Origin of the sequence: Prevotella sp. TCVGH, assembly GCF_023522295.1 — a bacterium.
GTDB lineage: Bacteria > Bacteroidota > Bacteroidia > Bacteroidales > Bacteroidaceae > Prevotella > Prevotella timonensis.
In genome coordinates this window covers 1-57,671 of the sequence record NZ_QFFX01000011.1, presented here as the reverse complement: position 1 = coordinate 57,671, position 57,671 = coordinate 1, and the positions used below count along the sequence as shown (strand labels likewise).

42 protein-coding genes (1 of these 42 running past the window's edge) are annotated in these 57,671 nt (G+C 39.8%); 27 read left to right on the top strand and 15 right to left on the bottom strand.

What is annotated here, in order from left to right:
* The 4 genes in view from DEM91_RS03520 to DEM91_RS03505 are tightly spaced (at most 12 nt apart) and all read left to right on the top strand, a layout consistent with a single transcriptional unit that may run on beyond the window.
* Nucleotides 1-599, top strand: the 3' end of a protein-coding gene (locus DEM91_RS03520) for a class I SAM-dependent DNA methyltransferase (protein ID WP_249858015.1). 607 nt of this gene lie to the left of the window's left edge; the window shows 599 of its 1,206 coding nt (coding positions 608-1,206); its start codon lies off the left edge, out of view; it ends in the stop codon at nt 597-599.
* On the top strand, nt 593-2,068 hold the full coding sequence (locus tag DEM91_RS03515) for a restriction endonuclease subunit S (protein WP_249858014.1): 1,476 nt from the start codon (nt 593-595) through the stop codon (nt 2,066-2,068). Before DEM91_RS03520 ends, DEM91_RS03515 begins: the two co-directional genes overlap by 7 nt.
* 12 nt (nt 2,069-2,080) lie before the next feature.
* Nucleotides 2,081-3,082 (top strand): hypothetical protein, encoded by a 1,002-nt coding sequence (locus DEM91_RS03510; RefSeq protein WP_249858013.1) that lies wholly within the window; start codon nt 2,081-2,083, stop codon nt 3,080-3,082.
* Nucleotides 3,072-3,725, top strand: coding sequence for a hypothetical protein (locus DEM91_RS03505; RefSeq protein ID WP_249858012.1), 654 nt, complete (start codon nt 3,072-3,074; stop codon nt 3,723-3,725). Before DEM91_RS03510 ends, DEM91_RS03505 begins: the two co-directional genes overlap by 11 nt.
* Before the next feature lie 133 nt (nt 3,726-3,858).
* Here DEM91_RS03505 and DEM91_RS03500 read toward each other — a convergent pair whose 3' ends face one another.
* Both DEM91_RS03500 and DEM91_RS03495 read right to left on the bottom strand, forming a co-directional pair.
* Nucleotides 3,859-5,082 (bottom strand): site-specific integrase, encoded by a 1,224-nt coding sequence (locus DEM91_RS03500; protein ID WP_249858011.1) that lies wholly within the window; start codon nt 5,080-5,082, stop codon nt 3,859-3,861.
* Between the two features lie 4 nt (nt 5,083-5,086).
* A complete protein-coding gene (locus tag DEM91_RS03495; RefSeq protein WP_036929135.1) occupies nt 5,087-6,316 on the bottom strand; it encodes a site-specific integrase in 1,230 nt (409 codons plus the stop codon).
* 919 nt (nt 6,317-7,235) lie between these two features.
* Here DEM91_RS03495 and dinB point away from each other — a divergent pair.
* The 8 genes from dinB to rplT all read left to right on the top strand — a co-directional run bounded on the left by dinB (nt 7,236) and on the right by rplT (nt 15,456).
* The gene (gene dinB / locus DEM91_RS03490; RefSeq protein WP_249858010.1) at nt 7,236-8,324 is read left to right on the top strand and encodes a DNA polymerase IV; all 1,089 of its coding nucleotides are present in this window, start codon (nt 7,236-7,238) and stop codon (nt 8,322-8,324) included.
* Nucleotides 8,325-8,580: 256 nt separating this feature from the next.
* A complete protein-coding gene (pyk, locus tag DEM91_RS03485) occupies nt 8,581-10,050 on the top strand; it encodes a pyruvate kinase (RefSeq protein WP_249858009.1) in 1,470 nt (489 codons plus the stop codon).
* A gap of 420 nt (nt 10,051-10,470) precedes the next feature.
* On the top strand, nt 10,471-11,832 hold the full coding sequence (gene mtaB, locus DEM91_RS03480; RefSeq protein WP_249858008.1) for a tRNA (N(6)-L-threonylcarbamoyladenosine(37)-C(2))-methylthiotransferase MtaB: 1,362 nt from the start codon (nt 10,471-10,473) through the stop codon (nt 11,830-11,832).
* On the top strand, nt 11,829-12,848 hold the full coding sequence (locus DEM91_RS03475; protein ID WP_249858007.1) for a glycosyltransferase family 2 protein: 1,020 nt from the start codon (nt 11,829-11,831) through the stop codon (nt 12,846-12,848). The genes mtaB and DEM91_RS03475 overlap by 4 nt, the downstream gene beginning before the upstream one ends.
* A 201-nt stretch (nt 12,849-13,049) precedes the next feature.
* Entirely contained in the window at nt 13,050-13,859 is an 810-nt protein-coding gene (locus DEM91_RS03470; protein WP_249858006.1) for a gliding motility protein GldB, read from the top strand.
* A gap of 242 nt (nt 13,860-14,101) precedes the next feature.
* On the top strand, nt 14,102-14,800 hold the full coding sequence (infC, locus tag DEM91_RS03465) for a translation initiation factor IF-3 (protein ID WP_025071569.1): 699 nt from the start codon (nt 14,102-14,104) through the stop codon (nt 14,798-14,800).
* Nucleotides 14,801-14,875: 75 nt separating this feature from the next.
* A complete protein-coding gene (gene rpmI, locus DEM91_RS03460) occupies nt 14,876-15,073 on the top strand; it encodes a 50S ribosomal protein L35 (protein ID WP_008125624.1) in 198 nt (65 codons plus the stop codon).
* Nucleotides 15,074-15,111: 38 nt separating this feature from the next.
* Nucleotides 15,112-15,456, top strand: a complete 345-nt coding sequence (rplT, locus tag DEM91_RS03455; RefSeq protein WP_008125626.1) for a 50S ribosomal protein L20 — start codon at nt 15,112-15,114, stop codon at nt 15,454-15,456.
* A 105-nt stretch (nt 15,457-15,561) separates the two neighbouring features.
* Here the strand turns inward: rplT and DEM91_RS03450 are convergent, their stop codons facing one another.
* The 3 genes from DEM91_RS03450 to DEM91_RS03440 form a co-directional block, all read right to left on the bottom strand.
* Nucleotides 15,562-17,022, bottom strand: coding sequence for a potassium/proton antiporter (locus DEM91_RS03450; RefSeq protein WP_249858005.1), 1,461 nt, complete (start codon nt 17,020-17,022; stop codon nt 15,562-15,564).
* 292 nt (nt 17,023-17,314) lie between these two features.
* On the bottom strand, nt 17,315-20,998 hold the full coding sequence (gene nifJ / locus DEM91_RS03445; RefSeq protein WP_249858004.1) for a pyruvate:ferredoxin (flavodoxin) oxidoreductase: 3,684 nt from the start codon (nt 20,996-20,998) through the stop codon (nt 17,315-17,317).
* A gap of 100 nt (nt 20,999-21,098) precedes the next feature.
* Nucleotides 21,099-22,286: an ATP-binding protein gene (locus DEM91_RS03440; RefSeq protein ID WP_249858003.1), complete on the bottom strand. Its 1,188-nt coding sequence runs from the start codon at nt 22,284-22,286 to the stop codon at nt 21,099-21,101.
* Nucleotides 22,287-22,420: 134 nt separating this feature from the next.
* Here DEM91_RS03440 and DEM91_RS03435 point away from each other — a divergent pair, with 134 nt between their 5' ends.
* Entirely contained in the window at nt 22,421-23,527 is a 1,107-nt protein-coding gene (locus tag DEM91_RS03435; RefSeq protein WP_249858002.1) for a hypothetical protein, read from the top strand.
* 487 nt (nt 23,528-24,014) lie between these two features.
* Here the strand turns inward: DEM91_RS03435 and DEM91_RS03430 are convergent, their stop codons facing one another.
* From DEM91_RS03430 to mltG, 7 genes are all read right to left on the bottom strand, one after another.
* The gene (locus DEM91_RS03430; protein ID WP_249858001.1) at nt 24,015-26,873 is read right to left on the bottom strand and encodes a PD-(D/E)XK nuclease family protein; all 2,859 of its coding nucleotides are present in this window, start codon (nt 26,871-26,873) and stop codon (nt 24,015-24,017) included.
* A complete protein-coding gene (locus DEM91_RS03425; RefSeq protein WP_249858000.1) occupies nt 26,870-30,100 on the bottom strand; it encodes a UvrD-helicase domain-containing protein in 3,231 nt (1,076 codons plus the stop codon). The genes DEM91_RS03430 and DEM91_RS03425 overlap by 4 nt, the downstream gene beginning before the upstream one ends.
* Nucleotides 30,101-30,124: 24 nt before the next feature.
* Nucleotides 30,125-32,185, bottom strand: coding sequence for a DUF5686 family protein (locus DEM91_RS03420; protein WP_249857999.1), 2,061 nt, complete (start codon nt 32,183-32,185; stop codon nt 30,125-30,127).
* A 355-nt stretch (nt 32,186-32,540) separates the two neighbouring features.
* Entirely contained in the window at nt 32,541-33,179 is a 639-nt protein-coding gene (locus DEM91_RS03415) for a DedA family protein (protein WP_249857998.1), read from the bottom strand.
* A 47-nt stretch (nt 33,180-33,226) separates the two neighbouring features.
* Nucleotides 33,227-34,648 (bottom strand): tetratricopeptide repeat protein, encoded by a 1,422-nt coding sequence (locus DEM91_RS03410; protein ID WP_249857997.1) that lies wholly within the window; start codon nt 34,646-34,648, stop codon nt 33,227-33,229.
* A gap of 35 nt (nt 34,649-34,683) precedes the next feature.
* Nucleotides 34,684-36,399 carry a glutamine--tRNA ligase/YqeY domain fusion protein gene (locus DEM91_RS03405; RefSeq protein ID WP_249857996.1) on the bottom strand — a complete coding sequence of 572 codons (1,716 nt, stop codon included), beginning with the start codon at nt 36,397-36,399 and terminating at the stop codon, nt 34,684-34,686.
* Nucleotides 36,400-36,754: 355 nt separating this feature from the next.
* Nucleotides 36,755-37,801, bottom strand: coding sequence for an endolytic transglycosylase MltG (mltG, locus tag DEM91_RS03400; protein ID WP_249857995.1), 1,047 nt, complete (start codon nt 37,799-37,801; stop codon nt 36,755-36,757).
* Nucleotides 37,802-38,593: 792 nt separating this feature from the next.
* Here mltG and DEM91_RS03395 point away from each other — a divergent pair.
* On the top strand, nt 38,594-39,247 hold the full coding sequence (locus DEM91_RS03395) for an HAD family hydrolase (protein ID WP_249857994.1): 654 nt from the start codon (nt 38,594-38,596) through the stop codon (nt 39,245-39,247).
* Nucleotides 39,248-39,315: 68 nt separating this feature from the next.
* Here the strand turns inward: DEM91_RS03395 and DEM91_RS03390 are convergent, their stop codons facing one another.
* A complete protein-coding gene (locus DEM91_RS03390; protein WP_249857993.1) occupies nt 39,316-40,653 on the bottom strand; it encodes a TolC family protein in 1,338 nt (445 codons plus the stop codon).
* Nucleotides 40,654-41,567: 914 nt separating this feature from the next.
* On the opposite strand from DEM91_RS03390, the gene DEM91_RS03385 reads away from it, so the two are divergent.
* The 4 genes from DEM91_RS03385 (at nt 41,568) to ettA (ending at nt 49,141) form a co-directional block, all read left to right on the top strand.
* On the top strand, nt 41,568-43,196 hold the full coding sequence (locus DEM91_RS03385) for a thiol-activated cytolysin family protein (protein WP_249857992.1): 1,629 nt from the start codon (nt 41,568-41,570) through the stop codon (nt 43,194-43,196).
* 153 nt (nt 43,197-43,349) lie between these two features.
* Nucleotides 43,350-45,572, top strand: coding sequence for a C10 family peptidase (locus tag DEM91_RS03380; RefSeq protein ID WP_249857991.1), 2,223 nt, complete (start codon nt 43,350-43,352; stop codon nt 45,570-45,572).
* A 922-nt stretch (nt 45,573-46,494) separates the two neighbouring features.
* Entirely contained in the window at nt 46,495-47,094 is a 600-nt protein-coding gene (locus DEM91_RS03375) for a riboflavin synthase (protein ID WP_249857990.1), read from the top strand.
* Nucleotides 47,095-47,443: 349 nt separating this feature from the next.
* The gene (gene ettA, locus DEM91_RS03370; protein ID WP_249857989.1) at nt 47,444-49,141 is read left to right on the top strand and encodes an energy-dependent translational throttle protein EttA; all 1,698 of its coding nucleotides are present in this window, start codon (nt 47,444-47,446) and stop codon (nt 49,139-49,141) included.
* A 248-nt stretch (nt 49,142-49,389) separates the two neighbouring features.
* Here the strand turns inward: ettA and DEM91_RS03365 are convergent, their stop codons facing one another.
* The gene (locus DEM91_RS03365) at nt 49,390-49,878 is read right to left on the bottom strand and encodes a GNAT family N-acetyltransferase (RefSeq protein ID WP_231564450.1); all 489 of its coding nucleotides are present in this window, start codon (nt 49,876-49,878) and stop codon (nt 49,390-49,392) included.
* Nucleotides 49,879-50,080: 202 nt separating this feature from the next.
* Between DEM91_RS03365 and DEM91_RS03360 the strand changes: the two genes are divergently transcribed.
* On the top strand, nt 50,081-51,592 hold the full coding sequence (locus DEM91_RS03360) for a glycoside hydrolase family 10 protein (protein WP_249857988.1): 1,512 nt from the start codon (nt 50,081-50,083) through the stop codon (nt 51,590-51,592).
* Between the two features lie 34 nt (nt 51,593-51,626).
* Here the strand turns inward: DEM91_RS03360 and DEM91_RS03355 are convergent, their stop codons facing one another.
* Nucleotides 51,627-52,076: a hypothetical protein gene (locus DEM91_RS03355; RefSeq protein ID WP_103004073.1), complete on the bottom strand. Its 450-nt coding sequence runs from the start codon at nt 52,074-52,076 to the stop codon at nt 51,627-51,629.
* Nucleotides 52,077-52,278: 202 nt separating this feature from the next.
* Between DEM91_RS03355 and DEM91_RS03350 the strand changes: the two genes are divergently transcribed.
* From DEM91_RS03350 to DEM91_RS03315, 8 genes are all read left to right on the top strand, one after another.
* Nucleotides 52,279-52,782 carry a DMP19 family protein gene (locus tag DEM91_RS03350; protein WP_249857987.1) on the top strand — a complete coding sequence of 168 codons (504 nt, stop codon included), beginning with the start codon at nt 52,279-52,281 and terminating at the stop codon, nt 52,780-52,782.
* 2 nt (nt 52,783-52,784) lie between these two features.
* Nucleotides 52,785-53,264: an SsrA-binding protein SmpB gene (gene smpB / locus DEM91_RS03345; RefSeq protein WP_036926658.1), complete on the top strand. Its 480-nt coding sequence runs from the start codon at nt 52,785-52,787 to the stop codon at nt 53,262-53,264.
* Nucleotides 53,265-54,051: 787 nt separating this feature from the next.
* On the top strand, nt 54,052-54,915 hold the full coding sequence (gene map / locus DEM91_RS03340; protein WP_008124054.1) for a type I methionyl aminopeptidase: 864 nt from the start codon (nt 54,052-54,054) through the stop codon (nt 54,913-54,915).
* Between the two features lie 84 nt (nt 54,916-54,999).
* Nucleotides 55,000-56,025, top strand: a complete 1,026-nt coding sequence (gene tsaD, locus DEM91_RS03335; protein ID WP_036926649.1) for a tRNA (adenosine(37)-N6)-threonylcarbamoyltransferase complex transferase subunit TsaD — start codon at nt 55,000-55,002, stop codon at nt 56,023-56,025.
* An 80-nt stretch (nt 56,026-56,105) separates the two neighbouring features.
* Complete coding sequence (locus DEM91_RS03330; protein ID WP_249857986.1) at nt 56,106-56,624, top strand: CinA family protein; 519 nt, start codon at nt 56,106-56,108, stop codon at nt 56,622-56,624.
* A 171-nt stretch (nt 56,625-56,795) separates the two neighbouring features.
* Entirely contained in the window at nt 56,796-57,059 is a 264-nt protein-coding gene (gene rpmB / locus DEM91_RS03325) for a 50S ribosomal protein L28 (RefSeq protein ID WP_008124060.1), read from the top strand.
* 5 nt (nt 57,060-57,064) lie between these two features.
* Entirely contained in the window at nt 57,065-57,253 is a 189-nt protein-coding gene (gene rpmG, locus DEM91_RS03320; protein ID WP_008124061.1) for a 50S ribosomal protein L33, read from the top strand.
* Between the two features lie 15 nt (nt 57,254-57,268).
* Nucleotides 57,269-57,427 (top strand): DUF4295 domain-containing protein, encoded by a 159-nt coding sequence (locus DEM91_RS03315; protein ID WP_004349773.1) that lies wholly within the window; start codon nt 57,269-57,271, stop codon nt 57,425-57,427.
* Nucleotides 57,428-57,671 lie beyond the last annotated feature (244 nt).

Here is a 57,671-nt window from a genome sequence, read left to right as displayed (position 1 = left end):
TTGAGCAATTTGAACTTGCACATACTTGGACAAAGGTGTTGGGAAAATGGGAAATGAATGAAACCAACTTACGAGGAAGTGTACCTCCTGAGCAAATATTCATTGAACGTATCATTCAGTTACTCAAGTCTGGAGGACGTGCAGCCATTGTATTGCCTGATAGCATTTTTAGTTCTCCTGGTTTAGAGTTTATTCGTGTATGGCTTATGCGCAAAACACATATCATAGCCAGCATAGACCTTCATGCTGACACCTTCCAACCTCACAATGGAACTCAATGTTCTATTCTTTTTGTAGTTAAAAAGAGTGATGTAGAAATAGCCGAAGAAGAAAAGTTAGGTACCATTCCTGACTACAATATATTTATGGCTATGATAGACCACATCGGACACGATAAACGTGGCAATACTATATATAAGCGAGATGAAGAAGGTAATCTTATATTGCATCACGAGGAAAACCAAGTGCGAGAGGTAGATGGCGAGGGTAATGTGAGCTATCGCCAAGAGACTTTTGAAGAGAAGATAGTCAACGACCAGACCATACTGGTGGCTGATGTGTTTAATAAGTGGAAACGTGAAAATGGTATAACATGGTAAGCACATCAAGACCTATTATTGAACATCAAAAAACAGAGCATCAGGTAGACACCCTTTTGTTGCCTTCTCCGTTAAGATATTGTACAGTTTCCTTGTCGCAGATTCAAAAAAATGGAGTAAGGCTCGATGCATCTGCTTATGATCTTGAAGCCATAAAGGCTCTCAACATAGTACACCAAAGCCCTTACGGCTGGGTTTATCTATGGGGGAAAAGTGGATTGGTTAAAGATGCATATTATCCAGGTCGCTATAAGCGCATTTATACCTCAGATGTGAATGATGAACCATTCTACTTGCCCTCACAGTTGGAAGAAATATATCCACATCCAACTAAATTTTTATCAAAGAAAACAGCACTTCTGCTTGAAAAAGACAGAATAGAATCTGACAATTTACTTTTAAGTCGATCAGGCACTATTGGTAAGTGTACCGTATCAAGTAAAACAACCATCGGGAAGCTATTTTCCGATGATGTGATACGAGTTTCGTTTAAGAAAAAAGTAGATCTCGGCTACACTTATGCTTTTTTCAAGACGGAGGTCGGCTTAAAGATTTTGCAGAGCAATAATTATGGTGCGGTAATTGACCATATTGAGCCTGAACACCTCTGTAATATTCCTATTCCGAATGCTCCAGAAGATATAAAAAGAGAGATTCATGAAGCCATTGTGGAATCTTACGATTTGCGTGACCAGTCGAACGCACTTATTGATGAAGCACAGCAGTTGCTTTACGATGCACTACAAATACCTCAAAGACCCAATCTCACCCCCAAGTACTACGCTCCAGAAGCAGGCTTCCGCAATTACACAGTGCCTCTCTCTAAACTCAATAATCGCCTTGATGCCTCTTATCACTTGCCCGAAGTAGACGAGATAATTAACCTTATCTCGAAGTATGCCAAGGAAGTAACTACGCTTGGAGATCCGCGTATATCCAAAGATATTATTCTTCCAGGTCGTTTCAAACGCATCTATGTAGAGAAAGAGCAAGGAGTACCTTTCTTTGGTGGCAAACAGCTGTTGCAACTTAATCCTTCTGGAGTAAAATATCTTTCCTTTGGTAAGCATGCCAATAGAATCGAGAAAGAGCTTTCATTAGAAGAGAGTATGTGTGCTGTAACTTGTAGTGGTACAATAGGAAAAATAATGATCGTACCTAAACATTGGCAGGGATGGACATTAAATCAGCATGTAATGAGAATTATCCCTCAAAGCAAAGACATAGCAGGCTATATCTATGCTTGGTTGTCTACAGACTATGCTTTACCTTTAATTGTGCGGCACACTTATGGAGCTGTTGTTGACGAAATAGATGATAAGCAACTTGGTGAAGTCCCTATTCCATTGCTTCAAGACGAAGCAATACAACAACGCATCAATAACCTTGTACTTCAAGCCAATGAACTCCGCTACCAAGCCTATCTCAAAGAGCAGGAGGCAATTAAAAAAATGGAAAGTATATTATAAATATCATATATTATGGCTCATAATCCAAAACTCAATGTTTATATAATTGGTCTTAAGCCTAAAAAGCAAGACGAAAATAAAACCTTTAGAGATTTCTTAAAGGAAAAATATTCCACTCAGTCTGATTTATCAGATAATAGTCTCATAGAATATCTTTTTAGTTCATTTGTTAACGGTGTGGGGCAGGACAAATTTCATAAGGACGATAAAAGTAAAAAAGTAATCGGTATTGATGATAGTAATATGCTGCCGATGAAACTTTATTCAGACAAATGGATGATAGATGGAGTTATAGAAGGTGGCAAGTATGGTATCTTAAGAGAGTATCAAGATACAGAAAAAATAGAAGAGAAGGCTGAAATAAAACCAAATTACGCAGTTTTGGATAAATACTACATTCTTCTGAACCCCGTCTTAAATGACAAGTATGCAGTATTACTATGTCAATCTTATACAGAAGAAAGTATTCAGGGACCTGTAAACGAGTTTATTAAAGAATTGTTTGGTGGGAGTGACAACTTCTTCAATGTAGATGTAGAGCCATTTGTGCCAAAGCGACTCAAAGAAAAATATGAGAAATCCGCAGCCATAAGAATGTTTAGTTTTACAGCACCATTACCGCTATCAGAAAGTCTTCGCACCAATGCAACTGAAGCTGCACAGGAATTTGAGGTAGAGGTACGTGTTAGACCAGTTAGTCAAAAACTTCCTATTAACTCTGATGGCACAAGAGAAATTATGCAGGCTGTATCTGAAATGAAACTTGAAGATCAGGCTCTCGGTGAAGGTAAGGGGCGCATATATACTGCAGATGAACAGGGTAGGAATGCCAATTATGATATTGCGAAGGATATTCAAAGTATAAGACCAACTATTTATCTTTCAGATGAAGGTATTACTTCTGACGAACAAACAGGTCTTCCTGATTTTGTGGCGATACAGAAGTATTGCCACAATCTTTTAACTGAAATTAAAACAGAGAGGAATATAAATCAGGAGATTCATGAATTTTAAAGAAGCATTCAAAACGTTAGTTCGTGATGCGCATTATTACCAATATGCAGGTGTTAGTAGTTCCGAATTAAGCATAAAAAAGAATAAACCTCGATATTATCTCACCAAAATCCAATGGTATATATTAATGATTTCTGTCGTGACAGCAATTACAACAGTAGGTGGATTTAGTAGGGAGTTTGCTGGATATGTTGTATCTGCTCTATCACTTTTTGTAGGTTTATTCTTCTCATTTATTCTAATGTTAATTGACAAATTCCAGAAGACTGATTTTAGTCCATATAAAATGGAGGTCAATGCTCAATTAATGCCGATAGGAGTGAGATTGAAGAACTATTATAAAAAGGCAACCACTCTTTCATTTTATATTATAGTGTTAGCTTTACTATGTATTTTGCTTCTTTCTGCATCATTGCTTAGTATCCCGTTCCATGAAGTATATCTATACATCAAAGAGAGAATTTCGATAAAATATGTAGATACATGGAAAACAATATGGGAAACTTCTTCTTTTATTATAAAATCAACATATCGAGGAGTTTCTATATATTTCCTCTTGGACTTCCTTTGGATAACTTTATATTTGCTTTCGTCCTTCTTTGATTATGTGAGTAGTGAATACGACAAAGTGAGACTAAAATAGTATAATGTGCAGAAATTAAAATATAACTTTGATTTTTTATGGACTGCACATATTAGACAACTTGTGATGTACACCGTTATTTATGGAGAGAGAGAAAAGTATCTTTCCACTCCCTCCATAACGATATGAGACTCTATTTTGCTATTTTATTTCTTATCTGACACCAAGAATTCGCTAATATTTTACACTTTTTCTCTATCAACTTATTCATATCCTTTGAAATCTTGCTGTCCGTAATCTGAGCATAGATCTGAGTGCTGGCAATGGAGGCATGTCCCATCATCTTGGCAATACTCTCAATCGGCACTCCTGCCTCCAATGTCAGCGTGCCGAATGAATGGCGACCGATATGAAAGGAAAGCGGTTGCCGAATTCCACAAGCCAAACCTATCGCTTTGAGGTGCGTCCCTATCTGTATTCGGCTGAGCGATGTTTCAAAAATGGGGCTGTCTTCTTTCTTATCTTTTGCAGGGAATATTGAGAGTATCTGCTCAGCTATCGGGTGCAGTGGTGTAATGCTCTCTACATCAGTTTTCTTTCTGTACTGACGAATATAACGTACCCCAGCACTATTCGTCTCAATATCGTAGTACCGCAACTTGCTCACATCTGCAAAAGCCAAGCCTGTGAATACAGAGAAAAGAAATATCCTCCGCACAAACTCCGCTTCCTTATTTTGAAGGGGCATAGCCAAAATGCGAGCAATATCCGTCTTGCCCAAACAGCGGATCTTTCGCTCTACTCGCTCATACTTCGCATCCTCAAAAGGATTGTATCGAATGGTTTGCTGACTTACCGCCCTATACATCAGCCGACTTAGCCAAAAGAGAGTTTGTTTCGTTGTCGATAAGGCATAGCCTTTTCGCTTGAGATGGATACGATAATCATCGAAAAACTCCATGGTAAGGGTCGTAAGAAGAATGTCTTCTTCTCCCTTACTCTCTACGAACAATTCCAGTTGCCTATGATAGCAACGGCAACTTTGGTAGGTGTTTAATGCTCTTGTAGATTGAACTATCGACAATTCCTCTCGGCTAAGAGCAAGTAGCATGGTCGGATTTGCTCCAACTCCTTGTAGATGGTTCTTAAGCAACTCGGCACTCACTGCACCAAATTGCAAGAGCAATGCATTATATCCCTGCTCTATCTTCTCTCTAAACGATTGCAAGCGTTGATTCTGTTTCTTGTCATTCGTCTCTTGTCGCTTCACGCTCCAATCTTTGGGAGAGATACTTTCTCCTGTGGACATTACTACTTTTGATCCGTCTATCGTAATACGGCAAAGGATAGCCGTAGTGCCATCTGTTCTCAGTTTGCTACGATTGATGTAGAATAGGATATTGAATGTGCTACGCATAATCTTAAAGGCTAAGGGTTAAATCTGAGGTGAAAGAGAGAAAGCGACCAAACTCCTCGAATACTTTCGTTGGTGTTACATGAGCATATCGTTCAGTAGTCTCAATCTTGCTATGCCCAAGCATTTTACTCACGGTTTCTATCGGCACTCCATTCTCTAAGGTTATCAAGGTGGCAAAGGTGTGCCTTCCGACATGTGCGGTCAAGGGAATAGATATTCCAGCCTTCAGCTGTAAGGCTTTGAGCAAAAATCGGTAGGTCTCATAAGTAATTGTCGGTAACAATCTATCTCGTTCTTCCGAATGATAGGTATCGAGCAAAGCAATAGCTTGGGGAAGAAGTTTTACCCGACAGAGGGTATCAGTCTTCTGCCGTCTAAACTTCAGCCACATTGCTCCTGCATCATCCTGTACAAGATGCTCTTTGCTCAGGTTCATCATATCACAGAAGGCTGTACCTGTGTAGCATGTAAAGAGGAAGAGATTGCGAGCAAGAGACAATTCTACCTCGTAATCTTCTAATTGAACATTCAAAATCTTCTCTAAAGAAGACCAATCCAATGCTCTCGGTAGTTTGCTCTCTCCTCGGTCTATTTTGACAAGATCAAAGAGAGGGCGGTCAATCAGTCCTTCACGAAAAGCCAAACGGCATACCTTCTTTACAGCCAAAGTCATCTTGCGATAGTAACTCTGAGAATGACCATGTCTACCGACACTATATTGATGCAAGCCGTCCAAGAAGTCCTCGGTTAATTGCCCAAAAGTAATGTCGTTTGTGTGGTATCGCTCTTGGATAAAGACTTGCAGATGCTTCTTGATCATATAGTAGACCGAGTGCCAGCGTTTCGAAATCTCCACCCCGACAAGTTTCTTCTCTTCTTCCACCATTTGGTCGTATCGCTGTAAGAACGTAGTGCGGTTCTGCATTGAGCCTTGAAACTGCTCCTTGATCTCTTTGGCAGAAAACTCAATTCCTCTATCACATAGAGTTTGATACGCTCTCTGTACGGAAAGGAGCAACTGCTCCAACTTTGCATTGGTAGTTACTGCTTCACGACTTTTGCCGTTTAGGCGGCTCTCTCGAGTATTCCACAACTTAGGATTACAAGAGAGTTTACTGCTAAACTGAGCCATCGTGCGATTGTAGGTTATTCGCCCCATAATTGGAGCTTGTCCCGACTTATCCAAACCGCTCTTTTTGAGGTAGAGCAACACCTTCATTTTGTCTTTCTGCATACGCTTCTGTTTTTGTGGGCAAAGTTACCCGTTTTTGAAGCGTTTTCAGGTATGCAAAACATTGTGATTCAGCGCATAAACACCGTAATGACAGATGCCGTTACCATTGTGCTTATTGCTTTCTGTTACCTGTCATCGTTTGCTTGTATTTGGATAACGATTTGGTAACGCATCTTCTGCACAAATCCACGTTTTCTGCACTTTCCATGCCAAAGCAGTTCACGGCAAAAAAACGTGTTTCTCTCATATTCTCAACCACTTACCATCAATCTACATAAATCCACCTTTTTCTTGCAGTTGTCCGGTAAAATGACTATCTTTGCTCATGGTTATGTTTTATTTTAGTAAAAACAAAGATAACCAAAAGGGCTGACACCTCGTGAGAAGTGTCAGCCCTAAATTATTTTGTTTAATAAAGTTTTACCGGACAGCAATAATTTTGAAGATTTATAAGAGTCGTTTTTTGGTAAAATAACAGGACAAAAATAAGAAATTCTTTTATCAAAAATGTTCAAATTTGAAGTGTCATTATTGTTACAAAGAATGATGCTAATGAAGCCAATGAGCTAAACCGTGCGATTCGCTCCATTCAGTAGGTTTGTTGTCGAAACGAAAGCACAAAGATGGTTTTTCACCAGCACCGCATCTTTCTTAAGGCTGGTTCTATAAATTAGCTTTGTTAGATTTTGAGCTTATTTTTGAGGTCAAAATGCAAGAGCGTGAAGGAGTGTAGCGAGCTACACGGCTGAACAATCTTACATTTTGAACCAAAAAGAAGCCAAAAGATAATAAAACGTATTTCATAAAATTTTAATGACTATATGCGGCGGTAATTTATAGAACCAGCCTTAAATGAAAAGGCTGTGGATAAGAACCTCTTCGGTTTGTGTTATTTGGCAAAAATGAGTAGCTTTGCATCATGAGGAAAATTATTCATGTAGACATGGACGCCTTCTATGCAGCCGTTGAACAGCGCGATCATCCTGAACTGCAAGGTAAGCCTATTGCGATTGGGCACGATGGGCCTCGTGGCGTTGTCAGCACTGCCAGCTATGAAGCGCGCCAATATGGCGTCCATTCGGCGATGTCAATTGCCAAAGCAAAACGCTTATGTCCTACATTGTTAATAGTTCCTCATCACGGTGATCGTTATCATGAAGTTTCAACAGAGGTGCGACAAATCTTTCACGAATATACCGATGCGGTAGAACCTATATCCATTGATGAGGCTTTTCTTGATGTGACAGAGAATAAATTTCAAATAGAAGATGCCAAAGATATTGCCATACAGATAAAAACAAAGATACTCGAACGCACGCATTTAACAGCCTCTGCTGGCGTTTCATTTAATAAGTTTTTGGCAAAGATTGCCTCGGAATATCAAAAGCCAGATGGGCTTTTTGAGATTTCGGCAGATGAAGCATACGACTTTATAGGGCAGTTACGCATTGAAGATTTTTGGGGTGTAGGACCTAAAACGGCAGCGCAAATGCACAAGATGGGCATTTTTGTTGGTTCACAACTTAGACAAGTATCAGAAAAACATCTGGTAGAGGTGTTTGGTAAGTTAGGTCATGTTTATTATCAGCATGCCAGAGGTTGCGACGATAGGCCAGTTGTCTCGGAATGGTTGCGTAAGTCGGTTGGTTGCGAACGCACCTTTTTGAAAGATATTTCAAACCAATCTGCTGTTTTAATTGAACTTTATCACACCGTGTTAGAGCTTGTGGAAAGGATAGAGGAAGCCAAGTTTGAAGGAAAGACCTTGACCTTGAAAATCAAGTTTTACGACTTTGAACAGATTACTCGAAGTGTTACAGCTTCGGAAGCACTGACAACAAAGAGTCAGATACTGCCGTTGGCTAAGCAACTGTTGAAAAGCGTTGACTATTCCATACGACCTATTCGATTGTTAGGATTGGCAGTTTCCAATCCTTGGACAGAGGAAAATATCCCAACCGAACGAAAGTGGAAGGAGGAATGGATAGAGGGGTTTGAAAATCTGTGAGCGTTACCTTAGGTAGTGCATGGGAGAGCTGTATTCTAAAAAACGATTTTGTATCGTAGATAAGCCAGAAAATCATTTGGACATATCAGAATTCTTTCGTAATTTTGCATACATAAGCAACCAGTTAATAAATCCAGTTTACTTTTCCGTAGCTGGTTTTGTTTAATTTTGATTCAAAAAATATGGATAATAGCCAGTGATGTTGCGATATCCGTTATAATCTTTGTAAACGACCACTATTTAACTCAAAAGAATTATGAAACAAACAAAAATAGTCTGCTCTATCAGTGATTTGCGCTGCGATGAAGACTTCTTGCGCAAACTGTTTTTTGCAGGGATGAACGTTGTGCGAATGAATACCGCACACGCTACACCTGAAGGTATGACTCGCATTATTAAAAATGTACGAGCAGTATCCTCTCACATCGGTATTTTAATAGACACCAAGGGACCAGAGGTGAGAACTACCAATGTAGAACAACCCCTGACATACAAAACGGGCGAAATAGTGAAAATCTTTGGACGCCCAGACATTGACACAACTCATGACGCCATCAATTTGAGTTATGCGGATATTACGAAAGATGTCAAGGTGGGCGATGACATCTTGTTTGATGACGGTGCGCTCTGCATGAAGGTAATCGAGAATGCTGGTCCTATGTTGATAGTCCAAGTGCAGAATGATGGAGTGTTAGGAGCTCACAAAAGTGTGAATATTCCTGGCGAACACATTGATTTACCCGCACTTACAGAAAAGGATAAGCATAATATTTTGTTTGCTATTGAGCAAGATATTGATTTCATAGCTCATTCTTTTGTGCGCAATGCAGAGGATGTCAAAGCGGTACAAGCTATTTTAGACGAGCACCACAGTGACATCAAGATTATCTCAAAAATCGAGAATCAAGAAGGAGTAGATAATATCGATGAGATTATAGAAGCTTCCTATGGTGTGATGATTGCTCGAGGAGACTTGGGAATTGAAGTTCCTATTGAGGAAATTCCTGGTATTCAGCGACAAATCATACGTAAGTGTGTGATGAAAAAAAAGCCCGTAATCGTAGCTACTCAGATGCTGCATACAATGATTCATAATCCACGACCCACACGAGCAGAAGTCACTGATATAGCAAATGCTATCTTTTCGCGAACCGATGCTCTTATGCTGAGTGGTGAGACGGCGTCAGGGAAATATCCTTTGGAAGCGGTGCAAACCATGGCTCGTATTGCAGAACAAGCAGAAGCAGATAGAACATGGGACAATGATGTAAATCCTATTCAGAAAGACAATATCTCCCAACGTGAATTTTTGGCACATTCAGCCATTGAATCAACACGACAATTAGGTGTGAAAGGCATCATCACCGACAGTGAAACTGGTTTAACAGCTCGAAATTTGGCTGCCTTCCGCGGTCCTACACCTATCTTGGCTATCTGTTATAGAGAGAGGACACAGCGCTTGCTCAACCTCAGTTATGGTATTCTGCCCATTTATCAAAAGGAACACACCAACTCAGAATATATCTTCACAGCAGCTATCCGCATGCTTCGACAAAAAGGTTACATCCAGTCTGAAGATAAGATAGCTTATTTGAGTGGTAGCTTTGGAAAGAATGGAGGTACTACTTTGCTCGAAATAAATAGGGTGAGTCAGGTGTTCGATAAGTCATACGAGTTCCATTTGCCACGTTATGGCGATGTCAATTCAAAGAAACAGCAAGATTAGGAGAAAAGGTTTGTTGATGTGACAAGACTGAATATCAGAATTATTGGTTCAGCACGAATTGTTCGTGAACTCATATCTATCATTCTGTACATTGGTCATATCCCCATTCAAGCTATATGCAGCCGACCGCAAGGCCTTTCTTAGGCAATAGTGGTTGGCTGTTTCGTTTCTTATAGAGGAATTCTAAAGCAATGTGGGACAGCTGCTTCCGCGCCCTTGATTCAAGTAGATAGTCAGTTGAATGCTATAGACTATCCTTCACAAGGCATGTGGAAAGAGAAAACGCAGGATGTTTTCAGTTAAAGCGTGTCAATTAGAGCCTTCATCCATGCTTCCTTTTTGTCTACTTTAGGATTAGTGGTACTCACACCTATATTATATGAGTTTTTTTTCTTAAATTTGCAGTCTGATTTTATGGGTATGATAGATACAAGTGCTTTTCAAGGTAAAACGGCGTCCTACTATACATTGGGTTGCAAGCTCAACTTTTCAGAAACCTCTACTTTTGCAGAACTCTTGCAAGGGATGGGGGTACGTACGGTGCAGCGAGGTGAACCAGCTGATATTTGTCTTATCAATACTTGCTCTGTCACTGAGGTGGCAGACCATAAGTGTAGACAAGCTATTCGGCGCATGGTGCGTGAGAATCCCAGTGCATTTGTGATAGTGACAGGCTGTTATGCACAATTAGAATCACAAACGGTGAGCCAGATTGAAGGGGTTGACTTGGTGTTAGGTTCCAACGAAAAAGCGAATTTGGTGCAATACCTCAATGATGCTTGGCTTCAAAAGAGTGAGTTGGCTGCAACGAGTCCGAATCATCGTCCATCTCTTCATACGTATCAATCTGTTAAGACAAAGGATATCAAGACTTTTCAACCTTCATGTTCGAGAGGAAGTAGAACTCGCTATTTTCTGAAAGTACAAGATGGATGCAACTATTTCTGTACCTATTGCACCATTCCTTTTGCGCGTGGTTTCTCGCGTAATCCATCTATTGACTTTTTAGTGAAGCAGGCTGAACAGGCTGCAGCAGAAGGAGGGAAGGAAATAGTGTTGACTGGTGTAAATATAGGTGAATTTGGCGAGAGCACCAACGAGACATTTTTGGACTTGGTCAAAGCATTGGATCAAGTGCAAGGCATCAAGCGTTTTCGCATTTCCAGCCTTGAACCAGACCTCATTGACGATGAGTTGATAGATTATTGTGCACATTCCAGAGCGTTTATGCCGCATTTTCACATCCCCTTGCAAAGTGGTTCTGATGAGGTTCTTCAACTCATGCATCGCCATTATGATACTGCATTGTTTGCTCATAAAATACAGTATATCAAGGAAAAAATACCCGATGCCTTCATTGGAGTAGATGTTATGGTGGGTTCGCGTGGAGAAAAACCCGAATATTTTGAGGCTTGTTATCAGTTTTTGAAACAGTTGGATGTAACCCAGTTGCACGTCTTTCCTTATTCAGAACGCCCAGGAACAAGAGCGCTATCGATACCTTATGTCGTTACGGACAAAGAAAAGAAAGTACGCTCTAAGCGTCTACTTCAACTTTCTGATGAAAAAACAAAAGCTTTTTATCAAAAGTACATCGGTCAAGAGGCAGAAGTTTTGTTTGAAAAAGCTGTACGAGGAAGAACCATGCATGGTTTTACGAAGAACTATATTCGTGTAGAACTCCCTGCGTCTTTAGCTAAAGATAAATACGATAACCAATTGATTACCGTTAAGTTGGGTGATTTCAATCATCAACAATCAGCATTAAAAGTAGTTTTATGAAAGTAGCTGTCGTTATCTTAAATTGGAATGGTGAGAAAATGTTGGTCAAATATCTTCCCACTCTCTTGCAACATCTACAGGAGTCAGTTGAGGTTTTTGTGGCAGATAATGCGTCTACCGATAATTCTGTTGCATTGTTAAAGGAAAAGTTTCCTTCGGTGAAACGCATACTCTTGGATAAAAACTGGGGATTTGCCGAGGGATATAATCAAGCTCTACGACAAATCAATGCCACCTATTATATATTATTAAATTCAGACATCGAAGTTTCTTCAGGTTGGCTCTCTCCATTGATAACATGGATGGACGCACATCCTGAGACGGCTGCGTGCCAACCCAAGTTGTTGTCGATAAGGCAACGCGACTATTTTGAGTATGCAGGAGCTTGTGGAGGATTTATTGATAGGTATGGATATCCGTTTTGCAGGGGTAGGGTGTTTGATGTGGTTGAGAAAGACGAGGGACAATATGATGAAGTTTGCCCTATTTTGTGGGCTACTGGCGCTTGTTTGATGATAAGAGCCACTGATTATTGGAAGGTAGGCGGCTTAGATGGTCGCTTCTTTGCGCACAACGAAGAGATTGATCTCTGCTGGAGATTGCGCGCCATGGGACGAGAAATATATTGTGTTCCTGAGAGTAAGGTGTATCATGTAGGCGGAGGAACCTTGCCAAAGAACAATCCAATGAAAACTTATTTGAACTTTAGGAATAATCTCACCATGCTTTATAAAAACTTGGAGGCAGACGAATTGCTGCATGTGATGCGTGTCAGGTGGTGGCTTGACTATGTTGCTGCTTTCAAAATGCTGATTCTTGATGGGCATTGGGGTGATTTCAAAGCCGTATTCAAAGCACGTAAAGCCTTTCGTAAGTGGAAAAAAGATTTTGATAGCGACCGACAATACCTACAGCAACATAGAAGTGTTTCCAATCGTCAACTCTTGTCGCCATATTCTGTCTTGTGGCAATATTACGGAAAGGGTCGCCACCATTTTTCTGAACTCATTAAATAAGGTCTATTTGGTTAAGCGAAATCGTGCCTTGAAGATTTCAATTGGAAACATCATTAAAGTGGGTTGACAACAAAAAATAGGAGGATTTAGGAGCTATCTTAAAATAAATTTGCTTAAAATTTATACTTTTTATCTTAAAATTTGCAACTTTTATTATTTTTGTGTACTTTTGCTAAGTATAATCAAGAATAGGTTGGAGATTTGATAAAAGTACATCACATATTCATATTATTTGTTCTTTTGCTGAGTGCCTGTCAATTAAAACTCAAGCCAAACAATGAAGACGATCGCAAGTTGCTGGTAGAAGTACAGCGCTATGATCGACTTGAAAGCCGTTATCTCACCACAGGAGATTATTCTGCATTGCAACAAATGAATACTACCTATCCTATGGAAACTCGTACACTCATAGAAGATGTACTGAATATTGGAGAAGTAAATGAGACGGGAATCAATGCCAAGTTTTTAAACTTCTATCAAGATTCGCTATTGCAGGTGATCATTGCCGATGCCGAATCGGAGTTTGTAAGCATGGACGATATCAATAAAGATTTAAGTAAAGCCTTTAGAAAACTCCAGAGGCTATTGCCCGATCTCAAAGTTCCTGTTATTTATTCACAAATTGGGGCGTTAGATCAAAGTATAGTGATTGGAAATGATGCGATAGGAATTTCTTTGGATAAGTATTTAGGGGCTGATTATCCTATTTATCGACAATTCTATACGGAGCGACAACGTGAATCTATGAAGCGTGAATTTATCGTTCCAGATTGTTTGGTGTTCTATCTGTTAAGTAAATATCCGTTAAATAAAGAGTATCAGCATTCAGAATTTGTGAAAGAACTGCACATGGCAAAAATGATGTGGACAACCAATAAAGTGCTTGGAAGACGAATTTATCAAACTTCTCAAGTGAATATGATTGATCAATTTATGCGACAGCACAGAACTTTTACGTTGGAAGAATTGCTCAAACAGCAAGATTATTCAAGCTTCGAGATTCACAGATAGAACCTACGCTAATGCAAATAACTGAACATAGAAATTTGTTTGCGAATTGCTACAATAGTACTTTGTAAGAAACTGAAAAGTTGTCTGTATTCAAGAATCGTGATTTTGTATCTGTTAATCGTCTCTACACTTTCGTGCGATGATGCTTATTGTGCTAAAAAATATGAATAAAGATTTGGCTCATTGTAATAAAATCAGTAACTTTGCAGCCGTTTCACACTTAGAACCATTAATATAGTTGAATGAAAAATGACAAATTAAGTAAACAGTACCGCGTGAATGAACAGATTCGCGTAAGGGAAGTGCGTGTTGTTGGTGATGACGGATCGCAGGTAATGCCAACCCGTCAAGCCTTGGATTTAGCTCGTCAGCAGGATGTTGATCTTGTAGAAATCTCTCCAAATGCGCAGCCACCAGTTTGTCGTCTCATCGACTATAGTAAGTTCCTTTACCAACAGAAGAAGCGTGCTAAAGAAATGAAGCAGAAGCAGGTAAAGGTAGATATCAAGGAAATACGTTTTGGACCTCAAACAGATGAGCACGACTACCAGTTCAAACTCAAGCATGCACGCGAGTTCTTGAATGAAGGTAACAGAGTGAGGGCATACGTTTTCTTCCGTGGAAGGTCTATCTTGTTTAAGGAACAAGGCGAAGTGTTGTTGTTGCGGTTTGCTAACGACTTGGAAGACTTTGGTAAAGTAGAACAGATGCCAAAGTTAGAAGGTAAACGGATGTTTATTTATCTCTCACCAAAGCAAGTAGGTGTGGAGAAGAAGAGTCAACAAAAGCGTGATCGTGAGCAAGCTTTGAAAGAAGCAAAAGAGGCGAAGAAGAAAGTTCCAACAGACGGATCATCAAAGGAGGAAAAGTCTAATGGCGGACTTTTTGATAACGCTAAAAATGGTTCTGAGGCACTCAAGAAACTTAAGGAAGAAGAATAAAACTGGATTGTGCGTAACGTCTTGGTATATACGTTGCCACAGTAGTAAATAAATAACAATTTAAAAAGTAAAAAAATGCCAAAACAAAAAACAAATTCCGGTGCAAAGAAGCGCTTTAGTTTCACTGGAACAGGAAAGATTAAGCGTAATCATGCTTATCATAGTCATATCTTGACAAAGAAGACTAAGAAGCAAAAGAGAAACTTAGTAGGCTACACTCTTGTAGACAAGTCAAACTTGAAGCAAGTACGTGACTTGCTCAACTTGCGTTAATTCACTTTTAGTCAAATTATTTAAAGGAAAGAAAAACTATGCCAAGATCAGTAAATCATGTTGCATCAAAAGCAAAGAGAACCCGAATCCTTAAGCAGACTAAAGGTTATTTCGGTGCAAGAAAGAATGTGTGGACAGTAGCTAAGAACACTTGGGAAAAGGGTCTTACCTACGCATATCGTGATCGTCGTAATAAAAAGCGCAACTTCCGTTCTTTATGGATACAGCGTATTAATGCTGCAGCTCGCCTTGAAGGAATGAGTTACTCTGTTTTAATGGGTGCTTTGAACAAGGCAGGCATTGAAATTAACCGTAAGGTGCTTGCAGATCTCGCTGTTAACAACCCTGAAGCATTCAAGGCTATCGTTGACAAAGTAAAGTAAAGGAAGACAAACTTAGTCACAAATATTAAAAGAGTTGTAACTCCCAGTTGAGTTACAACTCTTTTAGCATTATTGAATGTTGTGCTAATCTTCGCTTTGAAGCGTCTACTCTGGATTCTTGTTGGCACTGGAAAGGCATAACAAGATGTCACCTTTCTCTAAAGGTAATTGACCATTGGGAACCAAGATAGTTTTTCCACGTTTCACCATCATAACAAGCGTTCCTTTAGGAATGTTCATCTCAGATAATAAGTTTCCATTTTCAAGCATGCTCTCTTCTAAAGTTACCTCTTTTAGTTTTGAGCCTAATTCCTCTGGAATCTCAACTCCAAACTCATTACCGCTCTTTTCTTCTGGCATATCAAGCTGGAGTTTTTTCGCCACTAATGAGATGGTAGTACCTTGCACCGTAAGTGATAGCAGGGTGATAAAGAAGACAATATTAAACAAGAGGTCTGCTCCTTCGACACCGTTAATGATGGGATATGTGGCAAAAATAATGGGGACGGCACCTCGAAGACCAACCCATGAAAGGAAAGTTTTGGCTTTCAATGGAATTTTGCGATAGGGTAGTAAGCATAAAAATACACTTACAGGGCGCGCAACAAGCATCATAAATACTGCGATGGCGAGGGAGAAGAGGCTTACGTCAACTAACTCTGAAGGATTAACCAACAGTCCAAGGGTGAGGAACAGGATGATTTGGAGCAACCAAGTAAGTCCATCTAAGAACGTAGACATCTCTCGTCGATAAGACAGGCGGCAGTTGCCCACTACAAGTCCTGCTATATACACTGCTAAATATCCATTGCCGTTTAATAAGTCGGTCAGTGTAAAGGTGATAAACACCATACTTAAGAGAAGTACAGGATAGAGTGCTGCGTTTGGGAGATTGATTCGATTAATCAACCAAACCGTCAAACGACCAAGACCATAGCCTAATGCTCCTCCTAATAAAAACTGTTCACCAATGTTAAGTGATAAGTCTAAAAAAGAAAAATCATCACCCGAGAGGGCAACGTTGATGAGTGTTATCGTCAGCATATAAGCCATGGGGTCATTGCTACCACTCTCTAATTCCAACGTTGGTCGCAATTTGTATTTCAAGCCAATTCCTTGTGTTCGCAAAAGACTAAACACAGAAGCCGAGTCTGTGGAGGACATGGTTGCAGCTAACAGCATCGATACAATCAATGACAATTGAATATCCATACCTGCCCACTGCGATAATGCAAATATAAATCCTCCTGTCAAGACTGTTGTCATCACTACACCCAAAGTAGATAGGATGACACCCATTCCAATGATAGGCTTTACTTCCTTAAACTTGGTGTCCATACCGCCAGAAAACAGGATGATACTCAATGCCACCATACCAATGAATTGTGTGTCGTGTGGGCTATCAAATTCCATACCCAACCCTTCACTGCCAAAAAACATCCCTGTAAACAAGAATAACAGCAATGTTGGAATGCCGAAGCGATAGCCTGTTTTACTGATAAGTATGCTGACTAATACTAAGAAAGAGCCTAAGAGAAAAATATTTTCTGTTGAGAAAGTGATCATTACTTCTTTTAATAGTGAGTGATGTAATTTATGGTATGGTTATTAGAATCTGTAAATGGTCTAACTGATTATCATGGACAAAGATACGAAAATTGATGAATATAACAATATGTTCAAATGAAAGATTTTAAGAATAAAACACTCTATACAGCAGTACAATCATGAAATAGAGCCGAACTATTTATAAAAAAAATCACAGCAAGGACAACCTTGCTGTGATAAATATAAAGTGTGTTTGTGTAACGAGATTGAGTTAAGCTTTCTTACTCATACACATAGTCTATACAGATGTTTAAGATTTGGCATCTACATGCTCAGCCTTAGAATCTTCTTTGGGCTTGCTTGCAACTACTTCTTCTTCTTTTGTTTCAGCTGTATTAGGATTGTTGTTCTCTGTTTCATCTACCTCTTCATTAGAAAAACTCCAGTCCTCTTGTGCTTTTCTTACATAGCTGTTGTAGCGCAACTTTGCCATGTCTTCTGCAGCTTGGAATAGTTCTTCTGCTTCATCGGGATAGGCTTTCTTAACAGACAGATAACGAACTTCACCTAATAAGAAATCATGGAATTTACTCCAGTCAGGCTCTTTGGAGTCGAGTTGGAATGGATTCTTTCCTTCGTTAGCAAGTAATGGATTGTATCTCCACAGATGCCAGTAACCGCAAGCAACGGCACGAGCTTCTTCGGCTTGACTCTTTCCCATGCCACCCTTAGCTTTCAAACCGTGATTGATACATGGTGAGTAAGCGATGATGAGTGATGGTCCAGGATAAGCTTCTGCTTCACGAATTGCCTTTAACGTTTGTGCTTGATCAGCTCCCATTGCTATTTGTGCCACGTAAACATAGCCATAGGTGGTTGCCATCAAACCTAAATCTTTTTTGCGGATACGCTTTCCTTGTGCTGCGAATTGGGCAATGGCACCTAAAGGTGTAGCTTTTGAACTCTGTCCACCAGTATTTGAGTAAACCTCTGTGTCGAGAACCAAGAAATTAACATCTTCACCAGAAGCGATGACATGGTCTAATCCACCAAAACCAATATCGTAAGAGGCTCCGTCACCTCCAATAATCCATTGCGAACGTTTGATGAGATAATGTTCAAGTGTCATCAGTTCTTTGCCAATAGTGCAGCCTTTGTCAGCGCAAGCTTGGATAAGAGGTTTGAGTTGAGCAGCTGCTTCTTTCGAAGCATCAGCATTATCCTTCGCTTCCATCCATTTTTGTGCAGCTTCTTTCAGTTCGTTTGAGGTATCTTCCTTTTCAATAAGTTGGTTTAAGAGCAATATAACTCTGTCTCGCATCTTCTTATTACCCAATACCATACCCATACCAAACTCACAGAAGTCTTCGAATAATGAGTTTGCAAAAGCTGGTCCCTTTCCTTCTGCATTGGTAGTGTAAGGTGTTGATGGTAATGATGCAGAATAAATGGAAGAACATCCTGTTGCATTTGATATCATTTCTCGATCTCCAAAGAGTTGTGAAACCAATTTAACGTAAGGCGTTTCACCACAACCAGCACATGCTCCTGAGAATTCGAAGAGCGGCTGTGCAAACTGTGTATTCTTCACATTGCTCTTGATATCTACAAGATGTTGTTTGCTCTTTACGTTCTTTGTGAGGTAGTTCCAATTTTCTATCATCTTTTCGTCACGTGTAAATGGAACCATCTTCAATGCCTTTCCTTGCTTGTTTCCAGGACATACGTCGGCACAGTTGCCACAACCAACACAGTCGAGCACACTTACTTGGATACGGAAGTTCATACCAGCCATTGGTCTCGGAACCTTCATTGCCAAGGTAGTATCATCAAAGCCTTTCACTTCCTCTTCATCTAAAACGAAAGGACGGATAGCTGCGTGAGGACAAACGTATGCACACTTGTTACACTGGATACAGTTTTCTGAGGTCCACTCGGGGTTGAAAGCTTCAACGCCTCGTTTCTCGTAAGCGGCTGAACCATTTTTCATGGTGCCATCTACCATATCATGTTTGATGAAATCGGAAACCTTCAGCAAGTCACCTGCTTGTGAGTTGATTGGTCGTACAATCTCTTTGATGTATGCGGGTACATCTTCTTCTTTCACCTCTGGGTCGTCTTCGAGTTGAGCCCATGCTGGGTCTACTTCCAATTGCTTGTACTCGTTACCACGTTCTACAGCAGCGTAGTTCTTGTCAACAATATCCTGACCCTTGTTACCGTAAGATTTTACAATGAACTTCTTCATCTGTTCTACGGCAAGGTCAACAGGGATGACTTCTGTAATGCGGAAGAAAGCACTCTGAAGAATGGTGTTCGTACGATTACCCAAACCAATTTCTTGTGCAATCTTGGTAGCGTTGATGTAGTAAACGGTGATGTTGTTCTTAGCGAAGTAGCGTTTCAACTTGTTAGGAATGAAGTTAGCTAATTCTTTTCCTTCGAAGACCGTGTTCAGCAGGAATGTTCCATTCTTACGAAGTCCACGTAAAACATCATACATTCTTAAATATGCCTGTACGTGACATGCCACGAAGTTAGGCGTAATCACTTTATAGGTAGAGTGAATTGTATGATCGCCAAAGCGCAAATGCGAACAGGTAAAACCTCCTGACTTCTTGGAGTCGTATGAGAAGTAAGCCTGACAATACTTGTCGGTATTATCACCAATAATCTTCACCGAGTTCTTATTCGCACCTACTGTTCCGTCAGCACCCAATCCAAAGAATTTTGCTTCAAACAGTCCTTCAGATGCTAAAGGCTTATCTTCTAATAAAGGAAGTGAAGTAAATGTAACGTCATCTACGATACCAACAGTGAAATGATTCTTCGGTTCGTTCATCTCCAAGTTGTTAAATACAGAGATGATGTGGCTTGGAGTGATGTCTGCCGAACCTAATCCGTAGCGTCCACCAACGATAAGTGGCTTGTTTTCTACATCATAGAATGCACTCTTTACGTCCAAGTACAGTGGTTCACCTTCTGCACCCGGCTCTTTCGTGCGGTCAAGCACAGCAATTCGCTTTACTGTCTTAGGAACAGCAGCTAACAAGTGCTTTACAGAGAATGGACGATACAAGTGTACAGAAACCATTCCCACTTTCTTGCCTTCCTTCATTTGGTGGTCAATCACCTCGCGAGTAGCTTCGCAAGCCGATCCCATCAGAATGATGATGTTCTCTGCATCCTTTGCACCATAATAAGAGAAGATATGATATTCACGACCTGTCAAATCAGAGATTTGTTTCAAGTAGCCTTCAACTACATCTGGAACATCCTCATAATGCTGGTTACATGCTTCACGATGTGTAAAGAATGTTTCTGGGTTTTCAGCGGTACCACGTGTTACAGGGCGTTCGGGTGTCAATGCACGATCACGGAAACGCTTAATGTCATCGTTGTCAACCATGTTTTTGATAGCCTCTTCATCAATCATTTCAATTTTATGATATTCATGAGAGGTACGGAAACCATCAAAGAAATTGATGAATGGAATGCTTGTTTTCAAGGTTGCCAAGTGTGGTACGGCTGACAAATCCATAACCTCTTGAACAGAACCAGAACAGAACATAGCAAATCCTGTCTGTCGACAAGCCATAACATCAGAATGGTCTCCAAAGATACACAGTGCGTGCGTAGCGACTGTACGTGCTGAAACATTGATGACACAAGGCAACTGTTCGCCTGCAATCTTGTACATGTTAGGAATCATCAACAGTAAACCCTGCGATGCAGTGTAGGTGGTGGTCAGTGCACCCGATTGCAATGAACCGTGCATGGCACCAGCTGCACCAGCTTCTGATTGCATTTCTTGTACGAGGACAGGTTGTCCAAACATATTTTTACGACCCTTGGCAGCCCATGTGTCCACGTGTTCTGCCATCGTTGATGATGGAGTGATAGGATAAATAGCTGCAACTTCTGAGAACATATAACTAATATGTGCTGCGGCTTCATTACCATCACAAGTGATAAACTTTTTCTCTTTTGCCATTTTATTAAATATTAATGAATGTTTTGTATATAATCTTTGTATTCAAAATACTGATATTCTTTTGCGTCACTCTGAACTTGTCTCTATGCTTTTTGTTCAGCTAATATAGGAAACCGAAAAGCCAAAGTGGTATCTTATTATCTTGTCCTACCTCTGTATGATATCTTGCGTACAGCGTGTCATTGTTGTACCTTATCTTATGTTCGCTCTTGGCATCGCAAATTCTAAACTTTTTGTTGTCATCTACGATGAAGAAATGGTCTTTGGAACTCTGATTAACGGTATGATCTTTCCACATACAGTTCACAAAGAACGTCTCCATCAGGTCTTGCTCGCTTGCTTTGTTGGGATAGATAACATATTGCAAATTAGTATTATGCATCATTACCTTCGCGGGTTTCTTTGGGAAATCCTGTCCCACGGGATAGATAATGTTAATCAATCGTGCGTCTGCCAGATATTTGATGTAATTCATCACCGTGGCACGACTTGTCTTTATCTCATGCGCCAAATTACTGATATTAGGTGCACACTGACCTTCTGTAGCTAAGAGGTAGAACAGTTTTTTTATTTTTGTCAAATACTTCAATTCTATTTGTTTGATGAGCAGAATGTCTACCTCTGTCATCATGTTCATGGTCTTCAGTAGATTTTCCGAGAAATTTTGATTTTCCAAGAAGAAAGGATAAAAACCATGATGGATATAATCTTTGAAATATTTATTAGGACTCGCATTTGGAAAGATGTGCTTAACAATGCGTTCGTGGTCTTTAAGGATTTCATCAAGCGTGTAAGCCCTAAATTGTTGGTTTGTTTTTAAGTTTAGGAACTCCCTAAAAGAGAACCCACGAAGGTTGTAGCTCTTAACAATGCCATTGAGTTCGGGGTTTTCTTCTTTTAAGCGCATGACGCTCGAACCCGTAAAGATGATTTTCAAATCAGGAAAATTATCATAGCATCGGCGGAGTTCTGTACTCCAATTTGGCTGCTTAAAAACCTGATCAATCAGCAAAACCTTTCCTCCGTTTTGTACAAAGCTGGCTGCAAATTCGTCAATTCCACATCCTTGAAAGTAGAAGTTATTCATATTGATGTACAGACAACTTCTATCTGTGCTTTCAAAGTTCTCTTGCGCATACTGCAATAGAAAGGTTGTCTTGCCCACCCCTCTGGAGCCTTTGATTCCAATCAACCTATCATTCCAGTCAATCTCATCCATGAGGGTGCGACGAACTGGCGCTTTTGTATGTTCGACAAGGTTCGTATGTGTGCGAAAGAAAGATTCCATGTAAAAAAACTAATTATGAAGTTTTTACCACTGCAAAGGTAATATTAATTTCGATAATTGCAAAGTCTATATTGCAAAATATCGTCTTTTTTTATTATTTTTGCATGTACTTAAAACGAAAGGAGATTTGTTTAATGAAATTGCATGTTTTCAATCCTGAACATGACATCGCTTTGGCTGTCAATATGGAACAGTTTACTGCGCCACATGCAGCCCGTGAATTGCGCGCTGACTTGGGTTATCTGCCGGCACTATGGGCTGAAGATGGAGATATGGTATTGGTCGACGATGTCCCAGCAGCTTTAGAAGCGGTACGGCATCATGGTGATGATGCGCAGGAAGTGATATTTGTCACGGATCGTGATTTGCAACAATTATCTACATTGTCACCTATGAAGGTGGAATCATGGGGAATGAATAAAAGTTTGGTAAAACGTTTGTTAGCCTGCAATCCTGACTTTACAGCAGTATTGCCCAACGATGCACAGTTGGACACCATTCGACAAATGAGTAATCGTAGGTTTGCAGCCACCCATATCCTTCCTGCCTTGGTTGCTTCCCATCCAAGATTTGTGGGGAAAAGTACCTATTTTACAGGACAAGAACAAAGTCTCAAGACACTGTTCAATCAACCTCATCAACGTTTTGTGTTGAAAGCGCCATGGAGTAGCAGTGGGAGAGGAATGCGATATGTTGATCATGATTATACACCCCATGTAGAAGGGTGGTGCAAAAACCTGATACATCGACAGGGTGGTATCATGATAGAACCACAATATGAAAAGGTATTAGATTTTGGAATGGAATTTGAAGCCTCCGCACAAGGTGACATCCAATATTTGGGGCTTTCCCTCTTTTCTACTGTGCATGGCGCTTATTTAGGGAATATCGTTGCCAGTGAGGAGGTAAAGCGTCAAGAGATTGCACAATTTATATCCCTTGATTTGCTCAATTTCTTGCAACGTACCTTGCATTCCTTGTTGGTTGCGGAAGTATCTGGAAAGTATGTGGGTCCTTTTGGCGTGGATATGATGATTGTAAAGTTGGCTGAAGCAACAGAATTGTGTGTACACCCATGCGTTGAAATCAATTTTCGCCGTACTATGGGACATGTTGCATTAAGTTTGTCGACAAATGATGTACCCCAACCGAAGCGTTTAATGCAAATAACCTACACGGACAAATATCGATTAAAAGTTTCTTTAGCGGGGGATGATCTTGTCACTCCTTATACTTTTTAATGGGATGTTGACAGTTGTGTGAAAGTGGTTTTTGTCCTGTAATTTTACCAAAAAACGGTCATTAAAAATTTCCAAAATAGAAAATTTCAATAGGCAAACGCCCAACAAAAATGGGCTGATTTTCACAAAATAAACGTCTCTTCAAGCTGAAACATTGAGTTAACGGGCTTGGAAACATGTATTAGAGGTGTTATCCACATGCTTCAGCAGCCTTCAAGCATGCAAATTGCAGGCTTATCTCAATGCTTCAGTCGCCAAGAAAGGGCAAAAATGCGAACGAAAAGAAACGGATTCCGCATAACTTCCTTACTAACAGTAGGTTACAAACCTTGCTCATATCTCGCGTATTTGCGACCCACTTTGTCGTTGGTTGTTTTCACGCGAGTTATGAGAGGGTCTTTGTAAAGAAAATTCAGCATCAATTCTCCTTCCATTTGCGTACCATTCTAAACTTGAGTCATTGGTGCTCAACCTTCATTCCGTTTGACTAATTTCGACCACAAATTCGCTTGTAGGGACAATAGGTACACCGTTTGTTGTCTTGTGTAGGGGTGAAGGGGTGAGATGAATCGTATATATCGGTCAATACTTGTTGTAAGTGTTTGCTGAAAACCGAGCTGTAAGTACCGATGTCGCTCACTTTTTCTTTTGATAGGAGCAGTGTCGGGTCAAAGTCATCACCCGGATTTTGTTGTATGAAGAGTAGGGCGGGACTGACAGGCAAGCCATGTGGATTGAGTTCTTGATGCTGCCTTACAATGTTGGCATACAAAAAAGTCTGTAAATAATAATCTTTGTGCTTCTCTGTTAGGTTGTCGTCACAAAAGATTTCTTCTACATCTGTAGGTACAGAAGTTGCTGGTCGCCCCGTTTTGTAGTCAACGACTCGTATTCGATGTGTGCCATCTGGGTCGGTAACTTCGTCCAACCTGTCGATAATGCCACCCACAGTGATGGTTTTCAATCCTTGTGCAGTCTCAAAAGAAATCGTTGTATTTACTCTTTCTTCCAACGAAATAATCCTAAAAGGAGCTAAGGCTTCGTCTATTTTCAACAGTCGTTTTAGGTAGTCGATAATCACTTTACGGTTAATCAGTTGCAGCCCATTATATTCAATAGGGCGTACCTTGTCTTTTGATTTGTAAATTTCTTCATAAAAAGCTTGATCTACAAATCTTTCGAGTAGCTGACTTTTGGTTCTTAACTTGTTAAGCTTCGTGGGTTCTATCCACTCGCTCTCATGTTGTAAAGACGTATAAATGAGTTCTGCACTTCTGTGAAAGATGTTTCCGAACATGCGGTTATCAATGTCGTTATCGGGTTCTGGTTCGTAAAGTTTTGCAATAGTGTTGTAATAAAACTGCAATTGACATCTCATATATCTGTTAATCGCAGTTGGTGAAATTTGGTTCATGTTGTATAACACCTCCATGACCATTTCCTTCTTCTCAATGGGGTGGGCTTCATGGTGTTTGATTTCCTGTCCAGAGAGCATCGCAATTTTTTGGATAGGATGTCCGCTTTCCACTAACATTTGCAGCATAAATCGACTCATCTCGCTTTTATGACTTCCTTCTGTTGAATTGTTGTAAGTGAGTGTGATGTCAGAGGCTCGTTGTAATAAACGGTGAAAATAATAAGCGTAGATAGCAACTTTGTGCTTCACGGTGGTGAGTCCGTAGGCCTCACGAATAGAGTAGGGGATAAATGAGGCGTCATTAACACCTTTTGGCATGTTCCCCTCGTTGCAAGAGAGAATGAGGATGTGGTCGAAATCCAAGTTGCGGGTTTCGAGTACTCCCATGATTTGGATGCCTTCGGCAGGCTCTCCATGAAAAGGAATGGAAGTATTTTGAATGAGCTGGAGAATGAGTTTCTCATAAGTAGTGAGCTGTATGTGCAAATCTCCGCTATGGATAAGCTCATGTAGTCGATTCATGAGTGTGTACATCCGAAATACAGACTCTTGAAAAAAGGCATCTTCACTATCTCTGCCATTCTTGCCAATGAGTTGAAGTATTTCTAATATCCATTCAGTAAGATAGAGGTTTGTAGAATCATCTACCAACTCTTTGAACACCAAAGATAATCCTGCATCTACGGACAATTCTTCCCGAGTGGGGAAATAATGCTTATTTTCTTCCAAGTTTACTATCAATTCAGGTGCATTTTCTGAAAGATATTTGATGTAGGGATGGCTAAGCATGCGTTTCACCTCTGCTAATCGATATTTGCCATTATGCGCATAGCTTGACAACTGCAATTTGAGCAGTTGGTGTATCAATGACGCTACAGGTGATTGGGCTAAAGGATAGCCAATGGTAATATTAACCTTGCTTACTTCAGGAGGGATGCAATGGATGACTGTTTGCAGGATAGACTCATCGCACATCACGATAGCGGTTTTAATGCCAGCCTCCATTCTGCCATTGTGTTGTAGCCATTCGCTGATATATCTTGCCTGTATTGTTTCGGTAGGCGCAGAGAGGTAAGTAATTTGTTTGGGCTGTTTGAATTGTTGGTAGATATCGGCATTGTGGCAATCTAACTCGTTGGGGAACACGTCAAGATACTGGCGGATGAAGTGGCTCGCCTCTTGTTTCTCATCGCTCATATAGTAATCGTCGAAATCCCAATAAAATTTGGCTTTACCCATGCTCTTTAACTGACGAAATAGCTCTTGCTCAACTTGTTGCAGCACATTGAAACCAACGAAAATATATTGGTCGAATTCAAATGAGAGGTTCTTGTCTGATACTACATTTCTGTATAATGCTCCCTCGTAGGCAAGCCCTTGCAGCGATAGCTTTTCATTGAAATGGTGATAGATGTCGCTTAAATGACTCCACAGTTCGATGAATCGGCGTTTGAGTTCAGTGTGATGGTTTTCATCAAAATTGCTAAAAAACTTTTGCAATATTTGCTTTTGATGTTCGGATAGATACGAGATATCATCCAACTCGTGAATGTTTTGTAGATTTGCAAAGACTTTATCGGCATCTGCTAAATTCTTGTCAATGTCATCATAATCTGCCAATAACAGTTCACCCCACGCATAGAACACATCCAGCGTGTCCTCTCTGCCTGTGCATGTAATAAATGATTTGTGGAGATCGCAAATCAACTTGATTGGATCTCCAACGGTAAGCGTAGAGTGCTGTCTGAACAAATCGCTGATGGTGAGGTAAGACGGACTCCATAGAGGGCGATCGGACAGCTGTGCAAGGTGCTTGTTCAAAAACAGTGAGGCACGTTTGTTGGGAAAGACAACGGCGATGTGTGATAAATTGTTACCAAATTTTTCTAATAAATCTTTGGCAACATATTCTAAAAAACTATATTTCATTTTATTTCTTCAATCAAGTTACTATAAACAAACCATAAATATCCTGTCACTTGGGTGTGTCCCATTTGCTGAAGTAGATGGATGTATTCTCTGATTTGGTCGTGATATTCGGGACGAGGTTTACCAAACTTAAAATCTACCACCACAACTTTATCTCCTTGCATCATTACTCTATCGGGTCTGTGGGTCATGACTTCGCCTGTGACAGGATTGGTGTGGATGATGCTACACTCGTTATATAGTTCCCATTGAGGTGAAAACCACTCTGCCACTTTTGGATTGTTGAGACGTTTTTCCAATAGCTGTTGCAGCTTTTCATGGGTAATGATGTTGTCGTAAAGCACCCCTTCAAACTCCAGTTCTCTTAAAATGGTGGGGATGTCGGATGTGGTTTTTATTTTGGAAAAAAGCATGTGTAACACATTACCAAGTTGAATGTAGCTTTGCTGCGTGGCATCTTCGTTTGTTTCAGGGAGAGTGAATGTTCTGCTCTGATTGCTTTGTCTAAACTTTACACTGTTTCCATAACTCTTCATCTCTACGGATTGCGTTTGAATGGGCGAGAAGAAAACATTTTCAGAAAATCTTGTTTCTTCTTCAGAAGGTACCCATAACTCTCCGTAGCTAAAGCAAAGCACCTCGTCTCGCTTGTTCATATCTCCTTCCAGTCTACTGTCGGATAAAGACGCATGTAGTTTCTCCAGCGAGTCTTCAATGATTTTAGAACGTCTTGCTTGTACTTTTCGCTGCCCAAAAATAAATAAACTCTTACAAGCACGGGTAAAGGCAACATATAAAAGATTCATGTTGTCAACGACATTTTGCAGGTGTTCGTACTGATAACTATCTTCAAAATAGGACTCTTGCATTTTACCCTCATTGAATGTAATAGGTATCACGGGCAGTTCATTGAATGGGGCAACATCGGTTTTGCACCATAGTGTTTTTTCTTTTTCCAGTTTCCAGTCGCAGAAAGGAATAATGACATGATCAAACTCTAATCCTTTACTCTTATGAATTGTCAACATCCTGATGCCGTCAATGCCATCAGATTGGATGGTCTTTTCGTGCAACGTTTCATTCCATTGATTGATAAAGCTGTCTATCTCGGCAATATTGTCTGAAATATACTGACTGAGTACATCATAAAATGCACATACATAGGCACTTTGATGCTTGAGAGCGGATAAATCAAATAGGGCGTATAGTCGCTCCACCAAATCCATTGCAGGAAGAGACAATAGTGCTTTTGCTTTTAAGACATATTGCTTGGGCAGGAAATCCCAAATGTCTTTTCCTTGAATCAACAAATCATCATCGCCCAAATCGTGGTTGAGAACTTGGGTTTGATATGTTTTTGCCAAATTTGCCACTGTTAGTTGGTCTTCTGGATGCGTCAAACAGTGGAGAGCATCCACCAATATGTTCACCGCACTTGAAGAATCTAAGCGGAAAGCCTCGTCAGAAACGAGTTTGATATGAGGCATTGCTTGCATCAATACGTCGGCTATATCATGGATGTTCGCTTTGTTTCTCACTAAAATGGCAATGCTGTTTTCTTTGGCTCCGTTGTCTAACAACAACTGAATGTTTTGGATAATCTCATCAATTGTAGTTTCATTGTATTGCTCCTTAGGGAAAAGTTTGATACGTACACAGCCATGTTTATCTTTAGATTTATGAATCTTTTGAACGACATCTGCGTAAGCCTTCTGCATTTGTTCAGCTCCTTGCGTATGAGAGGCAACCAACTCTTCGTATTCCTGTTGTGCTGCAATTTCAAAGAAGTGGTTGTTAAAGTTCACAATATGATGTTCTGACCGATAGTTGGTATCGAGAGGTTCGATTTTTAATTGGTGTGACGGGGCAAACTCTTGCTCAATATTGTTTAGCAATCTCCAATCTCCAGAACGCCATCTGTAGATGCTTTGCTTCACATCGCCAACAATCAAGCTGTTGGTGTCTTGATGACTCATTGTCTCTTGAAGCAGTATCTTGAAGTTTTTCCATTGTACGGTGCTAGTGTCTTGGAACTCATCAATCATAATATGTGATAGCTGCGTTCCAATCTTCTCAAAAATAAAAGGGCTGTCGTTTTGGTCTATCAACTCATGTAGCAATGTTTGTGTGTCGCTCAACAAGAAGTTATTGCCTTCATCGTTCAGTTCTCTGACCTTATTTTCAATACTACTTAATAGGCGTAGCTGGTTGAGATTCTTCAAAATAAGGTCAGCTGTGCGATAAGGCTTAATCAATGCCTTTCGCTTTTTCTCGGCATTTTCTAAAAGTTGTGTTAGCTCTGTTGCTAATTGAAATAACCGTGGGTCTTTCAAATTTGTTTTAGTCAACCAACCGTCTGGGCTATCTAAAGCCTTTTGAACATACGAATTGATGAGCATCTTGGAGTCAAAAGTACCTTTGCTCATTTTCAGGAAGTAGCTCGCGGGTCCTCCTGATTTTCTCGACAAGTCGTCAATACAAGCGTCGTATTTCGTAAGAAGGGACGTAAACTCTTGCGGAATGTCTTTTAATTCCTTGATAGTCTTTTCTTTAATGGCATATAACTGTTGGACATATTGAGGGAAGAATCCTTCTTGGTTGAGCTTGGTAGTTAGTTCGCTTTGATGGTCTTTATAGGTATCTTGAAAAATATTATTACCAAAATCCTTGATGAGACCAATCACATTCCATGATTTGTCATCCGCTATTTTTTGTTCAATAAAGTCTAATATCCACCCTAACAGTTGTTGTTTGGGATGAAGTTCTTCTATCAGCTGGTCTACCGCTTTTTCTTGTATCTCTTTGTCATTGAGTTCAATCCTTAAGTTTGCCGTTAAGTCTAACTCACGTGCAAGATTTCGTAGTACACTCTGAAAAAAGGAGTCTATCGTCTCCACCCGAAAATAGCTGTAATTATGGAGCAATAAGTCTAATGCCTTTTCAGCCCTTTCCCTTATCTGTTTGTCTGATAAATCTAAGGCTTTTTTCACTTCTTGGAAATAACTTTCCGAATCAGACAGTCCATGAGCAATACCGTAAAGTTGACTGAGAATACGCATTTTCATTTCTTCTGTCGCTTTGTTGGTAAATGTCACCGCCAAGATGTTGCGATAAGCGTACGGATTATCAATGACTATTTTGATATATTCTGTGGCTAATTTAAAAGTTTTACCACTCCCCGCACTTGCCTTGGAGATAGTAAGAGAACTCGGATGCTGTGTATTCATATTCTTTATTTCTGTGATGAAGGGTTACCACCGTCTAAATAATTCAAAACCAAACTTAAACCCAAAATCCTTAGTCCTGCCATTCATGTTCGACATAAATGCGCCAATAGAGAGAAAGCGTGTCTTGATTGCATAGCCCAATTCTAAATATGGATTCGCATTTTTAGCACGAAGTGCACTCAGATACAGCCTTTCACGTTCAATAAAATGCCCTATGAGAGGTGTCCAAGCCAATATCAAGAAAGGAGATTCATAGGTGAAATTTGCACGAACGTAATAATTAGATTGGTTATATAGACTACTTTCCAAGAGTTCAAATTCACCAGACCATTCGTCGTTCCAACCATTCGGTAGGAAAGTTTGTCTGAAATTTTCAAAATCCACGAAGTAATCATTATGAGATCTATCGGTGTAAAATCCTGTTCCAATACGCATGGATAGTGATTGTACGTTGTGAAGGGGCAAGATATATTGTCCATCAAACTCCCAACGAGTATAAGGTGTATTGGTTCCTGCCAGTTTCTTGATGCTTTTTTCGTAACAAGCCATCAGTGTAGGACCTTGATATCCCCAAGGTCTATAATGTACTTGAAACTTGGGAGCTAAGGATGTATATACAGAAGGTTTGTTAATAAGTTCAAATCCTACTTTGTTTAATGCTGTTCGGCGGTGAAAAACAAAGCCCGCTTGGAAACCTATCTTAGCCGTAAAGTCGTAGTTTGCATAACAATCCCAAAAGGAATCGTTAAACTCATATAAATTCAAGTTATCCCAAACACGATTATTGTTTGTTGCTATTCTCAATTCATTTACTAAATTTCCATTTTGGATTCTTCGACCTCCTGATATTCCTGAACTGATAAATCCGTTGTGCCGTATGTCAAAGTAATAGATGAGAGGTATCCAAAAAGAAAATTGATGAAGTCGAAAGGAATAACCTCCTTTTAGTTGAAGCCAAATGTTGCTATTTTCAGAAAAATGGTATCCGCCACGAATGTTGAAGTTATAATAAAATCCCTGACTCGGACTATATTCCATGTATAATGGATTTAAGATAGGATCTATCCGCAGAGAGCCTGCTTTGTTTGGACCAAAATCTTGGTGGATATCATTGAATATATTTTCGCCAATCATATCCCAAAGAACAGATTTCACAAAATTTACTTTAGGAGGAGTTGTAACAGAATCCAATGCGGTAGTGTCTTTTTCTTCGTTTCGTTTATCTTTGAGTAATTCGCTATACACCATTTTCTCGTAAGAAGTTAGCGGTTCTGGGCGAATCTGCTCCATCAGTTGAAAATTTTGATTCGCTTCAGAGATGTTTGGTAGAATCTTAGGCAAGTGATAAGCAATGGTATAATGTGTTCGGACATCGTTACCAAAGAATAAAAAGCGTGAAGTAAGGCTGCAATTTTGAGGCGTCAGAGATTGTACTCCATGGTTACCCATCTGAATGGATAGTCTGTAAAAGATCATATCATACTCGCCTGTTAGTTGTATACTGCTAATTTTCCCCGAACGAGCATCGACTTTCGCCTCGCCAGTTACTAACAGTGTGTTCTTTAACCGTGGTTTGAAATGGAGCTTTAGTAAGCTGTCTGCCGATTCTTCAATAGTATATTTATAATAAATTTTATTTTGCCTGTGAAAAGGAGAAAGCACATTCTCGTTAATCAGAGTGACATCATATATATTAGGTGTCAAGTAATGAAGCATGGCAGGAAAAGATAGACGGTGAGTGCCAGCAGAAGATAATGAAAGAATTTTATCTATTTGGTACTTGCCATTTGGTAAGAAAGTGACTTTATTATAGCTTTCTTCAAGATACCGTCTGCTGCCAGCATGTGCCATTGCATACATGGTTGGAACAGCCATTAACAGCAGATTTCGCTTGTTAATGTGAAAAGAGGACTTCATATATGCATAACTCACAGTGTCAGGTGCTTGTAGCGTCTTTATTTTTTGGGGATATGTAAATATGCGAGTTAAGATAGAATCTTTCTTACTTTTAGCTGATAACGATCCTAACAAGCCATACTGGCAGATGATGAGTAGTATGAATATCTTGAAATATTGATTTTTCATTTGCATCAGATAGAACAAGCTACTAATGGAAAATAATATTTTTCCATTTTTACTCCTATCTCTTGCAAAGATAATATTTGTTTGAAAAAAAGCCAAATCAAATTTTGTTTTTGTGACACATCAGCTTTTTTCGAAAGTTTAGGAGCTTTTCAAAGATAGTGTCTTCCACTCTCTCATTTTAGTGAAAAGTTGATGAAGGATAGTTTGATAGGCGACTTACTTTTCCAAAACGAAGTCCGCAATGCCTGTTAATGGGCATTGCGGTTATGAAAATAGTGCCGATTTGACGCTTAGTGAACGATAATACCTTTTATCAGACTTATGTGTATCATGCTGTTAAGCTGAAAAAAAGTTCTTAAATGGTCTTTTTTTGCTTGTTTTTTCGATAAAGATATTTTATAAGGAAGTAGAGTGCAACAATGGCAGCTATGCCAAGAATCACAACCTTGATGTGGTCGTTATACTCAATAATCTTTTCGTTGAGTTGTTCCTCTGGTACTATAAAATGTAAATACCATCCCAATGCTGCTAACACACAATTCCAGATTCCTGCACCAATGGTGGTGTAAAGGATAAACTTCCAAAACTTCATTTTTGCAAGACCAGCAGGTACAGAGATGATTTGTCGAATGCCCGGTAACAAACGTCCAGTTAATGTTGCGATAACGCCATGGTCATAAAAGTATTTTTCGCTCTTTTCTACCTTCTCTTGGTTTAATAAGCACATGTGTCCCCATTTGCTATTTGCAAACTTATACACAATCGGTCTGCCTAAATAATAAGCAGCTATATAGTTTGTAGCGGAACCAAGAACAGCTCCCAAAGTAGCGACAATGATGACAAGTGTGATATCAAGGTGTCCTGCGGCAGCGTGATAAGCTGCTGGCGACACAATTAACTCCGATGGGACGGGTATTACAGTACCTTCAATGTACATCAGTAGAAAGACGGTACCATAATTCAAGTTTCCCATGAGTGAAGAAAACCAGTTCATGTAAATAATTCTAAATAGTTTGTTGTGATAATAAACACTTTTCTTACTTATTGGTTCTGAAGGAGAAAGTCATAATATTCTTCAGGTGCCATACCTTCCGGGAAAAAGGTTTGCAATACTTTTTGGGCTTCTTCTGGATTTTTTTCGCATGCTTTTTTCACTGCTTGTAAAAATTCATCCGTTTTATTGAGAGTTTTACAACATACAGCAAAAAAAGAATATCCATATTCCCAAGTCTCATCTACACCCTCAAGAAAGTTCTTAAGAACTTCATAAGCCATTTGTACATAACCGCAGTCATATGAATAGATGGCTATTTTCAAGACAGTATACGCAGAAGCATCGGGCTGGAGCATGGCTTCTTGAAAAATTTCTTGCGCTGCTTCTATCTGATCATTTTCAATTAGGATGTGTCCTTTCGTTAGTCTTATGTCTTCCATGTTCATGCATTTCAAATTCTGCATCTTATCAACGTAGGACAAAGCCTCATCCATTTTCCCTAAATGAGACAGCGTCAAGGCTATATTTTCATAAATCTCTGCCAAGCTTTCCGGATCGTCTTGATACTGTTGTTCTGACTTTTTCCAGTGAACAATTGCTTTTGTGGGCTGGTCAAGTTGAAGATACGAATCTCCTATCTGTCTTTCAAACGTCAGGTTATTTGGTTCTAACTGTTGGTATGCAAGATAATATTTCAAGGCTTCCTCAAAGTTTCCTAAGTCGAAAAGTGAATTGGCTTTGATAATCGTTGCGAGTGAGTTCTTGGGATTGATAGCAAGAGCATATTCACAGCTTGTAATCGCAGCACTAAAGCGGTCATAGAGAACTTGCAAAGAAGCCAAATCTGTCCAATAATCAGCAGAGTATGGATTCTTGTCTATGAGTTTTTGAAAGATTCGTTCGCTCCCCTCATAATCGCCCAAACCTAAAAGTATACGCCCTTTCAATTCTTGGCAGTCTTCATCTGTTTTTGATTTCAATAGCTCGAACCAGTCTTCGGCTTTCGTGAATTGCTCGTTTACTGCGTATAGTGAGGCGATGTCGAAGATGAAATCTTCTCGCTCTTCCTCGTCTAAGTCATTCAAGTGTTTCCGAAACAACTTCTCTGCTTCTTCCGTTTTTTCTTCACGCAATTTCAACTCACCTAAAAAGTAGATGTATTCAAAGTCGCTCTTATCTTCAACTCTCTCAAGATAGGTGTAAGCTTTTGTAACATCCTTCTCTACTAAAGCAGTTAATTTCGCTTTGATAATCCACAGATTCGTTGAATGAGGAAAGATATCCAAACCGTCATCAATAGCCTTTTTTGCATTTTCGAAATCTCCTTGATTAAAATAATACTCTGCTATATCTGAAAAGTCGTCCGAATCCATAAACATAGGATTGCCTGACGTTTGTGAATTTTCAAATTGCTGCAAAATATATTTAAACTCTTTCGATTCAAAATACGAATTTTCGTTACTTGTCATTTAAGCGGTTCTTTGGATAGAATAAATAGATATGCTTACTTCTTTACTTTTGCCCAAGCATCTTTTAATCCTACTGTTTTATTGAATACTAAATGTGATGCACTGCTATCTGGGTCTGCCATAAAATAACCAATTCGTTGGAACTGTAAGTATTCTCCAGGCTTTTTGTTAGCTGCATATTCTTCGACATAACAGTTTTTGAAAACATGTAGACTGTCTGGATTTAGCAACTCATGGAAGTCTCTTTCATCTGCTCCAGGGTTCTCTACGTAGAACAATCGGTCGTACTCTCTCACCTCTGCCTGTTGGCAATGGTCTGCGGATACCCAGTGTAGTGTACCTTTTACCTTGCGATTTGCTCCTTCCATTCCACTTTTGCTTTGTGGATCGTACTCGGCTTGGATTTCTATAATGTCACCATTTTCGTTTTTGGTACATCCTGTACACTTAACAATATACGCATTCTTCAGTCTCACTTCTTTGCCAGGTGTCATTCTGAAAAACTTTCTGGGTGCATCTTCCATAAAGTCATCTCGCTCAATCCACAGATTTTTGCTAAATGTGATGGTGTGCGTGCCGTCTGCTTCATTCTCTGGATTATTGATAGCTTCCATTTCTTTAGACTCGCCATCGGGATAGTTGGTTATCACCAGTTTTACGGGATTCAACACGGCACTCACCCTACAAGCCTTCTTGTTCAAATCGTCGCGCACGGCAGCTTCGAGCAATGCCACGTCATTCAGCGCATCAAACTTGGTATAACCGATAGACTTGATAAAGTTTCTAATACTTTCAGGTGAATACCCGCGACGTCTCATTCCGCACAGTGTCGGCATGCGAGGGTCGTCCCATCCCGAAACAGCATGCTCTTCTACGAGTGCATGAAGTTTGCGTTTACTCATCACTGTGTAGGTTAAGTTCAGTCGGTTGAACTCTATTTGTCGTGGGCGATTGTCGTTCATGACGTCACTTGTTCCGTCCATCTCCTTCAAAAAATCAATAAGATGATCATAGAGCGGTCTGTGTGGAACGAACTCGAGTGTACAGATAGAATGAGTTACACCCTCAAAGTAATCGCTTTGTCCATGGGCAAAGTCGTACATAGGGTAGGCATGCCATTTAGTTCCTGTACGGTGGTGAGGAATGTGGATAATGCGATAGATGATAGGATCGCGGAAGTGCATGTTGGAATTTGCCATATCCAATTTTGCACGGAGCACCATACTACCTTCAACGGCTTCTGGTGTGTTCATCTGTTCAAAGAGTTTCAGCGACTCTTCGATGGGACGATTTCTATAAGGAGAAGCCACACCCGGAGTTGTAGGTGTACCTTTTTGTTCCGCAATCTGTTCTGCGGTTTGCTCGTCAATGTAGGCATGTCCTTCTCGAATCATCCAAACCGCGAAATCCCACAGCTTTTCAAAATAGTCTGAAGCGTAATAAATATTTTCCCACTTAAACCCTAACCATGAAATGTCGTTGAGAATATTTTCGACATATTCGTTGTTTTCTTTGCTTGGGTTCGTATCGTCAAAGCGTAAATTACATATACCGTTGTATTTTTCTGCGATGCCAAAATCCATACAGATAGCCTTGGCATGTCCTATGTGTAGATATCCATTGGGCTCTGGAGGGAAACGTGTCTGAATCCTTCCACCATTCTTGCCTTTCGCAAGGTCTTCCTCAACGAGTTGCTCTACAAAACTCAGGCTTTTTTTCTCTTCTGTGTGATTGTCCTCTTGTACTGTCATATCCAACTATTTTTGGGATAAGCCACGGCTAATAGAAGCCTTGGCTAACCTTTACATCATATTTATAATATGTGCAAAGATAATAAAAACTAAAGATTATTCATTCTACCAGCCATAGTTTTTTGTGCAAATGATAGAAATATGTTATTTAATATGGAAATATATTTGTTTGATTCATTTTAATTCTCTATATTTGCAGTGTTATCCTGAATACAATCTTTTACCTTAAAGAAAACTAATACCTATTGAAAATAAATGCCCATCTCTGTGAAGAAACGGGCATTTTTTAATTCAAAGTTTTTGATCATTCAATGATAGGTAATTGCCTTTTCATAAATCATCTTTGCAAAATATCTTATTGAATACCTCTTTTGTTGAGTGCTGCGGTGTATTTATTTGCGTTTCCTAAGTGTTCTTGGTAAGTTTTCGCAAAGTTATGCGTACCGCTAAAGTCCTCTTTGGCACACATGTACAGATAGTCGTGGTGCACCATATTTAATACAGCATCGATGCCAGCAATGGAGGCTATACGGATAGGACCTGGTGGCAAACCAGTATTCTTGTATGTGTTATACGGACTCTTGATGTTTAGAAGTTTTTGATAAATGCGTCGCAAATCAAAATCTTTCCATGCAAATTTTATGGTGGGGTCTGCTTGAAGTGGCATTCCATTTGGATATTTGCTATCTCTAAGCATCAGACGATTGTAATACATTCCTGCAATCATTGGCTTTTCTGCATTGTTAGCGGTCTCTTCGTCAATGATACTTGCCAATGTGATGACTTCATTTTTGGATAGTTTCAGCGCTTGTGCTTGTGCCGTGCGCTTGCTATTCCAAAAACGATTGCTTTCTTTTTTTACCCTGTCCAACAGTTGGTCTATGGATATATTCCAATAAATTTCATAGGTATCGGGAATAAACATACAAGCAATGGTCGTTGTATCGTAGCCATATTTCTTGCAGACTTCCTGACTGGTCAAAGCCTTGGCGATGTCGGTACTGTCAAGCATTAAGCGTTTGCTTAATTCTTCTGACAGCCGATCCATGGTTCTAACAGAGGGTATCGTGAGGTTGATGGGGTCTTGGATGCCATTCTTTATGTGCCTTAGAACGGTGAATGCACCCTGTGAGGGCTTGATGGCATATCTTCCCGTTCGTATATGGTCGGCATACTGACTATGGCGCATCAATGTGGTAAAGCCATGAAGACTGTGTTGTCTGGCTATGGGCGTTAATTTAGCGACAACAGAGTCTACATTGTCATCGGTATCAATGTAGATATACTGAGTGGTTTCTGAGTTTGAGAATGCGGAAAAAAAGTAATAGTACATCAAACCAAAGACTAAAAATAAGCACGTGGCAGCCGCTACTAAATATCTATTTTTATGTTGTTGATCCATTATCAAATGTTTTTAACGACTGCAAAGGTAGTAGAAGTTATACATTGGGCAAAATAAAACCTTATTAATTTTATAATTTCTCATCATCAGCATGTTCTTTCATGGCAAGAAATTGTGAATTGACAAATAGATTTCCCCCTTTATGTGATACAGTAGTTTGTAAATTATAATTACCAAAAATGAGCCTTTTTAATTTTGCATTCTAGCACAAAATATGGCTCTCTTGCATACAGTTTTGGCAGTTTTCATCGTGGAAATAAGTAGATTTTGGTGTTATCCCATTGAGTTAACCCCGTTAGATGGTGATAATAGTCGCCCTATTGTAATGGAATAACGGGCTTAGATGGTGCTTTCAAGCCACATAAATCATTGCTTTTAGTGGAAAATTCAGGTTAAACAATGGGCTTGTTTGTAGTGAATTTTTATAAGTCTGTATTATTCAAATAGTTATGAAAAGTTGCAAATACTCGAATATTTTCAACCAACTTTCTTTTCGTTGAAAATATGAAAGTTATGAGAGGTGTTTTGTTAAATTTATTGACAGTTAAATACTGAACTTCAGAAGCGATGTTGAGCGAGTGTTGAACTATGCCACGAAAGACGTAAGATGATTTGGAAATCCATAATACAATTTGTACCTTTGCAGTCATCAAAGCAATGCTGATGTGTCAGGTTGTTTTGCTTGCATCACTCCTGTTAAATGATAAGGATGTTGATGAGAGAAACGATTTTCTTAATCGTTTGAGTTAAGAATTAATTTTTTAATGATGTGCGATTGATGCACGTAACAATATGGAGTATAGTACGTATATTTTTGATTTGGATGGCACACTTTTAGACAGTCTCCAAGATTTAGCTGTTAGTTGTAATTATGCATTGAAGAAACACCAAATGCCCGAACGAACAATAGAAGAGGTAAGGCATTTTGTGGGAAATGGTGTAAAAAAACTCATGGAGCGTGCCATTCCGGGCGGTCTTGAACATCCTGAATTTGAGGAAACTTATCAGGATTTCCGCCAGCATTATATGGTTCACAACTTAGATAACACGCGCCCTTATCCGGGTGTGATGGACTTATTGAAAAATTTGCATGAACATGGGAAAAAGTTGGCAATTGTCAGTAATAAGTTCTATGACGCTACTCGCGAGCTTTGCCAACATTTTTTTAGCGATTATGTGAGCGTAGCCATTGGTGAACGGGAGGATATTCACCGCAAACCTGCGCCTGATACAGTAATGGAAGCGTTGCGACAATTAGGGGTAGATAAAACAGATGCCGTCTATATTGGTGATAGTGACGTAGACATTGCAACGGCTCGTAACAGCGGTATGCCGTGTATAAGTGTGTTATGGGGATTTCGTGACAAGGAGTTTCTGCTGGAGCATGGTGCGACAACCTTCGTTTCGTCTCCGCAAGAGTTGATGTTGCCGTTAGATAGCAAGTAATAAAAACTTTGGAAAGTGGTGGCTTCTATCTGTGAGCAATAATAGATAGAAGCCACTTTTGCTTTATTTTATTCCATGACTCCTTGTTGGTAGAACTTTAATAGGTGAATATTGAGCAAGGTAAGATATTTGGCTTGAAGCTCGTTTTGTTGAGCATTCATCAGCTGATCTTTCCCTTTCATCAGTTCTACAATATTGATAAGGTTCTCGTCAAACTTCGCTTTGAGCAGCTGGTAGCTTTCTTCGGCACTCTTGGTGCTTATCATGGCAGCTCGCAATCTGTGTTGGTTGTTGGTGGCTTGTAACCAATAATCCTCGATGGTAGAGTAGAGCTTGGTTTGTTTGTCTTTGAGATCCAACATATAACTCTGCTTTTGTAAAAGAGCTTTGTTGACAGCTGTTTTGGTTTGTCGATTGTCAAACAAGGGGATGTTAATGGAAATACCAGCTCCAATGTCAAAGTTATTCTTTATTTGTTTGCCCCATTCATAGTTGCTCATGGAGGTAGTACTTGTTCCTACGCCAGCACTTACTCCCAATGTGGGTAATTTCCCAGCTTTGGCAATACGTACACTAAGATTACTACTTTCGATACCCAATGCTGCATTTCTTATTTCGGGGCGGTTGTTGAGGGCAGTCGTATAAATCTCAGACACACTGGGTATCGCCTGATTTTCAACGGTCTCTATTTGATGAGGAGGCAACACATCAAACTCTTCTGTGTCAATAATTTGTAGAAGTTCCTTCAACTGTCGCTTATAGTTGCGCAAGTTGTTTTCGGCTTCTATTACATTATATTCATCTGCAGCTCGTTGGGCGGTCAACTGTGCCATATCCGCACGACTCATCTTTTGAACTTTTAAGAACTCTTCGCCTCGTGTTTCGTTCTGTTTGCTGGTTTCTAAAATGGATTGATTAACAGCTACCGCTTCTTTGGAATAAAGAATTTGAACGTATAGTTGTGCAATTTGTTCAATCAGTTTGTTAGCCATCTCTGCCGAATCCAATGCTGTTTGTTGCTCAAGAATCTTGTTGAGCTTTATCGTATGTTTGTTTTTTCCACCATTCCATACCGTCCAATTGCTGTTAATGCTATACGAACCATTATAATACACCTTATCTACCGATGCCTGCATATAGCCCCCTGTGGAAATTCCTGTTTGTGGCCAGGGACGGTATGTCAAATTTTGGGAGGTGCTTACCGCTAATGACGGCAATAGGGCAGCTTGACTTTGTTTCGTGTCTTCTTGCGCACTCAAATGTTGAAGTGTTTTCTTTTGCAACGAAATGTTATGGGCTAGCGCATAATGAATGCAGTCTTTCAGCGACCACTCTTTAGACTGTACGGTAGATGTACTTAGAAGAAAAGCCATGCCACAAAGGCTGATTTGAAAAATCTTGTTCATATGGTAGATTTTTTAGATGAGTTGTTATTCGTAACTGTTATTTGTATGATGATGGGTTGCCATACGTTTCTTTGACGACAAAAGTAGCAAAAAAGTTTCATACATCGATGAAGGAGAGCTTTGATTTCCTTTGGGGTGCTTTTGAATGGGGAATGAATCCAATTATCTGCGAAAAGGGACATCGCCACCATCGTGATATGTGCAAACCAATAAGTTCCAATCGAATGTCTCGTTTCTATGGAATAATTGTGTCCATACGTAAATAAAAGACAAACAAATGAGTGGTAAAATGCGCATTTTTGTAAACTATATGGCTCAATTTAGAGCCAACACCAAAGAAAGATATCAGAGGGTACAACTCTCAAATAAACACATTTGTTTTATAACTATTCTTAAGCTAAGAACTGTCTTTTATATTTTTTTTCATAAAAAAATCTCATTATTTTTTTTATGGTTTTATAGATGTTTATTAACTTTGCTGCGGAATCATAATCATAGTAGTGTTTCGAAGTTAAGATAATAATCATGAAGAAATGAACTATGTATTATCAATTCCCACAGTCCTTAGGTGGACAACGTGTCGTGGTGCTATATGGGAGCGTTCTCTTTTTTGCTGATGAAAATCTCCAACGAAGTAGAAGTGGACTTGAAGTTTGAGCCTTACTCCCTTGAATATCTGAAACGTATCTTCTCTTGATGAGATGAAAACGTGTGAATATTTGCAGAACATTCTGCACTCTCTTGGTTAGCTGGACAACTCAAAGATAACTCTTTGCAAGCATGAAGGCTGACGATAAGCAAAGCAATGATAATAACTACTAATCTACATAGCAAAAAAGAAACAAGAATACTGTTGCTGTTTTTTAAAGACTTTATTATTTTTTTATTAACAAATTATTTAAAATCAGTTTATTATGAAAAATTTTAAGCTGCATGCGCCCAAGACCTGGCTTCCGATGGTAGCCGTTTTGGCTCTTTGTGCTTGTTCGAGTGGGGATCCGTTGGTCGATGATGAGACCACCAACCCAGTTCCTAAGGAGTCGTTCTCATTTGCCAATTACTCGCTTGGCGTGGGTATGGCTCGTAGCGGTGCGCCAACCCCGAATGTTCCTCCCGCTCCAACTCCAGGCACCGAAACTTCTTCTTATGACTTCGTTAATGGTGTTCCTGGCGTGAAAATCACTCGCACTACCTATCATCAGTCAGGTACGGCTTACAATGAGTTTATGATCTTCAATCCCGCACAGACATCTATCTATCCTGGACATGTGTTTGTTGGTGGAAGTGTTACAAGTGGTGAGTACAAACCAGTGAAAGGACAGAAACTCAATCCTATCGTCATCTCCAACACACTTGTGCCCAAAGATCCAGGCTCTTTGAGTTCCAGACCACTTAACGATCCCACATGGAGCTCTTATCAGGATGTACTCAAAGATTGGCTCTCTTTTGGTGCACAGGATGCAGGTGCCATGACCGAATACGAGTATCATCAGGTGACACTCGATAGGTCTGGTTCTGTACAGCTCTCAGGCTCCATTGGTACCTCTGCAAAACTTACATGGGACTTGAGCAACTCATGGCAACGCAACAAGACACATGTGTTGTTGAAGTTCATCCAAAAAGTTTATAGCGTTTCAATGGATACACCAACAGGATGTATACTTGCCAATGCAGCTGAGGTAGCAAAGAATTTTGATGGCACCATTCCTGTTTATGTTAGTGACGTGTATTATGGTCGTATCGCCTACATGTTAGTTTCCAGTAACTATACCTATGACGAGGTGACTGCCGCCATTGGCTTATTGCTTCCCAACTGGGGCAATCTTAGTGTGAACTTGCAGACACAATATAAGAAAGTTCTCGATGAGTCTGCACTCCACCTGCTTTGCATCGGTGGCAAGGCTGAACAACACGGACGCCTCGCTGACGGTGGTTGGGAAGGCTTCCGCAAGAGTCTCGCAGAGCCCATGCCTATTTCTACAGCAGAACCAATCTCTTACACGCTCCGCTATGTAGATGACAACTCTGTGGCACAGGTGCTTACTACTGATCGATTCCCGATTATTTCTTCTGTGTTTGTACCCGAGTGCAACCGTATTTCCTTCAAACTGACACCTTCCGCATTGGAGGCTGCCGCTGCCAGCAAACCCGATCTTTACGTTTGGGGTAATGCAACGATGAAATTGCCAAATGGTCAAACAATATCCTTGTTCAAAGCTCCTTATTCAGACGCTTACAAGATGAATGGTCCGAACATTTACACCCAAATCGATGCACCTACCGCAACAATTACGCTGAATAGAAACGGTATGGACATGGAAGCATTCCTCAATCAGAAGGTGGAAATCACTGTTACGCTGGGTAACACTGTCGCTGCAGGAACTACCAAGGGTGATGATCTTGGTACGGTGACTATAACCAAGACGTTGAAAGACTTGATTTTCGATGCAAAAGACTATCAGTTCGGCATGCAAACACGCCGCAAGATTGCAGTGGACTACCATGGCTCCATCGTCTTTGATGTAAGCTACGCTACAGAATAATCTTTTTTCTTGGCGGGGAAATCTACTTCTCCGCCAAGGACTATTATACACTATAGACGGAAAGTGCGAATCAGATAAAAATTCGCACTCTCCTATAATTTCTATTACCTTTATTATTATCATATTCAACACATCATTAAAACCTATACGCTGATGAAACGTTTCTTTAAATTATTGTATGGATTCTTCTTCGTTGGCTTGTTGACTCTTTTTGGATGCCAGACAGATGAATTTCAATCCATCATGACAAGCAATAACGAAAGTAATTTCGTGGAAGAAAAAGAAGCTTTGGAAATCGCAGGAAACTTCCTTGATCAAAACAGTGATGTGGCTCAAGTGAAGACCAGGGCAAGTGGTATACCTGAATTAAAAGTGGTGTATACAGACGGAATGCCGCGCACCCGTGCTTCCAACGCACAACGCTCTACCTATTACATTATCAATTGTGGCGATGATGCCTTTGTTGTCGTTTCTGCCTCCAAGGGTACTTATCCCATTTTGGGCTATTCCACCAATGGCAAGTTCGACCCTAACAAAATACCTGTGAATATGCGCGAGCTGCTTGACGGCTATTCTAAAGAGATTCGCTTTGCCTATGAAAACGTAAAGATTGACAATCGCATCAAACAAATGCGGCAGACAGCCATCGCAGGAACTAACCAGGAGATGAACGCACAGACATCAGTAAGTCCGTTGTTAGCCAACATTCATTGGAACCAAGCTCCTTATTACAACGCTTACTGCCCGTATAATTGTCCTGTGGGTTGTGTCGCTACGGCAACCTCCCAAATCATGCGTTTCTACGAGTATCCTGCTCGAGGAAAGGGCTATCACTCTTACAACTCCAGTTATGGCACGCTGTCTTTCAATTATAACTACGATTTGAATTGGAAGAACATGCCGTATTCTGTGCTCCGCGAATCCAATAACGATGTAGCAAGCCTTTGCTACGGTGTGGCTGTGGGCTTGGACATGGGCTTCTCGCCCTCTGGTAGCGGCACCTATCAGCAGTACGTTCCGAAGATGTTGAAGACCTACTATTCTTATCCTGATGCTGTAACGAGCTTGGAACGATCAGACTATTCCACTACTCAGTGGGAGAGCATCGTGCGCAACGAGCTTGACAACCGTAGACCCGTGCAGTATGCTGGGAGTGGTAACGGTGGTGGCCATTCCTTTGTTTGTGATGGTTACAGCTCTAATGGATACTTCCACATCAATTGGGGATGGGGCGGATCTTCTGATGGCTATTTCTTGCTTAACGCACTTGACCCGAGTGGTTTGGGCATTGGTGGTGGCTCTGGAGGTTTCAATTACTGGCAAACCATCGTGGTGAACTTTGCTCCACCAGGCTATAACGACGGCAATGACCCTGACCCAACCCCTGATCCAACTCCTGATCCAACCCCAACAGATAGCTACGCATCCTCTTATTCGGATTATTTTAACTCCACTTATATTTATTATGTAAGCATAGGCGACATGCAAAACTATAGTGGAGCCTCGTCCTACACGTTCTTCCAGAACAAGAAGGTGAAGCTTGAGGCTGGCAGCAGCAACTACATTACGCTCATGCCACGATTCCCTAACGGTGTTTATCCCATGTACTGGTGTGTTTGGGTGGACTTTAACGGCAACAAAAAATTTGAGGACAACGAGCGCGTGTTGGCTCAATACATGAATTCGGACAACTATTTCTACCGTATGTTCAAGGTTCCCTCCAACGCCGTGAATGGCGAAACGCGTGTGCGTGTCAGTGCAAAATGGGGCAGTTATCCTAAACCTGACGAGCACTTTACTTATGGTGAGGTTGAAGATTATACGGCTGTCATCACGAAACCAGCTCCACCCGAACCTGATCCTAAGCCAAATCCAGACCCTGATCCAGACCCTAATCCTACACCAGACCCAACCCCTGATCCCGATCCTGAACCAGACCCGACACCTAATCCAAACACATACTGTACTGTTGGAGCTGCCAACTTCTCATCAGCTTATATCAGCCAAATCAGTCTTAGCACTATGACGAAGGTGTCAGGCGGAAGTTCATACTCAGATTTTACTTCGTATATTGCTTACGCAAGTCTTGGTCAGTCCTTTAAGTATGTGCTCACTCCAGGCTTCAAATCTTCTTCCAGAAGCAAGATGTATTGGCGTGTCTATGTCGATTTCAACAACGATGGAGTTTTCTCACCAAACGAAAAGAAAGTTGAGCGCTACTCTTATTACGGGTTCTCTGGCTATATCTATGTACCCACAACGATTCAAAAAGGTAACTATCGCATCCGAATTGTTGCCAGTCCTGACGGCTATCAAGATCCTTGTGGAGGATTCAACAATGGTGAAGTTGAGGATTACACGCTCCAAGTGCGCTAAACCGCAACCCATTCAGAGCTGACAGATGAGTATAACAATCATCAAAAGTCCGTGATACCAATGACAGGTATTGCGGACTTTTTGTGTATCTTCAGCATGAACATTGTCTAATTGGTGAAAATCCCGAGTAAGCACTAATAGCGGGAGTTATATAACCAAAAACTAAAGGTGTTCATTGCGAAGTGGAATCAAAGGAATACAAAGACAGACATTTAATCTAACGAAAAGAAACTTCATATAAAGCGTACAATCGTAGTAAGGTTACAAAACAAACTAAAACCCATAACTATTTGGAACGGTTGGGGTAAATGAAGTTTTAACGGACAGCAATAATTAAAAAACATTATTATAAGGATGTAAAAAGGTGACAAGGCTTGTAGGTTTCATTCTAAATTTGTATCTTTGCATTTAGAAAGAGTACAACATGGGGTTGTGTCGATTTGATCGGGATACTCATCAATAAAAACATGAAACCGAGAAGACTTCTTTTGTTAATGGCGGGCCACATAAATCCTTTTAGGACTAAGCTGTAAAGCCGGTGGATTACAAAGACGGAGAGCTCTCAAATCTTATATAGTTCGGAGTTTCATCACATCATCGAGCAACCCCTTTTTCATACATAAAGGCAGGTGTGTTTCCTGCCTTTATAAATATAAGGTGGGTTTTATAAATTACCACCACAACTAAATATATTATGGGTTACGTCTTGCCAACGTTTCGTACCTTTATGGTTCAATGCGTTAGTGCCATTGGGAGTGTAGTAGCTACACAACCTTACTCACTTTAAGATTGACCACACAAGGTAGTGCAAGCCGAATGCGGAGAAAGTTTGCTTTCTGTGTTGAGGTACAGCCTACTTCGTGTGACATAAGTTCAAAACTTGACAAGGATAATTTATAGAACCCTATTAAAAACTTTGTTTATGTTCTCTGGAATTGTAGAAGAAATGGCAACCGTAGTTGCGATTAGCCATGATCAAGAAAACATTGATTTTACATTGAAATGTTCGTTTGTTGACGAATTGAAGATTGACCAAAGTATTAGTCACAATGGTGTTTGCTTAACCGTTGTGCGTCTTCACGATGATACATACACGGTAACAGCGATGAAGGAGACGTTGGAACGGTCTAATCTGAGATTGATAACCATTGGAGACAAGGTGAATGTAGAACGCTCAATGCTAATGAATGGCAGGCTGGACGGGCATATTGTTCAAGGACACGTAGACCAAACAGCCACTTGTGTGAAGATGCAAGATGCTGACGGTTCTACTTATTTCACTTTTGAGTATCCTTATAGCAGAGAAATGGCGAAACGAGGATATATTACAGTTGATAAAGGAAGCGTAACAGTAAATGGTGTTTCGTTGACGGTTTGCGAACCAACAAACAATCGTTTTACCGTAGCAATTATTCCTTATACGAAGGAGCATACCAACTTTTGTGATATCAAAGTTGGGTCTATCGTCAATTTAGAGTTTGATATTTTAGGAAAATATATCGCTCGATTACGAGAAATATAATTAAAGTCTGGTTCTATAAATTACCACCGCATATAGTCATAAAAAAAAATATGAAATACGTTTTGTTATCTTTTGGCTTCTTTTTGGTTCAAAATGTAAGTTCGTTCAGTCGTGTAGCTCGCTACACTCCTTCACTCTCTTGCATTTTGACCTCAAAAATAAGCTTAAAATCTAACAAAGCTAATTTATAGAACCAGCCTAAAAAGAATGACGGCTTTTTTGATGAAATTGCGGTCTTGAAGTTTGAAACTAAAACCTATAACTCATCAACTTAGTAACTTAATAACTTAACAACTCAACTCAACAACTCAACTTAATAACTCATTAACTCATAAACTCAAAAACTTATATGGCAACTGTAGACGACAAGAAAATAATCTTCTCCATGGTGGGAGTATCAAAGATTATCCCCCAAAACCAAAAACAAATACTCAAAGACATTTATTTGTCTTTCTTTTATGGTGCAAAAATTGGTATTATAGGATTGAACGGTGCTGGTAAATCAACTTTGATGAAGATTATTGCCGGTATAGAGCAGCCAACCCAAGGCGATGTAGTGTGGAGTCCTGGCTATACTGTAGGATATTTGCCACAAGACCCGCCATTGGACGAAACTAAAACCGTGAAAGAAAACGTGCAAGAAGGGGTGCATAAAGTCTATGACGCATTGAAAGAATATGACGAAATAAATGTCAAGTTCGGACTGGAAGAATATTATGGCGATCCTGACAAAATGGACAAACTGATGCAACGACAAGCAGAAGTGCAAGACATCATCGATGCTACCGATGCATGGAACATGGACTCTAAGTTAGAACGTGCGATGGCTGCCTTACGATGTCCTGCTGGTCATCTGCCAGTAACAAATCTTTCAGGGGGTGAACGACGACGTGTGGCACTGTGCCGTTTACTCTTACAAAAGCCTGATGTATTGTTATTAGACGAGCCAACCAACCATCTTGATGCAGAAAGTATCGATTGGTTGGAGCAGCATTTACAGCAGTATGAGGGAACGGTTATTGCGGTAACGCACGACCGATATTTCTTAGACGATGTTAGTGAGTGGATTTTGGAGTTAGACCGTGGCGAAGGTATTCCATGGAAAGGTAATTATACTTCGTGGTTGGAGCAGAAGACCAAGCGCATGGATCAAGAGGAAAAGACCGCATCTAAGCGTCGCAAGACATTAGAGCGTGAATTAGAGTGGGTGCGTATGGCACCTAAGGCTCGACAAGCAAAGGGAAAGGCTCGTCTAAACTCGTATGAGCAGATGCTGAATGAAGAGCAGAAAACGAGAGAAGATAAATTAGAAATCTTCATTCCTAACGGACCTCGCTTGGGTAATAAAGTGATTGAAGCACAGCATGTGAAAAAAGCTTTTGGTGAAAAAGTGTTGTTTACAGATCTCAATTTTATGTTGCCTCCCAATGGCATTGTAGGAGTGATAGGACCCAATGGCGCAGGTAAAACCACGCTTTTCCGTTTGATTATGGGACTCGAACAGCCAGATGCGGGTACTTTTGAAGTAGGAGAAACGGTAAAGTTAGCATACGTAGACCAGCAACATAAAGATATAGACCCCCAGCAAACAGTTTATGAAGTTGTTTCACAAGGCAATGAAAATATAAGAATGGGCGGTCGTGATGTCAATGCACGTGCGTATTTGTCACGCTTTAACTTTTCTGGTACCGACCAAAACAAAAAGTGCGAGGTGCTTTCGGGTGGAGAACGAAATCGTTTGCAGTTGGCGTTGGCACTGAAGCAAGAGGGTAACGTTTTGTTATTGGACGAACCTACCAACGATATTGATGTGAATACCTTGAGAGCATTGGAAGAAGGTCTGGAGTCGTTTGCTGGTTGTGCGGTTGTCATCAGTCACGACCGATGGTTCTTAGACCGTATTTGTACACATATCTTGGCATTCGAGGGCAATGGTGAAGTATTCTATTTTGAAGGTACTTACTCTGAATATGAAATCAATAAAGCGCGCCGATTAGGCAACGAAGATATTAAAAAGGGACGCTATCGTAAGTTAATGGAAGATTGATATATTTCTTTTTCACTAAGCCACGAACCTTGTTACTACTATGGTAACGTGTCGTTCGTGGCTTCTTTTTCGGTTCAACTGCAAATAGTGAGAATGTATTTTGCATCTATTTCACATCATCTGACCGATAGCAAGCATTGTTATCTGATTTCGTCTCGACTCGTCAGCAAGCGAAGGTACGAATGCAATTAGACGATGAATCTTTTTTGCAACCATCGTTTGTCATATACAATGATGCTGTTCAATCGTTATTCTGATTCTTCTAAAGGTTCGATGATTTCCCAAAACTCATTATAGACGCGATTGTAATCCTCTAAGGTGACAGGTCCTCCACACGACATGATATTGTAAGTAATGCCAGGCCAAACCTTTCTGACCCCATAATCAATAAATCCCATGCGTTTGTAAAATTCGTATCGCTTTTTTCGCTGCTCGGTATTTGATGCGGGTTGGTCGACATCCTCTATATCAATCATAAAACGTTCATTCTTATATCTTTCTAAAAGTCGTTTGATAATCCTCGTACCATACCCTTTTCCTCTTTCGTTAGGCATTACAGCAAAATAGAACAACCAACTCAAATTGTCATGATGATATGTATATGTGAGCCCCTTGAATTCGTCATTTTTATCATAAAAGCCTAAAAAACGGACATCTGCTTTTCGTTGCAATAGCAATAATGAGTCAAAAGACATGCGTTCAACTTTGGGAAATGCCTCTACATAGAGTCTTTTCACGAGCTCTATATCTTTTGAATCCTTTTTTATTTCTTTGATGTGTAGCATCGTATTCTTTTTTACAAAGATAGAAAATCTTTGTGAAACTGAACCAATTAAGTCGTTAAATATTCATGGCTACACATGAAATAATATAACAACATGTAGGGATTTTTGGTTTTTCGCATTACAAGTTTTATCTTTGCAGAAAAGAAATAGCAAGATGAACAAATATTTAATCTCAATAAGGTTATTATTCTTATTCTTATGTTGTGAACTCAGTGTCTTTGTTTTTGCACGAAATGCTCAAAAACATGAATTTAGGGGAGCATGGATTCAATGTGTCAATGGACAGTTTGAAGGTATGGGTACCCAGCAAATGCAACAGACACTTCGTTATCAGTTAGATGAACTACAGAAGGACGGTGTTAATGCCATTATCTTTCAAGTAAGGGCAGAATGTGATGCTCTTTATCCAAGTAGATATGAACCATGGAGCAGATACCTGACAGGTGTTCAAGGAAAAGCCCCTTATCCATTGTGGGATCCGTTGCAATGGATGATAGAACAGTGTCACGAAAGAGGCATGGAACTGCATGCATGGATTAACCCTTTTCGAGCAAAGACAAAAGGAACAACGGCTTTAGCCAGCAACCACATTGCAATAAAGCAACCGGGAAGCGTATTTACCTACGGAGGACAATTTATTCTTAACCCTGGTAATCCTGCCAATAGGGCTTATATCTACCAAGTAGTAGATGATATTGTGAGCCGATACGACATTGATGGTTTTCACATCGATGATTATTTTTATCCTTATCCTGCACCAGGCGAGATTATTCAAGACGGACGTGAGTATAGGCAATATCACAATGGTATAAATAATATCAATGATTGGCGTCGTTACAACGTAAATGTTTTTATCAAAGAGTTAGGAGAGAAAATACATCAACGAAAGCCATGGGTTAAATTTGGTGTTTCGCCTTTTGGTATCTATCGTAATAAGAAGTCTGATCCGAAAATAGGCAGCAATACACGTGGGTTGCAAAACTATGACGACCTTTATGCCGATGTGCTGTTATGGGTAAACAATGGATGGGTAGATTATTGTGTGCCACAGCTCTATTGGCAAATAGGACATTCGGCTGCTGATTATGAGACTTTGATAAAATGGTGGAACAAGTATGCAGGAAACCGACCTCTTTATATAGGTGAGGATGTTGAGAGAACTGTTAAATTTGCTGATCCTAAGAATCCTAACAGTCACCAGATGCCTGCTAAGTTCAAACTCCATGAGGAGATGAATCATGTAAAAGGCACTGTGCTGTGGTATGCAAAGGCGGTGGTTGATAACATTGGTAACTACGGCACTACTTTGCGAAACTATTACTGGAAATATCCTGCCCTGCAACCCAAAATGCCTTTTATTGATGATAAGAGACCTAAAAAGCCACGAAAGGTAAAAGCTGTATGGACGAGTAGTGGTTACTTGTTGTTTTGGACACCACCTCGTGGAAAGAATTGGGATGATGTTGCCACGAAGTATGTGGTATATCGTTTTAACAAAGGCGAACGTGTCAACTTAGATGACCCGTCAAAGATTGTTACCATTACGAATAAAACAATGTATAAGTTGCCTTATGCAGATGGTAAGACAAAATATAGATATGTGGTAACAGCCGTAGATAGGATGAATAATGAGAGTAAAGGAAAAAAGAAAAATATAAAACTATAACATCAAAAGAGCTTCAAAAAAGCTCTTTTGACGTTTATGAAAGATTTTCATTTAATAAATGATCTAAGAATGAGTCTAAGTCCTCTTCCAAATTATTCATCAAATCTTTTCCAATAATCACTGTATCGTCGTCTGCCACATAGAGTTCTGCAAGATGTTCACCGTCTTCATCTTCAAGAATAAAGCTGAAGGGTTTTAGAATATTCATTTGGTCAACGAGGTGGCTATGTTTCTTAAGATTCGTTCTTAAAATATCCGTCACCACATCATAAAAATCGTCGTCTTTGTAATCAATCCATTCAGAAATAACACATCGTGTAATTTCTTGATCATCGTCATTATAAGCTCTTAGCTCACCACTGTCTTGACCTACTCTTAGATGTATGTCTGTGATGTTCACAGATTCTATCTCTTCGGAAAATTTCTGTGCAATTTTACGAATGGTACGTTCAATTTGATTGATTGTTTGTTCTGATGGTTGCATTTTATCTCTCTTTCTTTAACCGCTGCAAATATAATTCTTTTTTGAATACAACGAGCAAAGAAAACGAATAATTTATGTTTCATTGATTGTTGCTGCGTTTTTGTTTGAAATGTTTTGTCGTCATGGTCAGTAATTGAAATATCGCAAAGGAATGATAGAATATTAGTAAAAAATAAATATCTTTGCACGAAGAAACAAAGATATGTTAGAAGTTACAGTTAAAGATACCGCTTTGCAGAAAGCTGCTGAACAGGGGATGGATGCTTTTCTCCAAACCTTTATTGATGCTATTTATCAAGCCATTGGTGGAGAGCTGACGGCTGATACGATGAGTCAGCTAAATGCCGATCAAATTACGTTATTGGCTTATGACATTCTTCATAAGGAGGTAATGGACGGTGGCTTTATCCAGTTAATCCATAATGGTTATGGTGCATTTATCTTTCATAATCCGTTTGATAAGGCTGTGAAAGCGTGGGGAATGATAGACTTATTTAGAATCATAAAAAAGTGTCATAACCTATACCGTAAATATGGTGAGGAAATTGAGCGCGATTGTTCGGAAGATGAATTTATGGCTTTGTTTGAAAAGTATCCTGAATTTGACGACTATGATGATACGTTTGTTGAAAACGAAGAACGTTGGACAAGTGAGATTGCAAACTATGTAGATCAGCATATTGATAAGTTTGCTAAAATTATTTGATGATGAATAAAGATGAACAAGCACTTCGAAAGAAAAGTCCCATCCAAATTAAGAACAAAAGGGCTTCTTTTGAATATTTTTTTATAGATACCTATACCGCAGGAATTGTTCTCACGGGTACGGAGATAAAATCCATCCGCTTAGGCAAAGCTTCGTTGGTGGATGCCTTTTGCTATATCAATAACGGTGAGATTTGGGTTAAAGGCATGAATATAAGTCCTTATTTTTATGGTTCATTTTCTAATCATGAAGCTCGGAGAGATCGCAAACTGTTATTGACAAAACGAGAAATACGACGTTTGGAGATTGATGCCAAAAATCCCGGAAACACCATTCTTCCTGTGTTGCTCTTTATCGACCAGAAAGGTAGAGCAAAAGTGGATATCGTCTTGGCAAAAGGTAAGAAAGAGTATGACAAACGTCAAAGTTTGAAAGAAAAGGAAGACCAGCGAGAGATGGATCGGGCATTGAAACATTATTAGTGGATGCCCTAAGAGATGACAAAGTTGGAATGATGGCTTACCCAATAGAACATTGTTGATATACACCACGGCTCATTGACATAAAAATGATATTTTTACAACGAACAGCACCAATCACGCAGTGTTTGTAAATTGACGAATACGCTATGTTGTAAGATTATAAATGCTGAATTTTCTTTACAAAGTGCCTCTCATAACTCGCGTGAAAATCACCAACGTCATTGTTGGTCGCAAATACGCTAAAAATGAGCAACGTTCATAACCTTTTGTTATTGAATACGTTACACCAAACGCTTCTCATTTCTTTCTTATTTTTACCCTTTCTTGGCTGCTAAAGCATTACTCTAAGCCTTCTATTTGCATGCTTTAAGGCTGCTGAAGCATGTGAATAACATCTCTAAAGAGTGCTTCCAAGCGCATTAAGTCAATGTTCTAACTTGAAAAGACGTCTATTTTGACAAAATCAGCGCATTTTTGTTGGTCGTTTGCCTATTAAATTTTTCTATTTTGAAGATTTTCAATGGTCGTTTTTTGGTAAATTTACAGGACAAAAACAGCGGATACCTTTACCAAGAATAATGAGAAAATGTAGCATTTTCATTGAGGGGTAATTGTTGTGAAACCAAAAGAAAAAAGATGGCGGTTTCACAACCCATCATCTTTCTTCAATGAAAAAGCCGAAGATACACACCACTTTTTTGTGTACCTCTCCAAAAAGATAGAATAATGTTTTGTATTATCTATAAATTGATGTACTTTTGTAGACTACTCAAATTGATTAGTAGATATGAATTTTAAGAGAAAAAAAAGATGGCATAGCTTACCAGGTGTTCCTTTGACAGAACTCGATAAGCAAGTGATGTATTGGGAGAACAAAGGTAAGTTAGTTCCTACTCGCGAATTGATAAAAACCCCAGAACAGATAGAAGGTATCCGCAAAAGTGGGGTAGTGAACACAGGGGTATTAGATGAAGTGGCTTGTCATATCCATGCAGGTATGAATACTCAGGAAATAGACGATATCTGCATGAATTATTGTAAAGAGCATAATGCCATTCCTGCTTGTTTGAATTATGAAGGATTTCCTAAAAGTGTTTGTACAAGCATCAATGAAGTAGTGTGCCATGGCATTCCAAAAACGTCTGATGTGCTAAAAGAAGGTGATATTATCAATGTGGATATGACGACCATCGTTGATGGATATTATGCGGATGCCTCCCGAATGTTTATTATTGGAAAAACCACTCCGGAGAAAGAGCAGTTGGTACGAGTAACCAAAGAATGTTTGGAAATTGGTGCAGAGGCTGCTAAACCTTATTCTTTTGTGGGGGATATAGGGCATGCTATTCAGAAGCACGCAGAAAAATATCATTACGGTGTAGTGCGAGATTTGTGTGGACACGGTGTTGGTTTGAAGTTTCATGAAGAACCCAATGTGAACCATTACGGTCATAAGGGAACGGGTATGTTATTGGTTCCGGGAATGGTGTTTACCATAGAACCAATGATTAACATGGGAACGTGGAAAGTATATATTGATGCAGACGACCCGTTTGGATGGGAAGTGATAACAGGAGACGAACTCCCCAGTGCACAATGGGAGCATACGTTTGTTATGACCGAGCATGGAGTTGAAATATTGACACATTAAAGTCTTAAAACCGATTGCGTTTTAAGAGTCGCACGCCCCGAGAGTGTTATAACATAGGAAAGGTAAATAGATAATTGATAAAGGATGAGAGATATTTATATATTAGGTATAGAAAGTAGTTGTGACGATACTTCTGCAGCTGTACTTCGTAACGACATATTATTAAGTAATGTCACTGCTTCACAGGCTATTCATGAAGCTTATGGTGGTGTTGTGCCTGAATTAGCTTCTCGCGCTCATCAACAAAATGTGGTTCCAGTAGTAGACCAAGCCTTAAAGAAAGCTGGCATCTCAAAGAACCAGCTGGATGCTGTCGCTTTTACGCGAGGTCCGGGATTGATGGGGTCATTATTGGTAGGTGTTAGTTTTGCGAAGGGATTTGCCCGTTCGTTAGGTATTCCAATGATTGATGTCAATCATCTTCAAGGGCATGTCATGGCACATTTCATCAAAGAAAATGAGGAGGACTTCCATCAGCCTCCATTCCCATTCCTCTGTTTACTCGTCTCTGGTGGTAATTCTCAAATAGTGAAGGTGAATGCCTATAATGACATGCAGGTATTGGGACAAACCATTGATGATGCGGCAGGTGAGGCGATAGATAAATGTTCAAAGGTGATGGGACTTGGTTATCCAGGTGGACCTATCATTGACAAATTGGCACGGCAGGGAAATCCTCATGCCTATCAATTTTCAGAACCACATATCGAAGGTATGGATTACAGCTTTTCGGGTTTAAAGACCTCCTTCTTATACAGTTTGCGAAAATGGATGGCTGATGATCCTGATTTCATAGAGAAGCATAAAACAGATATTGCAGCGAGTCTTGAATTTACGATTGTAGATATTCTCATGAAGAAATTAAGAATGGCAGTCAAGCAGACAGGTATTAAGCATGTTGCAGTGGCAGGTGGTGTTTCTGCCAACAATGGTTTGCGGAATGCTTTCCATGAACATGCAGATAAATATGGTTGGACTATTTATATTCCTAAATTCAGTTATACCACAGATAATGCTGCGATGATAGGAATTACTGGCTATTATAAATATTTAGATCATGATTATTGCAGTATCGATCAACCAGCATTTAGTAAAGTAACTTTTAAGTAGACCGTATTTTCAGTAGTGATTAAGCTGAATAGTAAGAGATTGAAACAGATATAGCTGCATAAAAATAATACATCATCATCATGAATTTTGAAAATAAAGTAATCAGTAGAGAAATACAACAATTTCTATATGATTCAAATAAAACATTAGGAACCGCAGAAAGTTGTACAGGAGGAAGAATCGCAGAAGTGATAGCTGCTGTACCCGGAGCGTCTAATTATTTCAAAGGCGGTATTATCGCATACAGCAATGAATTGAAGATTCACTTGCTTGGAGTGAATGCGCAAGTTATCGAAGAACAGACTGCTGTTTGTGAAGAAGTAGCTATGCAAATGGCTGTGGGATTATGCCAAACGATAAACTGTGATTATGCCATTGCCATAACAGGGATTGCAGGTCCTGGAGGAGGTACACCTACCATTCCTGTTGGGACTATTTGGATTGCGTATGGCTCAAAAGATGATATGCGAACCTTTAAGCTCACAGAGGATAATGGGCGAGATGTGAATTTAGCCAACGCAACTAACCAAGCTTTGAGCTTATTTCTTGATTTTCTTAAAGAAACTCTGTCTCATCAAGAACTTGATTCTAAGGAATAATCTACCTTGATAGGAGAGGGTTTTCTCGTGGATTGAAAAGAAAATACCAATAAAAAAACTTAATTTAGACATTTCTTTTAAATATTCTTTTGGAATTACGATAAATATTTGTAATTTTGCATCCTGTTTGGAATAAGTATCAAAAGTCGAAAACAAAAATTTAAGATAGCAATGTCTAAGATTTGTCAAATCACAGGAAAGAAGGCACAAATAGGTAACAATGTGTCTCACTCAAAGCATCGTACAAAGCGTAGCTTTGATGTCAACCTCTTCAGCAAGAAATTCTACTATGTAGAAGAAGGCTGCTGGATTAGCCTTAAGATCAGCGCAGCTGGTCTTCGTCTCATTAATAAAGTAGGTCTTGATGCCGCATTGAAGCAAGCTGTTTCAAAAGGTTATTGCGATTGGAAAGATATTAAAGTAATAGGAGAATAATAGTCATGGCAAAGAAAGCTAAAGGAAACAGAGTTCAAGTTATCTTGGAATGTACCGAGATGAAAGATAGTGGACTGCCAGGAACGAGTCGTTATGTAACGACAAAGAATCGTAAGAATTCTCCTGAGCGTTTAGAGTTAAAAAAATATAATCCTATTTTGAAGAAGATGACTCTTCATAAGGAGATTAAGTAATAAGGAGATTATCAAATGGCAAAAAAAGCGGTCGCTACCCTCCATGAAGGTAAGATGGATGGTCGAGCATATACGAAAGTAATCAAAATGGTGAAGAGCCCAAAGACGGGTGCTTATGTTTTTGATGAACAAATGGTTCCAAACGAAGCTGTTAAAGATTTCTTTAAGAACTAATTAAATAGAACACTCAATGAAGAGAATATGTTGTGATTATCAATGCTCTTCATACAGGTAACTATATTTCAACTCTACAGATTTGGTCTGTAGAGTTTTTGTTTTTTGTGTATGTTATAGCTGTCCGTTGAAAGTTCTTCATGGATGCCATACTCACTATTCTTTTGATAAGTTACTATGTTTGCAAAGGCTAACACACGGAGACAAGTCGGATGCCGCTCTTCGGAGGCTTCGCGCCTCCGGC

What these genes read in the sequence shown, in the direction of transcription:
- DEM91_RS03360 (WP_249857988.1), top strand. Translation starts at nt 50,081, where the DNA reads ATGAACAAATATTTAATCTCAATAAGGTTATTATTCTTATTCTTATGT.
- nifJ (WP_249858004.1), bottom strand. Translation starts at nt 20,998, where the DNA reads ATGGCAAAAGAGAAAAAGTTTATCACTTGTGATGGTAATGAAGCCGCA.
- DEM91_RS03435 (WP_249858002.1), top strand. Translation starts at nt 22,421, where the DNA reads ATGAAATTGCATGTTTTCAATCCTGAACATGACATCGCTTTGGCTGTC.
- mltG (WP_249857995.1), bottom strand. Translation starts at nt 37,801, where the DNA reads ATGGATCAACAACATAAAAATAGATATTTAGTAGCGGCTGCCACGTGC.
- DEM91_RS03440 (WP_249858003.1), bottom strand. Translation starts at nt 22,286, where the DNA reads ATGGAATCTTTCTTTCGCACACATACGAACCTTGTCGAACATACAAAA.
- DEM91_RS03350 (WP_249857987.1), top strand. Translation starts at nt 52,279, where the DNA reads ATGTTAGAAGTTACAGTTAAAGATACCGCTTTGCAGAAAGCTGCTGAA.
- pyk (WP_249858009.1), top strand. Translation starts at nt 8,581, where the DNA reads ATGAAACAAACAAAAATAGTCTGCTCTATCAGTGATTTGCGCTGCGAT.
- DEM91_RS03380 (WP_249857991.1), top strand. Translation starts at nt 43,350, where the DNA reads ATGAAACGTTTCTTTAAATTATTGTATGGATTCTTCTTCGTTGGCTTG.
- DEM91_RS03420 (WP_249857999.1), bottom strand. Translation starts at nt 32,185, where the DNA reads ATGAAAAATCAATATTTCAAGATATTCATACTACTCATCATCTGCCAG.
- rpmI (WP_008125624.1), top strand. Translation starts at nt 14,876, where the DNA reads ATGCCAAAACAAAAAACAAATTCCGGTGCAAAGAAGCGCTTTAGTTTC.
- DEM91_RS03385 (WP_249857992.1), top strand. Translation starts at nt 41,568, where the DNA reads ATGAAAAATTTTAAGCTGCATGCGCCCAAGACCTGGCTTCCGATGGTA.
- rplT (WP_008125626.1), top strand. Translation starts at nt 15,112, where the DNA reads ATGCCAAGATCAGTAAATCATGTTGCATCAAAAGCAAAGAGAACCCGA.
- DEM91_RS03425 (WP_249858000.1), bottom strand. Translation starts at nt 30,100, where the DNA reads ATGAATACACAGCATCCGAGTTCTCTTACTATCTCCAAGGCAAGTGCG.
- DEM91_RS03430 (WP_249858001.1), bottom strand. Translation starts at nt 26,873, where the DNA reads ATGAAATATAGTTTTTTAGAATATGTTGCCAAAGATTTATTAGAAAAA.
- rpmB (WP_008124060.1), top strand. Translation starts at nt 56,796, where the DNA reads ATGTCTAAGATTTGTCAAATCACAGGAAAGAAGGCACAAATAGGTAAC.
- DEM91_RS03330 (WP_249857986.1), top strand. Translation starts at nt 56,106, where the DNA reads ATGAATTTTGAAAATAAAGTAATCAGTAGAGAAATACAACAATTTCTA.
- DEM91_RS03410 (WP_249857997.1), bottom strand. Translation starts at nt 34,648, where the DNA reads ATGACAAGTAACGAAAATTCGTATTTTGAATCGAAAGAGTTTAAATAT.
- DEM91_RS03390 (WP_249857993.1), bottom strand. Translation starts at nt 40,653, where the DNA reads ATGAACAAGATTTTTCAAATCAGCCTTTGTGGCATGGCTTTTCTTCTA.
- DEM91_RS03415 (WP_249857998.1), bottom strand. Translation starts at nt 33,179, where the DNA reads ATGAACTGGTTTTCTTCACTCATGGGAAACTTGAATTATGGTACCGTC.
- DEM91_RS03495 (WP_036929135.1), bottom strand. Translation starts at nt 6,316, where the DNA reads ATGCAGAAAGACAAAATGAAGGTGTTGCTCTACCTCAAAAAGAGCGGT.
- DEM91_RS03315 (WP_004349773.1), top strand. Translation starts at nt 57,269, where the DNA reads ATGGCAAAAAAAGCGGTCGCTACCCTCCATGAAGGTAAGATGGATGGT.
- DEM91_RS03405 (WP_249857996.1), bottom strand. Translation starts at nt 36,399, where the DNA reads ATGACAGTACAAGAGGACAATCACACAGAAGAGAAAAAAAGCCTGAGT.
- DEM91_RS03395 (WP_249857994.1), top strand. Translation starts at nt 38,594, where the DNA reads ATGGAGTATAGTACGTATATTTTTGATTTGGATGGCACACTTTTAGAC.
- infC (WP_025071569.1), top strand. Translation starts at nt 14,102, where the DNA reads ATGAAAAATGACAAATTAAGTAAACAGTACCGCGTGAATGAACAGATT.
- DEM91_RS03475 (WP_249858007.1), top strand. Translation starts at nt 11,829, where the DNA reads ATGAAAGTAGCTGTCGTTATCTTAAATTGGAATGGTGAGAAAATGTTG.
- mtaB (WP_249858008.1), top strand. Translation starts at nt 10,471, where the DNA reads ATGATAGATACAAGTGCTTTTCAAGGTAAAACGGCGTCCTACTATACA.
- smpB (WP_036926658.1), top strand. Translation starts at nt 52,785, where the DNA reads ATGAATAAAGATGAACAAGCACTTCGAAAGAAAAGTCCCATCCAAATT.
- DEM91_RS03510 (WP_249858013.1), top strand. Translation starts at nt 2,081, where the DNA reads ATGGCTCATAATCCAAAACTCAATGTTTATATAATTGGTCTTAAGCCT.
- DEM91_RS03375 (WP_249857990.1), top strand. Translation starts at nt 46,495, where the DNA reads ATGTTCTCTGGAATTGTAGAAGAAATGGCAACCGTAGTTGCGATTAGC.
- DEM91_RS03355 (WP_103004073.1), bottom strand. Translation starts at nt 52,076, where the DNA reads ATGCAACCATCAGAACAAACAATCAATCAAATTGAACGTACCATTCGT.
- DEM91_RS03450 (WP_249858005.1), bottom strand. Translation starts at nt 17,022, where the DNA reads ATGATCACTTTCTCAACAGAAAATATTTTTCTCTTAGGCTCTTTCTTA.
- tsaD (WP_036926649.1), top strand. Translation starts at nt 55,000, where the DNA reads ATGAGAGATATTTATATATTAGGTATAGAAAGTAGTTGTGACGATACT.
- ettA (WP_249857989.1), top strand. Translation starts at nt 47,444, where the DNA reads ATGGCAACTGTAGACGACAAGAAAATAATCTTCTCCATGGTGGGAGTA.
- rpmG (WP_008124061.1), top strand. Translation starts at nt 57,065, where the DNA reads ATGGCAAAGAAAGCTAAAGGAAACAGAGTTCAAGTTATCTTGGAATGT.
- DEM91_RS03515 (WP_249858014.1), top strand. Translation starts at nt 593, where the DNA reads ATGGTAAGCACATCAAGACCTATTATTGAACATCAAAAAACAGAGCAT.
- map (WP_008124054.1), top strand. Translation starts at nt 54,052, where the DNA reads ATGAATTTTAAGAGAAAAAAAAGATGGCATAGCTTACCAGGTGTTCCT.
- DEM91_RS03500 (WP_249858011.1), bottom strand. Translation starts at nt 5,082, where the DNA reads ATGCGTAGCACATTCAATATCCTATTCTACATCAATCGTAGCAAACTG.
- DEM91_RS03505 (WP_249858012.1), top strand. Translation starts at nt 3,072, where the DNA reads ATGAATTTTAAAGAAGCATTCAAAACGTTAGTTCGTGATGCGCATTAT.
- dinB (WP_249858010.1), top strand. Translation starts at nt 7,236, where the DNA reads ATGAGGAAAATTATTCATGTAGACATGGACGCCTTCTATGCAGCCGTT.